This is a genomic window from Pseudomonas sp. LRP2-20, from assembly GCF_024349685.1.
Lineage (GTDB): Bacteria > Pseudomonadota > Gammaproteobacteria > Pseudomonadales > Pseudomonadaceae > Aquipseudomonas.
The window spans coordinates 4,577,529-4,634,378 of record NZ_AP025944.1 but is presented as its reverse complement, the minus strand read 5'-3'; the positions used below and the strand labels follow the sequence as shown (position 1 = coordinate 4,634,378).

Sequence of the window (56,850 nt, the reverse complement as noted above, 5' to 3'; positions counted from 1 at the left end):
CTCTGTGAAAAAGGGGGAAAGCATTGGGGCCGCCTTGCGGCCCTTCGCGGCGGTTCGGCGCCCCGACAAACCCGCTCCCACAGGTGCTGTGCTTATCCTGTGGGAGCGGGTTTGTCGGGGCGCCGAACCGCCGCGAAGGGCTGCACGGCAGCCCCAGCTTTCAGCCGGATCAGCGATCAGGCAAGGTGATGTTCAGCTCCAGAATCGAGCAGCTGCCCTGGTTTTCCAGCTCGATATGCACATCATCGTTGCCGATGTTCACATACTTGCGGATCACTTCCAGCAGTTCTTTCTGCAGCGCCGGCAGGTAGTCCGGTTCGCTGCGCTGGCCGCGCTCATGCGCCACGATGATCTGTAGACGCTCTTTCGCTACCGACGCGCTGGTCTGTTTCTGTCTGCCACGAAAGAAGTCAAAAAGGTTCATGGTTTACTTGCCTCCAAACAGGCGCGCGAAGAATCCTTGCTTCGGCACTTCGATGAAACGCAGGGGTTTCTCTTTGCCCAGGAGGCGGTCAACAGTGTCGCTGTACGCCTGGCCGGCATCGCTCTGGTCGTCGAGGATGACCGGGATACCTTGGTTGGAGGCCTTGAGCACGGCCTGCGACTCGGGGATCACACCCTTGAGCTTGATCGCCAGGATCTCTTCGACGTCGGCGATGCTGAGCATTTCGCCCTTTTCGACGCGCTCTGGGTGGTAACGGGTGATCAGCAGGTGTTCCTTGATCGGCTCCTCGCCGTTCTCGGAGCGGCGCGACTTGCTCGACAGGATGCCCAGCATGCGGTCCGAGTCACGTACCGAGGACACTTCAGGGTTGGTCACGACAATGGCTTCGTCGGCGAAGTACATCGCCAGGTGCGCGCCTTTCTCGATACCGGCCGGCGAGTCGCAGATGACGTAATCGAACTGTTCTTTCAGCTCCATCAGCACCTTTTCGACGCCTTCCTGGGTCAGCGCGTCCTTGTCGCGGGTCTGGCTGGCGGCCAGCACGAACAGGTTCTCGAGGCGCTTGTCCTTGATCAGGGCCTGCTGCAGGTTGGCTTCGCCGTTGACCACGTTGACGAAGTCGTACACCACGCGGCGCTCGCAGCCCATGATCAGGTCGAGGTTACGCAGGCCCACGTCGAAGTCGACGATGACAGTCTTGTGGCCGCGCAGTGCGAGGCCGGTGCCGATGGCGGCGCTGGTGGTGGTCTTGCCCACACCCCCCTTGCCGGAAGTAACGACGAGAATCTTGGCCAAGGTGTTTCACCCCTAAATAAGTCGGGACAGGTGTCCCAGCAAAATGCAAAAAACGGCAACAGATAAAAAAGTTGCTCTAAAAATGACGGCAAGTATCCGTTAAAGACGGGTGATGTTCAACACGTCACCGGACAGGCTGACTTGCACGCCGGCGCCCCACAGCGGGTCGCGGCGCAGGTCTTCGCACACCTTGTACTGGCCGGCGATCGAGACCATTTCGGCGGTCATCTGCTGGCAGAAGATACGTGCCTTGGTATTACCCTTGATCCCGGCCAGGGCGCGGCCGCGCATGGCGCCGTACACATGGATGTTGCCATCGGCGAGAAGTTCCGCACCTGGGCTGACCGAGGCGGTGACGATCAGATCGCCACCCTGGGCGTAGATCTGCTGGCCGCCTCGCACGGGCGAGGTGATGATGCGGGTCGGGCGCACCTCTGGCTCGGGAGCGGGAGCCGGGGGCGGGGCCGGTTCGGCCTTCTTGACCTCGGGTTCGGGCTCCAGCGGCCGCTCGCGGGCGCCGGATGGCGGCAACACCGGCAGGTCGATGGCGATCGCCGCGGCGATGTCCTCGATGCGGTTGGCGCGGATCGCCAGGGTTCGCAGGCCATGATGGCGGCAAATACGCATCAGCCCGGGCAGGTCGATCGCCCCTTCGTCGGCTGGCAGTTTGTCCAGCGCCAGCACCAGCGGCGTGTTGCTGAAGAAATTCGGGGCCTGGGCCACTTTCGCCGCCAGCTGGCGGTCGAGGGCTTCCAGGTCGTTGCGCCCCAGTTCCAGCACAGTGATGGCGAGCATGCTGCCCTTGAGCTGGAACACGGAGGCGGTGTCGGGTGTGTGGTTTGGGCTCATGGTCTGCATAGACGGCTTGTTGCGAAAAAAGTGCCCTGACTTATAACGATAAGACCGGTTGGCCGCAACCGGTGCCGATCCGATGTAGAATGCTCGGCCTTTGTCTTGCCGGAAGCTTCAATGGAACGCCCGCGTTTTCGACCCTACTTCCTTCACCCGCGATTCTGGGGCCTGTGGCTTGGCCTGGGCCTGCTGTGGCTGGTGGTGCAGTTGCCATACCGAGCCCTGCTGTGGCTCGGCAGTGCCCTGGGTGCGCTGATGTACCGTGTGGCCGGCGAGCGCCGGCGCATTGCCGCGCGTAACCTCGAACTGTGCTTCCCGGAGCTGTCCGACGACGAACGGCGGCGCCTGCTCAAGGCCAACTTCGCCTCCACCGGTATCGCCTTCTTCGAAATGGCCATGAGCTGGTGGTGGCCCAAGGCCCGCCTGGCGCCCCTGGCCCACATCGAAGGCCTCGAGCACCTGCAGGCAGCGCAGCAGGCCGGGCAGGGCGCCATTCTGATGGCGGTGCACTTCACCACCCTGGAAATCGGCGCCGCGCTGCTCGGCCAGGCCCATACCATCGACGGCATGTACCGCGAGCACGGCAACCCGCTGTTCGACTTCATCCAGCGCAGTGGCCGTGAGCGGCACAACCTCGATTCGCTGGCGGTGGAGCGTGATGACGTCCGTGGCATGCTCAAGTTGCTGCGCTCGGGCCGGGCGATCTGGTACGCACCGGACCAGGATTACGGCGCCAAGCAGAGCATCTTCGTGCCGTTGTTCGGTATCCCGGCGGCCACGGTCACCGCAACCACCAAGTTCGCCCGCCTGGGCAAGGCGCAGGTGATTCCGTTCACCCAGAAGCGCCTGGAGGACGGCAGCGGCTATCGTCTGGTGATTCACCCGCCGCTGGAGGGTTTCCCCGGTGACAGCGAAGAAGCCGATTGCCTGCGTATCAACCAGTGGGTCGAAGGTGTGCTGCGCGAATGCCCCGAGCAGTACCTGTGGGCGCATCGGCGCTTCAAGTCGCGGCCCGAGGGTGCGCCGCGGCTGTATGACAAGAAAAAACGCTGATTTTTGTATTGCCTGTACCGGCCCTTTCGCGGGGCAAGCCCGCTCCCACAATGACCGCGTAAAGGCTGGCTCTGTGGGAGCGGGCTTGTCCTGCGAAGAGGCCGGGCCTGAAAACAGCTGATCCAGGAAGGAATCCATGGCGCCACCCCCGGTAACCGGTCTCATCCTTTCTGGCGGCGGCGCCCGTGCCGCCTATCAGGTCGGTGTTCTCGCCGGCATCGCCGAGCTGCTGCCGCCCGGCGCGCACAACCCGTTCCCGGTCATCGTCGGCACTTCGGCCGGTGCCATCAACGCCGTGACCCTGGCCAGTGGCGCCACCCGCTTCCATGACGCCGTGCAGCGCCTCACCACGTTCTGGCAAAACTTCCGCAGCCGCCTGGTCATCCGCAGCGACTGGCCCGGGGTGGTGCACCAGGCCAGTCGCTTCGTCGGCCACAGCCTGCTGGGGCTGGGCGGCCAGGTGCCGGTGGCCTTGCTCGACAGCCGCCCCCTGCGTGGCCTGTTGCAGTCGCACCTGGACCTGGATGGCATTGGCCACGCCCTCGCCGCCGAGCAACTGCGGGCTGTCGCCGTGACCGCGTTCGGCTACGAAAGCGGCCAGGCGGTGACCTTCTACCAGGGGCGCGGCACCATCGACGCCTGGCTGCGCCACCGCCGCATCGGCGTGCCCACGCCGTTGACCATCGATCACCTGCTGGCCAGCGCGGCGATTCCGCTGCTGTTCGCCCCGGTGCGCCTGGGTGATGAGTACTACGGCGACGGCGCGGTGCGCCAGTCGGCACCGATCAGCCCGGCCCTGCACCTGGGCGCCAGCCGGGTGCTGGTGGTCGGGGTCAGCGGCAACCCGCAGCGCCCGGCGGCGCCGTTGCCGACCCAGCGCGTGTTCAGCGGTCAGCAGCCGAGCCTGGCGCAGATCGGCGCGCACATGCTCAACAGCACCTTCATCGACAGCCTTGAGGACGACATCGAGCTGCTGCAGCGGCTCAACCACCTCAGCCGGCTGTTGCCAGCGCACCTGGATGCACGGCGCCTGGGGCTGGCGCCGATCGAGGTACTGGTGGTTGCGCCGAGCCAACCGCTGGACGAGATTGCAGCGCGCCACCGGCGGGAATTACCGGCGGCGTTAAGGTTGTTCCTGCGCGGCCCGGGGGCGACGCGCACGAGCGGGGCAGGGGTGTTGAGCTACCTGCTGTTCGAGGCCAGCTATTGCAGCGAGCTGATCGAACTGGGGCGGCGCGATGCCTTGGCCAAGAAGCGCGAGCTGTGTCAGTTCCTGGGGATTTGATGTTGCCTGCACCGGCCTCTTCGCGGGACAAGTCGGGGCGCCGAACCGCCGCTCCCACAGGGATTGCGCATGCCTCGAGGTAAGCATTGAACCTGTGGGAGCGGGTTCACCCGCGAAGAGGCCGGGCCTGCTTATTCAGCTATTTGCAGCTTGCGCGCCTGGGTATACACATACCGGACCTTCTCATACTCGAACGGCGAGTTGAGCTGCCCGTAGCGGAATTTGGTGGTGTAGCGCTTGTCCACCACGCGCAAGGCGAAGATCTCTGGGTGGTTTTCGCTGGCCTCGGCCACGTTCAGGTAGTTCACCGCCTGCTCGCCAGCGTAGTCCACCGCCAGCCCGGTGGTGTCGCGCAGGTTCGACGGGCCGAGTACCGGCAGCATCAGGTACGGCCCTTCCGGCACGCCATAGAAGCCCAGGGTCTGGCCAAAGTCCTCGCTCTGGCGCGGCAGGCCCATGCTGGTGGCCGGGTCCCACAAGCCACCCACGCCGATGATGGTGTTGAACATCAGCCGCGCGGTGATTTCTGCCGAGCGCTTGGCCTTGAGCTGCAGCACGCTGTTGAACAGGTTCGGTACGTCACCCAGGTTGTTGAAGAAGTTGCTCACGCCGGTACGCACGAAGCTGGGCGTGACGTACTGGTAGCCACTGACCAGTGGCAGCAGCACCCATTGGTCGAGCCGGTAGTTGAAGTGGTAGATGCGCCGGTTCAGCGACTCCAGCGGGTCGTACACGTTCAGCGCCTCCAGGGTCGAGCGTTCGAATTCGCGCTGGTCGAGCCCGGGGTTGAATTTCAGTGCGCGCAGCGGGTCGATGAAGCCGTCAGCCTCCGGCGCCAGCGGCGCCTGGGTGACTTGTGGGTCGGCTTCGACCACGCTGGCCCGTGGCGCGGTTTCCGCGGCCAGGGCATTGCCGGCAATCAGCAGGGCGGTGGCGAGGAGAAGTTTGTTAGCCACGGAAGAACTCCAGCATGGCGTCGCTGTTGACGCGGTAGTTGAGGTTGCCGCAATGGCCGCCATGGGGGTAAAGGGTCAGACGATCACCGAACACCTTGCGCAGGAAACCGATATCGCCGGGGCCGAGGATGACGTCGTCGGCGTTGTGCATCACGGCGATCTTGTCGCTGTTGTGCAGGTAGTCCTCCAGTGCATACAGGCTGACCTGGTTGACCAGTTGCAGGATGCTGTTGCCATCGGTGCGGGCGCGCCACATCGGGATCACCTGCTCGGTCATGTAGCAGTCGAAGTCGCACTGCAGGGCACGCTTGAAGAACGGCGTCAGGCTGCTGCCCTCGGTGATCGGGAACTTCGGCGGAATGATCAGGCCGCGGCGGTTGATCAGGTCGGAGGTGAAGGCGATGTCGGCCGCCGAGAAGCGGAACGAGGTGCCGATGAGCATGGCCATCTGTTCGTTGGACAGGTGCTGTTTCGACTGCTGGAAGTCGTACAGCAGGGCGTCGTTGAGGTCGATGTAGCCCTTGTCCTGGAAGTAGCGGGTGAGCTTCTCCAGCATCAGCTCGTAGAAGGTGGTGCTGCGGTCGATGCCCTTGACCTGGGTCTGTACCAGTTTGTCGAGGTTGTTGATCGAGGTGTACAGGTTGACCGGTGGATTGAGCAGCAGCACGCGCTTGAAGTTGAAGCTGCGACGGGTTTCGTCGAGGTGGCTTACGAATGCAGCGTCCAGCGCGCCCAGGCTGTAGCCGGTGAGGTAGTACTCACTGACCGGCAGACGCGGGTGCTGGGCACGCACGGCCTGCATCACCCGGTACATGTCTTCGGCGTCTTCCTGGCTGACCCCGGGAGTGGCGAAGCGTGAAGCTGCGCTCATGAAGTCGTAGCTGGTCGGCGACGACAGTTGCACCACGTGGAAGCCGGCCTGGTAGAACAGCTTCTTGAGGTATTCGTTGATGCTGCTGGAGTAGGGCGCACCGGTACCGGCGATGAGGAAGATCAGCGGTGCCTCGTGGTCCTGGCGTGCCAAGCGATATTTGAGCTTCTTCACCGCCCAGAAGTTGTCGGGCAAGCTGAACTCGCGCTCCGGGCGCAGGTTCAGGCTGTAGTCGGACTGGTCGATGTCATCGTCGCTGGGCAGGGTCGGGCGCTGCTCCGGTGGCGTGGTGGCGATGGTCGCCTCGAACGGGTTGGTCAAGGGGTAGCCGTAGCTCGCGGCGTCGATATCCCGCGCCGAAGCGGCCGCAGCCATGAGCAGGCCGCCAAGAAGGGCGGCGAGGCGCCAAGATCGAAGCATGTATTCCCCCAGAAGGATCAAGGTCGTGCAGTACGCAGGCTAGGACCACGGTTGCCTGGGCAAAGTTGCCTGGTGCGGTGGCCTTTGGTGTGCTTGTTATCTGCAACATAGCTGCAGGGTTGTGATTTTGCCTTACAACCGGGCTTGGGCGATCATGGATGATTTCGATTACCGCTATTGGAGAATGGGATGTCTCGATCGCTGCCGGCCGCTCTACTGCTGATGTTTCTGGCACTCTGGCTCGCCGCCAGTTATGGCGTGCGCTATGGGCTGATGGAGGATGGGCAGTGGGTCGGGCTGTGCGTGGTGCCAGGCGACCACTGGCAGTGCCAGGTGCGTTCGTTGCTGGGGTTGGGCATTCACTTTCAGGTGATGGCCTGGGCCGGGTTGGGCATGGCCTTGCTCGCGCAGCTGGTTTCGGGGCGCGCCGGGTGGTGGCTGGCGGTGTTGGCATTGGTGTTCGGCATTCCCGCCCTGGTGCTGTACACCGCCAGCATTGCCGTGTTCGTGGTGGTGCTGGCGGGGTTGCGGCTGGTCCGGCAACCGCGCCGGGGCTGAAAGGGGCTGCTGCGCAGCCCATCGCCGGCAAGCGCGGCTCTCACACTGACCGTGCAAGCCCGCAGGCTTGTGCAGTCCCTTGTGGGAGCCGCGCTTGCCGGCGATGGGCCGCAAAGCGGCCCCAGGGTATCAAGCCAGGCGCAACCGCAAGCTTCTCCACAAGGCTGCAGTCATCAACACACTGACCAGCGCCCAGCCCCAGGCCTGCTGATTCTCCAGCCCTTCCCGATACAGCTGCGGCAACACCCCGGCCCCGACGATAAACGCCAGCAACGCCACTTCCGCGCGCCGTGCAGCCACGGGCCTTAGCAGGTACACCAGCGCCGGCAGGGCCAGCGCCACGCTCGGGAAGCTGCGGTAGCGCGGGTCGAACACCATCGCCAGCATGCTCACTGCTGCGGCAAAGCCGGCGGCCAGCAACAGCCATCCCGCCCGCGCCTGCAGGTAACCGAACAACCGCTCGCGCCAGCCGTTGCGGCGGACCAGGGCAAGGGCTGCATGCATCAGCACCAGCAGGTTCAACCCGGCCAGCACCACCGCCCACACCCATTCCCCGGCAAACCGTGCATGGGTGCGCATCAACTCGCCCCACAGCCCCAGGCAGCCCGCGCCAAACGCGGCCAGCAGCGGCAGCAGCAAGGCTGCCAGCGGTGTGGCGGGGCGCCCGGCCATCAGCAGCGTGAGTGCCATCAACAGCACGCTCGCCAGCAACCACTGCGGCCAGTAATGCAGGTTGCTGACCGGTCCTTCGAGCACTCCCTTGTCCTGCCGGTCGGCATCGTACAGCCCCCAGTAACCGCCCACGGCGCCTTCACTGGCACGCTTCCATGGCTGGTCGAATGCTTCGATCAGGTTGTAATGCCAGCCATTGGCCTCGGCCATGCCGACGAAGCCACGAATGAACCGCGCCTCGTTGGCGCGGCTGGGCACGGCGGTCTCGCGCTGACGGCCTTCGCTGGGCCAGCCAGTTTCGCCGATGAAGATGTCCTTGGGCGCGAAACGGTTGCCGAACACCCGGCGCACGTCGGCGACGTGGGCCAGGGCATCGTCGATGCCGCGCGGGTCGTCTTCCCAGTAGGGCAGCAGGTGGATGGTCAGGAAGTCCACCGCTGGCGCCACCTGCGGGTGCTGCAGCCAGAACTCCCAGACATCGGCATAGGTCACCGGCACCTTGACCTGGCTTTTCACTTTGTTGATCAGCGTGGCCAACTGCTCGCCGGTCACTTCCTTGCGCAGCAGCGCCTCATTACCGACGATCACAGCGCTGACCACGTCCGGGTTGGCGTTGGCAGCGGCGATCAGCGCGTCCACTTCCTTCTCGGTGTCGACCGGGTTGGCGTTGACCCAGGCGCCGAGCATCACCTTCAGCCCATGCTTGCGCGCCAGCGCCGGGATTGCCTCAAGACCGCTCATCGAATAGGTACGGATGCACTGGAATCGCTCGGCCAGCAGCGCCAGGTCGGCATCCATGCGCGCCGGGCGCAGGCGAAAAGGCTGGTCGAACGGCGACTGGTCCTTGTCGAACGGCGTGTACGACGCGCACTGCAGTTTGTGCGTGGGGCTGGCTGCGTCGGGCAGCACGACGGGCTTGCCCAGCCCGTACCAGAGCGCCCCCAGCCCGAGCAGGGCGAGCAGGCAGGCAAGCAGGTACAACGGCAGCAGCAGGCGGGAAGCTTCAGGCATCGGGCGGTCCATCGTCAGGCACAAAACGCTAGATAGTAGCCCGGCGCCAAACCTTTGGCATGCAAGGATCGCGCAGGCTGCCGTAGGCCGATGCCGCTAATGGCATAGTGCTGTCGCATATGGGCGGGTACAGGTCGCAGTGGGAGCAGGTCGACCTGTGTTGCAGGAAGATGATGCAGTCTCCAAGACCTGACGAGGGGATGCTTTGATGGCTACTTTTACAAGAATGCGCCGTTTCCTGGGTGTGGGCACCGCCCTGGTATTGACCATGAGCGCTGCACAGGCCATGGCCAAAGAAGTAAGCATTGGTTACGTGGATGGTTGGTCCGACAGTGTGGCGACCACCAACGTCGCCGCAGAAGTGATCAAGCAGAAGCTCGGCTATGACGTGAAACTGCAGGCCGTGGCCACCGGCATCATGTGGCAGGGTGTCGCCACCGGCAAGCTCGACGCCATGCTCTCGGCCTGGCTGCCGGTCACCCACGGTGAATACTGGGCCAAGAACAAGGACAACGTGGTCGACTACGGCCCGAACTTCAAGGACGCCAAGATCGGCCTGATCGTCCCCGAATACGTCAAGGCCGTGAGCATTGCCGACCTCAAGACCGACAGCAGCTTCAAGCAGAAGATTGTCGGTATCGATGCAGGCTCCGGGGTGATGCTCAAGACCGACCAGGCAATCAAGGACTACGACCTGACCGGCTACAAGCTCCAGGCCAGTTCCGGCGCGGCTATGACCGCCGAACTGGGCCGCGCGTATGCCAAGCAGCAGTCGATTGCAGTGACCGGCTGGGTGCCGCACTGGATGTTCGCCAAGTGGAAGCTGAAGTTCCTCGAAGACCCGAAAGGCGTGTACGGCGCGGCTGAGACCGTGAACAGCATCGGCAGCAAGGAACTGGCGACCAAGGCGCCGGAAGTGGCGGAGTTCCTGAAGAAGTTCCAGTGGCAGTCCAAGGATGAGATCGGCGAGGTCATGCTGGCGATCCAGGAAGGTGCCAAGCCTGAAGCGGCGGCCAAGGACTGGGTGGCCAAGCACCCGGACCGCGTGAAGGAGTGGACTGGCAAGTAACAACCTTTCAGGGCCAGTTTTGCTTCTTCGCGGGTGAACCCGCTCCCACAGGGATATCCACAGTCTTCAGGCTTGTGCACATCCCCTGTGGGAGCGGGTTCACCCGCCAAAGGGCCATCACTTTGTTACGTAAACGGTAAAACACCGTTGCATCTAAGACTAAGGTCGTCTGGTTGGCGTCCAACAGCTGCATAAAGTAAGGGTGTGGGTTCCATCCCCTACCTGTGCTGCTAGGACAAAAACAATGAACGACAGCATTTACCTCTCGATACAAAACAGCCCGCGCTTCAAGGAGCTGGTCAGCAAACGTGAACGGTTCGCCTGGATTCTCTCGGCGATCATGCTCGGCCTCTACTGCGCGTTCATCCTTCTGATCGCCTACGGTCCTCAGATTCTGGGCACCAAGCTCAGCCCTGACTCGTCGATTACCTGGGGCATTCCCCTGGGCGTCGGCCTGATCGTGTCGGCATTCGTCCTGACCGCCATCTACGTACGCCGCGCCAACGGCGAGTTCGATGAGCTGAACAAGGCCATCCTGAAGGAGGCGCAACAATGATTCGCCACGCCAAAGCCCTGGCCGTACTGGCCTGCGGAGCCTTCGCACCCGCCGTGTGGGCCGCCGATGCCCTGACCGGCGAGGTGCAGAAACAACCGCTGAACGTTCCGGCGATCGCCATGTTCGTGGCCTTCGTCGCCTTCACCCTCGGCATTACCTACTGGGCCTCCAAACGCAACAAGTCGGCGGCCGACTACTACGCTGCCGGTGGCAAGATCACCGGCTTCCAGAACGGCCTGGCGATTGCCGGTGACTACATGTCGGCGGCCTCGTTCCTGGGTATTTCCGCCCTGGTGTTCACCTCCGGCTACGATGGCCTGATCTACTCGATCGGCTTCCTGGTCGGCTGGCCGATCATTCTCTTCCTGATTGCCGAGCGCCTGCGCAACCTTGGCAAGTACACCTTTGCCGACGTTGCCTCGTACCGCCTCGGGCAGAAGGAAATCCGTACCCTGTCGGCCTCCGGTTCGCTGGTGGTGGTGGCGTTCTACCTGATCGCGCAGATGGTCGGCGCGGGCAAGCTGATCGAGCTGCTGTTCGGCCTCGACTACCACGTCGCGGTGATTCTGGTGGGTATCCTGATGTGCCTGTACGTGCTGTTCGGCGGCATGCTGGCCACCACCTGGGTACAGATCATCAAGGCCGTGCTGCTGCTGTCCGGGGCCAGCTTCATGGCGCTGATGGTGATGAAGCACGTGGGCTTTGACTTCAACACCCTGTTCTCCGAAGCGATCAAGGTGCATGCCAAGGGCGAGGCGATCATGAGCCCGGGCGGCCTGGTCAAGGACCCGATCTCGGCGTTCTCCCTGGGCCTGGCGCTGATGTTCGGTACCGCTGGCCTGCCACACATCCTGATGCGCTTCTTCACCGTCAGTGATGCCAAGGAAGCGCGCAAGAGCGTGCTGTACGCCACCGGCTTCATCGGCTACTTCTACATCCTGACCTTCATCATCGGCTTCGGCGCGATCCTGCTGGTCAGCACCAACCCGGACTTCAAGGACGCCGCTGGCGCCCTGATCGGCGGCAACAACATGGCGGCGGTGCACCTGGCCGATGCCGTGGGTGGCAGCGTGTTCCTCGGCTTCATCTCGGCCGTGGCCTTCGCCACCATCCTGGCGGTGGTGGCCGGCCTGACCCTGGCCGGTGCCTCGGCGGTGTCCCACGACCTGTACGCCAGCGTCTGGCGCAAGGGCAAGGCCAACGACAAGGACGAGATCCGTGTGTCGAAGATCACCACCATCGCCCTTGGCGTGCTGGCGATCGGCCTGGGCATCCTGTTCGAGAAGCAGAACATCGCCTTCATGGTCGGCCTGGCGTTCTCCATTGCCGCCAGCTGCAACTTCCCGGTGCTGCTGCTCTCGATGTACTGGAAGAAGCTGACCACCCGCGGCGCCATGATCGGCGGCTGGCTGGGCCTGGTCAGCGCGGTGACGCTGATGATCCTTGGCCCGACCATCTGGGTGCAGATCCTCGGCCATGAAAAAGCCATCTACCCGTACGAGTACCCAGCGCTGTTCTCGATGATCATCGCCTTCGTCGGTATCTGGTTCTTCTCGGTCACCGACAAGTCCAAGGCTGCCGATGACGAGCGTGCGCTGTTCTACCCGCAGTTCGTCCGTTCGCAGACTGGCCTGGGTGCTTCTGGCGCTGTCTCGCACTGATAGCCCTCGCCCATGAAAAAACCGCGCCTCGGCGCGGTTTTTTCATGTTGTGCCGCTAGATCATGCCTAGCAGCAATAGCACCAGCAGAATCACCAGCACCACGCCCACGATGCCGGACGGGCCGTAGCCCCAGCTGCGCGAGTGCGGGAAGACCGGTAAGCCACCAATCAGCAGAAGGATCAGGATGATGATGAGAATCGTGGTCATGACGGAGTCCTTGCGTGGTTTAGGGTCAAGGGCCTCGGACTGCTGGCCTCTTGTAAATTCGGACTGTTGCCGCTTGTGAAAGATTCAATCTGGATGGTTGCCTGTGCCGGCCTCTTCGCGGCTAAAGCCGCTCCCACGGGCGCTCGACTGGCCTCGGCCCGAGGTGATCCCTGTAGGAGCGGCTTTAGCCGCGAAGAGGCCGGTACTGACCACGCAGTCATGCCCGCCCATTCACTATCCTGATGAACCCTGCCTCCCACCAAGGCCTTGATTAGACTCGTTGCACAATCTGTCAGAACAAGGCGTGCCACCATGCAAAACCGCATCATGATCACTGGCGCCGGCTCGGGCCTGGGCCGCGAGATCGCCCTGCGCTGGGCGCGCGAGGGCTGGCGCCTGGCGCTGGCTGATGTCAACGAGGCTGGCCTGCGCGAAACCCTGGCGCTGGTGCGGGCTGCGGGCGGCGAGGGCTTCGTCCAGCGCTGCGACGTGCGCGACTACAGCCAGCTCACCGCCCTGGCCCAGGCCTGCGAAGAAAAATTCGGCGGCATCGATGTGATCGTCAACAACGCCGGCGTCGCCTCGGGCGGCTTCTTCGCCGAGCTGTCGCTGGAAGACTGGGACTGGCAGATCGCGGTCAACCTGATGGGCGTGGTCAAAGGTTGCAAGGCGTTCCTGCCACAGCTTGAGCGCAGCAAGGGGCGAATCATCAACGTCGCCTCCATGGCGGCGCTGATGCAGGGGCCGGGGATGAGCAACTACAACGTGGCCAAGGCCGGTGTGCTGGCGCTGTCGGAAAGCCTGCTGGTGGAATTGCGCCAGCTGGAAGTGGCGGTGCACTGTGTGTGCCCGTCGTTCTTCCAGACCAACCTGCTGGAGTCGTTCCGCGGGCCGAACCCAGCGATGAAGGCCCAAGTCGGCAAGCTGCTGGAAGGCTCGCCGATCAGCGCGGCGGATATCGCCGACTACATCCACCAGCAGGTTGCGGCGGGCGAGTTTCTGATCCTGCCCCATGAAGCCGGGCGCCAGGCCTGGCAACTCAAGCGTCAGGCGCCGGAGCGGCTGTATGACGAGATGGCAGACATGGCGGTCAAGATGCGGGCCAAGGCGCAGTCGCGCTGATTGTAGGAGTTGTCTGTAGGAGAAATTACCAACCCTTGTAGGTTCGCTCTGAATTGCTGGCGAAGTATTGTCCAGACGAATATCCCCAAGCACGCTGCGGTTTTTTCCTGTTGCGAGAGGACCGGAGCATGTTGGTGATCGGGCGTGAAGTCGGCGAAGTCATCACCATTGGTGACGATATTCGGATCAAGGTAGTGGAGTCGCGCAATGGCATGGTGCGCTTTGGCGTGGAAGCACCGCGCAAGGTGCCGGTGCACCGGGCCGAGGTGTATCGGCGGATCAAGGCAGCGCAGGCGTGCAAGGCTGATCAGCCCTGACCAGCCTGCTCCGGCCTCTTCGCGGCTGAAACCGCTCCCACAGGGATCACCTTAGGCCTTAGACCTGTACTGTGCCTGTGGGAGCGGCTTCAGCCGCGAAAAGGCCGGAGCTGTCAGTCGAGCAGCTCGCGGGGCACGTCGTGCTTGGCCAGCAACTGGCACTGTTGGCTTTCCAGGTCGAACAGGATGAACGCCTGGCCCTTGGCCAATGCCTGGCGTACCCGCAGCACACGGGTTTCCAGCGGGGTGTCGTCGCCGTTGTCGGTGCCGTCGCGGGTGACGAAGTCCTCGATCAGGCGGGTCAGGGTTTCGGCTTGCAATTGGTCGTAGGGGATCAGCATGGGCAGCGCACGGTCTTGGTCATGAATGGCTGCATGCTACGCGATTCCACGGCCATCAGCTTTTGTTTCCTACCAGGCTGTCCACAGCCGGCACCCGGGTGTCGCTCTCCATCTGCGCATCGTGCTCCAACTGGTGGCTGAAGCGCTCGAGCGAGGCATTGGCCGGTTGCGAGTCGCTGGCGAACACTGGTGGGCTGAGCAGGTAGGCCGAAAGCAGCCGGCTGAGCGCGGCCAGGCTGTCGATATGGGTACGCTCGTAGCCATGGGTGGCATCGCAGCCGAACGCCACCAAAGCGGTGCGAATGTCATGCCCGGCGGTCACGGCCGAGTGCGCATCGCTGAAGTAATAGCGGAACAGGTCGCGGCGTACCGGCACATCCTGGTCGCCGGCCAGCTTCAGCAGGTGGCGTGACAGGTGGTAATCGTACGGCCCGGAAGAATCCTGCATGGCCACGCTCACGGCATGCTCGCTGGAAGCCTGGCCGGGGGCGACCGGGGCGATGTCGATGCCGACGAACTCGCTGACGTCCCAGGGCAGGGCGGCGGCCGCGCCAGAGCCGGTTTCCTCGGTGATGGTAAACAGCGGGTGGCAGTCGATCAGTGGCTGGCGGCCGCTTTCCACCACTGCCTTGAGTGCGGCCAGCAGGGCCGCGACGCCGGCCTTGTCGTCCAGGTGGCGGGCGCTGATGTGGCCGCTTTCGGTGAACTCCGGCAGTGGGTCGAAGGCGACGAAGTCACCGATGGCAATGCCCAGCGCCTCACAATCGGCGCGGGTGGTGCAATAGGCGTCCAGGCGCACCTCGACGTGTTCCCAGCTGATCGGCATCTGGTCGATCGCGGTGTTGAAGGCGTGCCCGCTGGCCATCAGCGGCAACACGCTGCCGCGCAAAACACCGGTGTCGGTGAACACGCTGACCCGGCTGCCCTCGGCGAAGCGGCTTGACCAGCAGCCCACCGGGGCCAGGGCCAGGCGGCCGTTGTCCTGCAACTGGCGCACGCTGGCGCCGATGGTGTCGAGGTGGGCCGAGACGGCGCGGTCGGGCGAACTCTGCCGGCCCTTGAGGGTGGCGCGAATGGTGCCGCGGCGGGTCAGTTCAAAGGGGATGCCCAGTTCGTCCAGGCGTTCGGCCACGTAGCGCACGATGGTGTCGGTGAAGCCGGTCGGGCTGGGGATGGCGAGCATCTCCAGCAGGACGCGCTTCATGTAATCGAGGTCGGGTTCGGGGAGTCGTTCGGTCATGGGTACTCCTTGGGTAACAAGGTGGGGCGGATATCGAGCGCCGCCCGCGCGGCGCTTCGCGAGCTGCGCTCGCTCCTACGTTTGTTTCTGGCCAATTAATCCTGGGGGATTTGCGCGCGAATGCCTTGGTGCTTGGCACGATATCGCGTCGTACCAACAAGGCGGCCGCGCGCGCCTGCCACAGGCATTACTGGCCCGAAACAAACGTAGGAGCGAGCGCAGCTCGCGAAGCGCCGCGCGGGCGGCGCTCGATATTCGCCCCACCACAAACTCACGCTATGGCCCGGCTATGCGGGAACAGCAGGTCGACAAACCGTTCAGCCGTCGGCTGCGGTTCATGGTTGGCCAGGCCGGCGCGTTCGTTGGCTTCGATGATCACGTAATCCGGGTGTTCGGCATCGCGAACCATGAAATCCAGGCCTACCACAGGGATTTCCAGCGCCCGCGCCGCCCGCACGGCGGCATCGGCAAGCACCGGGTGCAGGCGCTCGGTGACGTCTTCCAGAGTGCCACCGGTATGCAGGTTGGCCGTGCGCCGCACAGCCAGACGCTGGCCTGCCGGCAGCACATCGTCGTAGCCCAGGCCCGCGCCACTCAGGGTGCGCTCGGTTTCGTCATCCAGCGGGATGCGGCTTTCGCCATCAGTTGCTGCCTGGCGCCGACGGCTCTGTGCCTCGATGAGCTGGCGGACGCTGTGCGTGCCATCACCGATCACCTGGGCCGGGTGGCGAATCGCTGCTGCCACCACCTCATAGCCAATCACCAGGATGCGCAGGTCGCAGCCGGCATGGAAGCTCTCCAGCAGCACGCGGCTGTCGAAGCGGCGGGCGTTTTCCACGGCCTGGGTCACGTCCTCGATGCAGGTGAGATTGACCGCCACGCCCTGGCCCTGTTCGCCATCCACCGGTTTGACCACCACCGCGCCATGCTCGTCGAGAAACGCCAGGTTGTCGTCGGCATTGCCGGCCAGCTGCTGCGCCGGCACCTGCAGCCCGGCGGCGTGCAGGGCCTGCTGGGTCAGGCGCTTGTCCTGGCACAGGGTCATGGTCACGGCGCTGGTCAGGTCGCTCAACGACTCGCGGCAGCGGATGCGCCGCCCGCCCAGGCTCAGGGTGAACAGCCCAGCGGCAGCATCATCCACCTGTACCTCGATACCACGGCGCAAGGCCTCGTCGACGATGATGCGAGCGTAGGGGGTCAGGGTGGCTTCCGGGCCTGGACCGAGGAACAGCTGCTGGTTGATGCCGTTCCTGCGTTTGACCGCGAAGGTTGGCAGGTTGCGGAAGCCTAGTTTGTCGTACAGGCGCTTGGCCTGGCGGTTGTCGTGCAGCACCGACAGGTCGAGGTAGGCCAGGCCACGGCTCATGAAGTGCTCGATCAGGTGGCGCACCAGCACCTCGCCGACGCCTGGGCGGGTGCACTGCGGGTCCACCGCCAGGCACCACAGGCTGCTGCCGTGTTCCGGGTCGTCGAACGCCTTGCTGTGGTTCAGGCCCATGACACTGCCGATCACCGCGCCGCTGTCGTCATCTTCGGCCAGCCAGTACACCGGGCCACCGAGGTGGCGCGGGGTGACCAATTCGGGGTCGACCGGCAGCATGCCGCGGGCCTGGTACAGGGTGTTGATCGCCTGCCAGTCGCCGGGGTTTTGCGCCCGGCGCACGCGGAAGCCGCGGAACACCCGCTGCGCCGGGCGGTAGTCGGTGAACCACAGGCGCAAGGTGTCGGACGGGTCGAGGAACAGTTGCTGCGGTGCCTGGGCCAGCAGCTGCTGTGGCGCGGCCACGTACAAGGCGATGTCGCGCTCGCCGGGGCGTTCGTCCTGCAGCGCGGCCGCCAGGCTGGCGGCGTCCGGGTAGGTATGGCCGATCAGCAGGCGCCCCCAGCCACAGTGCAAGGCTCGCGGCTGGTCGTGGGGCTCGCTGCCGTCGCCGGCCAGGCGCGCCTGCAGGCGCTCGTAGGACGGCGCCTGGCCGCGCAGCAAGCGCTGACCGTAAGCGATTTCGTGGGCTTTCATCGGTCAGATTCCTTGTTCGCTGAGCCACAGGTTAAGGGCCGCCAGTTGCCACAGCTTGGAGCCGCGCAGCGGGGTGAGCTGGCCGTGCGGGTTGCTCAGCAGGCGGTCGATCATGGCCGGCTTGAACAAGCCGCGGTCCTGGCTCGGGTCGGTCAGCAGGTCGCGCACCCAGCCCAGGGTCGCGCCTTCCAGGTGCTTGAGGCCGGGCACCGGGAAGTAACCCTTCTTGCGGTCGATCACCTCGTGGGGGATCACCCGCCGTGCGGCCTGCTTGAGCACCTGCTTGCCACCGTCGGGCAGCTTGAAGCGTGCCGGAATGCGCGCCGACAGTTCGACCAGGCGGTAATCGAGGAACGGCGTACGCGCCTCCAGGCCCCAGGCCATGGTCATGTTGTCGACCCGTTTGACCGGGTCATCGACCAGCATCACCGTGCTGTCCAGGCGCAGTGCCTTGTCCACGGCATCGGGTGCGCCGGGGCGGGCGAAGTGCTCGCGGACGAAGTCGCCGGCCGCGTCGGTTTCCAGCAACCAAGAGGGCTGGACCGTATCGCGGTACTCGTCATGGCTGCGGTCGAAGAAGGCGTCACGGTAGGCCGCGAAGGCATCCTCGGCACCGTCCACCTTCGGGTACCAGTGGTAGCCGGCGAACAGTTCGTCGGCGCCCTGGCCGCTCTGCACGCCCTTGCAATGCTTGGCCACTTCCCGTGACAGCAGGTAGAAGGCGATGCAGTCGTGGCTGACCATCGGCTCGCTCATGGCACGGAAGGCCGCCGGCAGCTGTTCGATGATCTCGTGCTCGGCAATGCGCAGCTGGTGGTGGCGGGTACCGTAATGCTTGGCGATCAGGTCGGAGTACTGGAACTCGTCACCGCGTTCGCCCCCGGCATCTTCGAAACCGATGGAGAAGGTCGACAGGTCGTCCACGCCGACGTCGCGCAGCAGGCCGACCAGCAGGCTGGAATCGACACCGCCAGACAGCAGCACTCCGACGTCCACGGCGGCGCGCTGGCGGATCGCCACCGCCTCGCGGGTGGCGTCGAGCACGCGGGTGGTCCAGCCTTCCAGGTCGAGGTCGCGTTCGTCCGGGTTGGGGCCATAGTGCAGCTGCCACCAGGTCTGGCGCTCGACTTCACCGTGGCGGTCGACACGCATCCAGGTGCCGGGCTCGAGCTTCTGCACATTGGCCAGCAACGTGCGTGGCGCCGGCACCACGGCATGGAAGTTGAGGTAGTGGTTGAGCGCCACCGGGTCGAGCATCGGGTCGATGTCGCCACCCTTGAGCAGCGCCGGCAGGGTCGAGGCGAAGCGCAGGCGCTCGCCGTTGCGCGACAGGTACAGCGGCTTGACTCCGAGGCGGTCGCGGGCCAGGAACAGGCGCTGGTTGTCGCGCTCCCAGATGGCCAGGGCGAACATGCCATTGAGCTTGGGCAGCAAGGCCGCGCCCCAGGCGTGATAGCCCTTGAGCAACACTTCGGTGTCGCCGTCGGACCAGAAGCTATAGCCCAGATCCTGCAGCTCCTGGCGCAGTTCGGGGAAGTTGTAGATGGCACCGTTGAAGGCCAGCGAGAGGCCCAGGGTATTGTCGACCATCGGCTGCGCCGAACCGTCGGACAGGTCCATGATCTTCAGCCGGCGATGGCCGAGGGCGATCGGCCCCTGGCTATGGAAGCCCCAGGCGTCGGGGCCGCGGGGCGCCAGGTGATGGGTGATGCGCTCTACCGCAGCCAGGTCGGCTGGGCGAGGGGCTTGATCGATGGGGGTGAAACGCAACTCTCCTGCTAATCCGCACATAGGTCCTTACCGGTTTTTCCGTTGGGGAATGAGTGCCCCGGATTAGGGCACCCTGTAAGGAACTGACCTGTGCGGTTTGTGGGAGTTTTAGATCGATCTGTTATAAGGGCGAGTGGGCTTGGAGTGTAGGCCGATAAATTTGTGTCGCCTGTGAGATCGAGCGCCGCCCGCGCGGCGCTTCGCGAGCTTTGCTCGCTCCTACGTTTGTTTCCGGCCAGTCATTCCTGCGGGATTTGCGCGCGAACGCCTTGGCGCATGGCGCGATAACGCGTCGTATCAACCAGGCGGTCGCGCGCGCCTCCCACAGGCGTTACTGGCCCGAAACAAACGTAGGAGCGAGCAAAGCTCGCGAAGCGCCGCGCGGACGGCGCTCGATCTCAATGCCCACACATAACGATCGACATACATTCCCAATCCAAACTCACTTCCCGCGAATCAGCCTGCGCAGCATGAACCGGTTCGGATGGCAGGCCTCCGCCACCGCGCGCGGCAATGGCAACGGTTCACCACTGGCCCAGGCGGCTATCAGCTCGCCACTCAACGGTGCCGTGATCAACCCCCGCGAGCCATGCCCACTGTTCACATACAACCCGTCCAGCCACGGGCACGCCACCTCTGGCACCTGCCGCGCATCCTTGCCGAGCACGGCATAAGCCTCGGCAAACATCGCAGGGTCGGCCAGCGGCCCGACAATCGGCAGGTAGTCGGGGCTGGTGCATCGAAACGCCGCACGGCCCTGCAACAGCGAGGCGTCGAGTGCCTCTGCACCCAGGCGCGAGGCCAGGTCGGTGGAGATCTCGTCCAGCAACGCCAGGTTGCCCTGGTGCTCGGCTACTGTCGGGCTCAGGTCGTCATTGTGGAAGTCGAAGCTGGCACCCAAGGTATGTTCACCTTGTCGAGGCGGTGCGACGTAGCCATCGGCGCAGACCACGGTGCGCAATGCGCGGCTGGCGTCGGTGGCCGGCAGGCGGGTGATCTGCCCGCGAATGCGCTTGAGCGGCAGCTGGGCGCAGGGTTCGAAACGGCGCACATCGGCAGCCCCGGCCAGCACCACCAGCGGCGCACTGGCCAGCAGACGCTCGCCATCCCATGCCTGCCACTGGCCGTCGGCCTTGCGCAGCTCGACCACGTTCTGATGGAGCTGAACGGCAATACCCGGATGCTGCAGCTGCGCCTGGCACAAGGCGGGAGGGTGCACCCAGCCACCTTCCGGGTAGTACAGGCCGCCCGCAGGCAGCGCCACCCCGGCAATCGCCTCGGCTTCAGCCTGTTCCAGTGCACGCAGCAGGCTGCTGTCGAAGGCTTCGGCGAGCTTGGCCTGGCGTTCGCCTTCCTTGCCGTCGAAGGCCAACTGCAGCACGCCGCACGCGTCCCAGTCCTGGCCACGCTGCAACTGCTGCAGCTGGCGCCGGGTGTAGCCGAAACCGGCCAGGATCATCTGCGACAGGGCGGTGCCATGGGCGGACAGTTTCAGGTACAGCACGCCCTGCGGGTTGCCCGAAGCCTCCTGTGCGGGTGTCGCGTGGCGCTCCAGCACCGTCACCTGCCAACCGCGTGCGGCCAGGCTGGCGGCGCTGGCGCTGCCCGCCAGGCCGGCACCGATCACCAATGCCTGGCGCGGGCCCGCCACAGGGGCAGGGCGGGCGTACCAGGGCGCGGCGACGGCTGCGCAGGCATGCCCGGTGTATTCGCCACTCATCACCTCCCACTTCTTGCCGATGCCCGGGATCTTCTTCATGGTGAAACCGGCATCGATCAGCCCACGGCGTACCCAGCCGGTGGTGGTGAAGGTACCCAGCACGGTACCGGCATGAGCCAGTCGCGCCAGTTGCGCGAACAGCTCAGGGGTCCACATGTCGGGGTTCTTCGCCGGCGCGAAGCCGTCGAGGAACCACACGTCGATGCTGGCGTCGAGCTGCGGCAGTTGTTCCAGTACGTCACCGATCAGCAGGGTCAGGGTGACCCGGCCATGGTCGAAGCTGAACTGCTGGAAGCCAGGGTGTACCGCCACGTACTGCGCCAGGAACGGCTCGGTGAAGGCCGCCATCTCGGGCCACAGGCGCATGGCGCGGGCCATGTCGTCATGGCCAAGCGGGTATTTCTCGACACTGATGAAATGCAGGCGCGCATCGGCACGGGCCTGTTCGGCGAACAGCTGCCAGGCGCAGAAAAAGTTCATGCCAGTGCCGAAGCCGGTCTCGCCGATCACCAGGCAGGCGTGCGGCGCCAGGGCGGCGAAGCGCTGCGCCAGACGGGTCTGCTCGAGGAACACGTAGCGGGTTTCGTCGGTGCCTTCGTTTTTCGAAAAATAGACGTCGTCGTACTGCCGCGAGTGGGGGCGGCCCTGGTCGTCCCAGTCGATCTGGGCGTGCTGAAGAAGGGTGGACATGGTTGGCTCGGTTGCAGCGGATGTGCGGATTTTATGCCATCTGCCGGGTTTGCACAGACACAACGCAAATCCGCTAGTCTTGCTTATCCAATGAAGGAGCCAGTGCATGTTCGAATCCGCGGAAATCGGTCACAGCATCGACAAGGAAACCTACGACGCAGAAGTCCCCGCCTTGCGCGAGGCGCTGCTGGAGGCCCAGTACGAACTCAAGCAGCAGGCGCGCTTCCCGGTGATCGTGTTGATCAACGGCATCGAAGGCGCCGGCAAGGGCGAGACGGTCAAGCTGCTCAACGAGTGGATGGACCCGCGGATGATCGACGTGCTCACCTTCGACCAGCAGACCGACGAAGAACTGGCCCGGCCACCGGCCTGGCGCTACTGGCGGGCGCTGCCACCCAAAGGGCGGATGGGCGTGTTCTTCGGCAACTGGTACAGCCAGATGCTCCAGGGGCGGGTGCATGGCGTATTCAAGGATGCCGTGCTCGACCAGGCCATTAACGGGGCTGAACGGCTCGAAGAGATGCTGTGCGACGAAGGCGCACTGATCATCAAGTTCTGGTTTCACCTGTCCAAGAAGCAGATGAAGGCGCGGCTGAAGTCGCTCAAGGACGATCCGCTGCACAGCTGGAAGATCAGCCCGCTGGACTGGCAGCAGTCGGAAACCTACGACCGTTTCGTGCGCTTTGGCGAGCGCGTGCTGCGCCGCACCAGCCGCGACTATGCGCCGTGGCACATCGTCGAAGGCGTCGACCCGAACTACCGCAGCCTGGCGGTGGGGCGCATTCTGCTGGAGAGCCTGCAGACAGCGCTGGCCCACAACCCCAAGGGCAAGCACCAAGGCAACGTTGCCCCGCTGGGCCAGAGCATCGACCAGCGCAGCCTGCTCGGCGCGCTGGACCTGACCGTGCGCCTGGACAAGTCTGACTACCAGGAGCAGCTGGTCACCGAGCAAGCCCGCCTGGCCGGCCTGCTGCGTGACAAGCGCATGCGCCGGCACGCCCTGGTGGCGGTGTTCGAAGGCAACGATGCCGCCGGCAAGGGCGGTGCCATCCGCCGCGTGGCGGCCGCGCTGGACCCACGCCAGTACCGCATCGTGCCGATTGCCGCGCCCACGGAAGAAGAGCGGGCGCAGCCTTACCTGTGGCGGTTCTGGCGGCACATCCCGGCGCGCGGCAAATTCACCATCTTCGACCGCTCCTGGTACGGCCGGGTGCTGGTGGAACGGGTGGAAGGCTTCTGCAGCCCGGCCGACTGGATGCGCGCCTACAGCGAAATCAACGATTTCGAAGAGCAGCTGGTGAATGCCGGCGTGGTGGTGGTCAAGTTCTGGCTGGCGATCGACCAGCAGACCCAGCTGGAACGCTTTGAGGAGCGTGAGCAGATTCCGTTCAAACGCTACAAGATCACCGAAGACGACTGGCGCAACCGTGAAAAGTGGGATGATTACGCCCAGGCCGTGGGTGACATGGTCGACCGTACCAGCAGCGAGATCGCACCCTGGACGCTGGTCGAAGCCAACGACAAGCGCTGGGCACGGGTGAAGGTGCTGCGCACGATCAACGAAGCCCTGGAAGCCGCGTTCGCCAAGCACAAGAAATGACCAGGCATGCCGGCAGGGAATGACACGATGAATTTATTTCCCGGCATTTTCCTCCGGCTCGGTGCTCCAAGCCCTTAGAATCCGGATACCCCCACCAAGGGCTCATTCGAGGACTGTATGCACACAACTTCCGGCCGTTGGGGCTACGGCCTGTTCCTGGCACTTCTGACCGCGCTGCTCTGGGGCATCCTGCCGATCAAGCTCAAGCAGGTATTGCAGGTGGTCGACCCGCTGACCGTTACCTGGTACCGCCTGATGGTTTCCGGCGGCTTGCTGTTCGCCTGGCTGGCGACCCAGCGGCGTCTGCCTTCGCTGCGCAAGCTGGCGCCCAAGGGCAAAGGCCTGATAGCAGTGGCTGTGGTCGGCCTGATGGGCAACTACGTGTTGTACCTGATCGGCCTGAAGCTACTGAGCCCTGGTACCGCCCAACTGGTGGTGCAGATCGGCCCGGTGCTGTTGCTGGTGGCCAGTGTGTTCGTGTTCAAGGAGCGCTTCAGCCTGGGGCAGGGCATCGGCCTGCTGGTGCTGCTGAGTGGTTTCGGCCTGTTCTTCAACCAGCGCCTCGAAGAGCTGCTGACCTCGCTGGGCACCTACACCACGGGGGTCCTGACCGTAATCCTGGCCACCAGCATCTGGGTGTTCTATGCCTTGAGCCAGAAGCAGCTGCTGACGGTGTGGCATTCGCAGCAGGTGATGATGGTCATCTACCTGAGCTGCGCGGCACTGCTGACGCCTTGGGTGCACCCGCTGGAGGCGCTGCAACTGACCCCGGTGCAGGGTTGGTTGCTGCTGGCCTGCTGCCTGAACACCCTGGTGGCCTATGGCGCGTTTGCCGAGGCGCTGGCGCATTGGGAGGCATCGCGGGTGAGTGCCACGCTGGCGTTGACGCCTTTGGTGACCTTTGTCGCGGTGGCGCTGGCGGCCGTGCTGTGGCCTGAGTATGTGCAGGCCGAAGACATCAATGCCCTGGGCTATGTAGGGGCGGTGACGGTGGTGGCGGGGTCGACCCTGGTGGCCCTGGGGCCATCGCTGGTGGCCGGGTGGAAGGCCAGAAGGGCGCGATTGGCGTAGGATTATCACCAGCCTCCAGGCGTGCGCTGTACTTGTGGGAGCCGCGCTTGCCGGCGATGGGCCGCAACGCGGCCCCGGCAACTTGTGCAGCAACCTTGAAATCGTGGGGCCGCTTTGCGGCCCATCGCCGGCAAGCGCGGCTCCCACAAGAAATCGCGCCAGCTTTAAGAAAGCGAATCAGCCCTTGCCACCGGGCGCCAGCATGTTCTCTGGTCTTACCCACTGGTCGAACTGCTCATTGGTCAGGTACTTCAACTCCAACGCCGCTTCGCGCAAGGTCTTGCCTTCGCCGTAGGCCTTCTTGGCAATCTCCGCCGCCTTGTCATAGCCAATGTGCGGGTTCAGCGCCGTCACCAGCATCAGCCCGCGTTCCAGGTGCGCCGCCATCTGTTCGGCATCCGGTTCGATCCCGGCCACGCAGTGCTGCTGGAAGTTGTGGCAACCATCGGCCAGCAGTTCGACCGACTGCAGCAGGTTGTGGATGATCACCGGCTTGAACACGTTCAGTTGCAGGTGCCCCTGGCTGGCGGCAAAGCCGATCGCCGCGTCATTGCCCAGTACCTGGCAGGCCAGCATCGACAGCGCTTCGCACTGGGTCGGGTTGACCTTGCCCGGCATGATCGAGCTACCCGGCTCGTTGGCCGGCAGGCGGACTTCGGCCAGCCCCGCACGCGGGCCGGAGCCGAGCAGGCGCAGGTCGTTGGCGATCTTCATCAGCGCCACCGCCAGGGTCTTCAGGGCACCGGCCAGGCTGGTCAGCGGCTCATGGCCGGCGAGGGCGGCGAACTTGTTGGGGGCGGTGACGAAGGGCAGGCCGGAGAGGGCGGCCAGCTCGGCGGCCACGGCTTCGGCAAAGCCATGCGGGGCGTTCAGCCCGGTGCCCACGGCGGTACCGCCCTGGGCCAGCTCGCACACCGCTGGCAAGGTGGCGCGGATGGCGCGCTGGGCGTAGTCGAGCTGGGCGACGAAGGCCGAGACTTCCTGGCCGAAAGTGATCGGCGTGGCGTCCATCATGTGCGTGCGGCCGGTCTTGACCAGCTTGCTGTGGCGCGCCGACAGCTCGGCCAGCCCCGACGACAGCTCGGCTATCGCCGGCAGCAGTTTTTCATGCACGGCCTGGGCGGCGGCGATGTGCATGGCGGTGGGGAAGCAGTCGTTGGAGCTCTGCGAGCGGTTGACGTGGTCGTTGGGGTGCACCGGCGCCTTGCCACCGCGGCCCTTGCCGGCCAGTTCGTTGGCGCGCCCGGCGATCACCTCGTTGACGTTCATGTTGCTCTGGGTGCCGCTGCCGGTCTGCCACACCACCAGCGGGAACTGGTCGTCGTGTTCACCGTCGAGCACTTCGTCGGCGGCCTGTTCGATCAGCCGGGCAATGTCGGCGGGCAAATCGCCGTTGCGGTCGTTGACCCGCGCGGCGGCTTTCTTGATGAGTGCCAGGGCGTGCAGCACCGCGAGCGGCATGCGTTCCTTGCCAATGGCAAAGTTGATCAGCGAGCGCTGGGTCTGCGCGCCCCAGTAGGCGTCCTCAGGAACTTCGACCGGGCCCAGGCTGTCTGTCTCGATACGGCTCATGCTGCGTTCACTCCTTTGTCAGTCAGAATCAGCAGTTTAGGCCCTCATGCGTGCGAGCGGTTCATTCGCTCGTCGTGCCACTTGAGCGCTGCGCCCCTGCGGGAGCAGAATGCTCTACTCTGAGGTACCGCCTCCCCCTCCTTGAAGGAAATGCAATGACCCGTCTTCGTGTCCTCTGTGCTGCCGTCGCCCTGGCTTGTGCCAGCGGCCAGGTACTCGCTGCCACCGCCAGCCACAACGCTGCCGCCGAGAAATTCCTGACCCTGGCCAATGCCGACAAGCTGGGCACGCCGGTGTACATGCAGGTCCAGCAGATGTTCGCCCAGCGTTTCGCCCAGACCAAGGCCCCGGCCTCCAAGCAGCCGGTGCTCGAGAGCTACCAGGCCAAGGCCAACGCAGCGCTGGACAACGCCATCGGCTGGAACAAGCTGAAGCCGAAGATGGTCGACCTGTACACCCAGACCTTCACCGAGCAGGAGCTCAAGGACCTGGTCAAGTTCTACGAGTCGCCGCTGGGCAAGAAAGTCCTGCGTGAAATGCCCAAGGTCACCCAGCAGTCGGCCCAGCTGACCCAGACCAGCCTGGAACCGGCCGTGCCGGTGGTCAACAAGCTGCTCGACGACATGACCAAGGAGCTGGACCCGAACGCTGGCAAGGCCGCCGCCCCGGCCAAGAAGTGAGTCATAGCCGATGAGCATGCAGCAACGCATCGAGCAGCAACTGGCCGCGCTGGCCCCGCAACACCTTGAAGTGCTCAACGAAAGCCACATGCACAGCCGTGGCCAGGAAACCCACTACAAGGCGGTGATCGTCAGCGAGCAGTTCGCCGGGCTCAACAGCGTCAAGCGCCACCAGAAGGTCTACGCCACCATGGGTGAACTGATGGGCGAGATCCACGCCCTGGCGATTCACACCTACACCGCCGAGGAATGGGCCAAGGTAGGCGTGGCACCGGCCTCGCCAGTGTGTGCCGGTGGCGGGCACTGAATCCTTTCTGTCGTTCTGGTACAATCCGCAACATCCCAAGGGGGCCGCTGCGCGGCCCATCGCAGGCAAGCCAGCTCTCACAGGTACAGCGCATTCCTTGAATGTTGTGCTGACCCTGTGGGCGCTGGCTTGCCTGTGATGGGCTGCGCGGCAGCCCCTGTTTTTTGTCAAACCCGGTCCGCCCCTTACGAGGGCAACCACCTGGAGATCCACCTGTATGTCCCAAGCTATCGTCGTGGCGGCGCTGTACAAGTTCGTCACCCTGGAAGACTACGTCGAGCTGCGTGAGCCACTGCTCAAGGCCATGCTCGACAACGGCGTCAAAGGCACCTTGCTGCTGGCCCACGAAGGCATCAACGGCACCGTTTCGGCCACCCGCGAAGGCATCGACGGCCTGCTCGCCTGGCTGCGCAACGACCCGCGCCTGGTGGATATCGACCACAAGGAATCCTACTGCGACGAGCAGCCGTTCTACCGCACCAAGGTCAAGCTCAAGAAAGAGATCGTCACCCTCGGCGTGCCGGGCGTCGACCCGAACCAGGCCGTCGGCACCTATGTCGAGCCCAAGGACTGGAACGCCCTGATCAGCGACCCTGAAGTGCTGCTGATCGACACCCGCAACGACTACGAAGTGGCCATTGGCACCTTCAAGGGCGCCATCGACCCGAAGACCGAGACCTTCCGCGAGTTCCCCGACTACATCAAGGCCAACTTCGACCCGAGCAAGCACAAGAAGGTGGCGATGTTCTGCACCGGCGGCATCCGTTGCGAAAAAGCTTCCAGCTACATGCTCGGTGAAGGCTTCGAGGCGGTCTATCATCTTAAGGGTGGCATCCTGAAATACTTCGAGGAAGTGCCTCAGGAAGAAAGCCTCTGGGACGGCGACTGCTTCGTCTTCGACAACCGCGTCACGGTGCGCCATGACCTGAGCGAAGGCGAGTACGACCAGTGCCATGCCTGCCGCCATCCGGTCGATGCCAAGGACCGCGAGTCCGAGCACTATTCGCCAGGCGTGAGCTGCCCGCATTGCTGGGACACCCTGAGCGAAAAGACCCGGCGCAGCGCCATTGACCGGCAGAAGCAGATCGAGCTGGCCAAGGCCCGCAACCAGCCGCACCCGATCGGTTACAACTACAAAGCCGAGGCTTGAGCCATGACTGCCCGCCTGATCTATGTGATGGACCCGATGTGCTCCTGGTGCTGGGGTTTCGCGCCAGTGGCCGCGGCCCTGATCGCACAGGCCGCCGAGGCGGGCGTCAGCACCCGGCTGGTGCCGGGCGGCCTGCGCACTGGCGGCAGTGCGCTGGACAGCTCGACCCGCAAGTACATCCTCGAACACTGGCAGGCGGTGGCCGAAGCCACCGGGCAGCCGTTTCGTTTCGAAGGCGCCATGCCCGACGGCTTTGTCTATGACACCGAGCCGGCCTGCCGCGCCCTGGTCACGGCCCGCGAGCTGGACGCCGAACGTGTCTGGCCGCTGCTGGCGCTGATCCAGCGTTCCTTCTACGAGCAGGGCGTGGATGTCACCCGCGCCCCGCAACTGGTCGAGCTGGCCGAGCAGGCCGGCTTCAACCGCGAACTTTTCGCCCAACGGTTCGCCAGCCATGACATCCGCGCCGCCACCAGCGCGGACATAAGCTGGGTGCAGGACCTGGGCATTGCCGGCTTCCCGACCCTGCTGGCCGAGCGCAATGGCCAGCTGGCCCTGCTGACCAACGGCTACCAGCCGCTGGACGGCCTGCAACCGCTGCTTGGCCGCTGGCTGCAGCAGGCCGTCTGTGCTTGAGCTGCCAGGGTCGCCAGACCCTGTGCCAGGGAAGCCCGCTGCTGTGCCTGATCGCCTGAGCTGGGCGGAAATCCGCCGCCTGGCCCTGCATCACAAGAAAAACCTCTGGACCGCCAACCTGGTCGCGGTGCTGGCGGCCTGTTGCAGCGTGCCGATCCCGTTGCTGCTGCCGTTGCTGGTCGATGAAGTGCTGCTGGGCCACGGTGATGCAGCACTGAAATGGATGAACCACCTGCTGCCGAGTGGTTGGCAGGTAGCGGCCGGCTACATCGGCCTGATGCTGGCGGCCACGCTGTGCCTGCGCGTGGCGGCGCTGGCCTTCAACGTGGTGCAGGCCAAGTTGTTCGCCGGGCTGGCCAAGGACATCGTCTACCGCCTGCGCATTCGCCTGATCGAGCGCCTCAAGCGCATCTCGCTCAAGGAATACGAAAGCCTCGGCAGCGGCACCGTGACCACTCACCTGGTCACCGACCTGGATACCCTCGACAAGTTCGTCGGCGAGACCCTCAGCCGCTTCCTGGTGGCCATGCTGACCCTTACCGGCACGGCGGCGATCCTGATCTGGATGCACTGGAAGCTGGCGTTGCTGATCCTGTTGTTCAACCCGCTGGTGATCTACTTCACCGTGCAGTTGGGCAAGCGCGTCAAGCACCTGAAGAAACTCGAGAACGACAGCACCTCGCGCTTTACCCAGGCGCTCTCGGAAACCCTGGATGCCATCCAGGAAATCCGCGCCGGCAACCGCCAGGGCTACTTCCTCGGGCGCCTCGGCCTGCGTGCCCGTGAAGTGCGCGACTACGCCGTGGAGTCGCAATGGAAGAGCGATGCCAGTGGGCGTGCCAGTGGCCTGCTGTTCCAGTTCGGCATCGATATCTTCCGTGCGGCGGCGATGCTCACCGTGCTGTTCTCCGATCTGTCGATCGGGCAGATGCTGGCAGTGTTCAGCTACCTGTGGTTCATGATCGGCCCGGTGGAGCAGTTGCTCAACCTGCAATATGCCTACTACGCCGCGGGCGGCGCGCTGAGCCGGCTCAACGAGCTGATGTCGCGGGCTGACGAACCGCAGTACCCGGCCGCCAGCGACCCGTTCGCCGGCCGTGAGACGGTGGGCATCGAGGTGCGCGACCTGCGCTTTGCCTATGCCGACGAGCCAGTGCTCGACCAGTTGAACCTGGCCATTGCCCCCGGTGAAAAGGTGGCCATCGTCGGTGCCAGTGGTGGCGGCAAGAGCACCCTGGTACAGCTGCTGCTGGGGCTGTACAGCGCCCAGGCCGGGACTATCCGCTTTGGCGGTGCCAGCCTGCAGGAAATCGGCCTTGAGACCCTGCGCGAGAACGTCGCGGTGGTGCTGCAGCACCCGTCGCTGTTCAACGACAGCGTGCGCGCCAACCTGACCATGGGCCGAGAGTGCAGCGACGAGGCCTGCTGGCAGGCACTGCGCATCGCCCAGCTGGACGCCACCATCGCCGCCTTGCCGCAAGGGCTGGACAGCGTGGTCGGCCGTTCGGGGGTGCGCCTGTCGGGTGGCCAGCGCCAGCGCCTGGCAATTGCCCGCATGGTCCTGGCCGAGCCCAAGGTGGTGATTCTCGATGAGGCCACCTCGGCGCTGGATGCTGCCACCGAGTACAACCTGCACCAGGCATTGGCGCGTTTTCTCAGTGGCCGGACCACGCTGATCATTGCTCACCGTTTGTCGGCGGTGAAGCAGGCCGACCGCGTGCTGGTGTTCGACGGCGGGCATGTGGCCGAGGATGGCGACCATCAGCAGCTGATTGCCGAAGGTGGCTTGTATGCCAAGTTGTATGGGCATTTGCAGCAGACCTGACAGCTTGGGTTTTGTGGTGGGGCGCAGATCGAGCGCCGCCCGCGCGGCGCATCGCGAGCTATGCTCGCTCCTACGTTTGTTTCGGGCCAGTCATTCCTGGGGGATTTGCGCGCGGACGCCTTGGCGCATGGCGCGATATCGTGTCGTACCAACAAGGCGATCGCGCGCGCCAGTAACAGGCGTTACTGCCCGGAAACAAACGTAGGAGCGAGCGTAGCTCGCGATGCGCCGCGCGGGCGGCGCTCGATTTTTCAGGCGCCGAGCATCTCTCGGCGAACTCCCCCCAAAATTCCCCTCCATGCAGATGGCAAATGGCCTACGCTGAGCTTGTCTGGGTTGATTCAAAGTCTTATCTGCTCTGCGACAGGGACTAAATGAAGGGAAATCGCACTCAAGAAGCGCCAAGACTGGTAGGTATCATCTGGCCCTTCATCGCCGTTGTCGTGTTCCAGGTATTGCTGGGTAGCCTCAGCCTTTATGCATTGTCGGCGGTGCGTGCCTACGTGGCCGGTGAAAGCCTTTGGTCCAAGGCGCAGAAAGATGCCATCTATTACCTCAACCTGTATGCCGATGACCGCGACGAGCGGACTTACCAACGCTATCGCCAGGTCATGGCCGTGCCCCAGGGCGACCACGAGCTGCGCGAGCTCCTCGACCAGGCCAGCCCGGACCTGGAGGGCGCCCGCCTGGCCGTGCTGCAGGGCGGCAATCACCCGGACGATGTCGACCGGATCATCTGGTTCTACCGCAACTTCCGCCAGATCAGCTACATGCAGACGGCGATCGAGTACTGGAACATCGGCGATGACTACCTGACCAAGCTCAATGTGCTGGCCAGCGAGATGCACGATGGTTTCGCCCGCGGGCAGGTCGGCCCGACCCAGCTCAGTGAGTGGAAGGGCCGTATCGTGGCGATCAACGAAGGTGTCACGCCGGCTGCCAAGGCCTTCAGTGACGCCCTGGGTGAAGGCTCGCGGATGCTGCTGCGGGTGCTGCTGGTCACCAACCTGCTGACTGCACTGTTCCTCATCACCATTGCCTGGCGCCGTTCGAGCAAGCTGCTGGCCCAGCGCCAGGCCTTTGCCAATGCCCTGCGCGAGGAAAAGGAGCGGGCCCAGATCACCCTCGAAGCGATTGGCGATGCGGTGATCACCGCCGATGTCGAGGGCAACATCGGCTACATGAACCCTGCGGCCGAGCAGCTGACCCACTGGCAGTCCGGCCAGGCCCTGGGCCTGCCGCTGGGGGCGCTGTTCAGTCTGCTCGACGAGCAGGAAGGGGGCGAAGGCTGCACGCTGGTCGAACAGGTGCTCAGTGGCAGCCTCAAGGGCGGCGCCGAGCATGCCCGGCTGATCCAGCGCCTGGATGGCAGCACGGTGTCGGTCAACCTGGTCGGCTCGCCGATCATCAACAACGACCAGGTGGCCGGTATCGTGCTGGTGCTGCACGATATGACCCAGGAGCGCCAGTACATCGCCAACCTGTCGTGGCAAGCCACCCATGACGCCTTGACCGGCCTGGCCAACCGCCGCGAATTCGAATACCGCCTGGAGCAGGCGCTCAATGGCCTGGTACGCCAGGCTGGGCGGCATTCGCTGATGTTCCTCGACCTCGACCAGTTCAAGCTGGTCAACGACACCTGCGGCCATGCGGCTGGCGACGAACTGCTCAGGCACATCTGTGCGGTGCTGCAGTCGGGGCTGCGCGAAGGCGACACCCTGGCCCGCCTGGGCGGCGACGAGTTTGGTGTGCTGCTGGAAAATTGCCCGGCCGAACAGGCCGAGCGCATCGGCGAAAACCTGCGCCAGGCCGTGCAGAGCCTGCACTTCGTGTGGAAGGGCAGGCCGTTCGTGACCACCGTCAGTATTGGCCTGGTGCATATGGCGCAGGCACCGGGTTCGCTGGAGGCTTCGCTGCGGGCTGCCGACATGGCGTGCTACATGGCCAAGGAAAAGGGCCGTAACCGGGTGCAGGTGTACCACGCCGACGACAGCGAACTGTCCATGCGCTTTGGTGAAATGGCCTGGATCCAGCGCCTGCATGTGGCCCTGGAGGAAAATCGCTTCTGTCTGTATTGCCAGGAAATCGCCGCGTTGAAGGCCATCGAAGGCCCAGGCCATATCGAGATTCTCCTGCGCCTGCACGACGAAAGTGGCCGCACCATCCTCCCCGACAGTTTCATTCCGGCCGCCGAGCGCTATGGCCTGATGACGGCGTTGGACCGTTGGGTGGTGCGCAACGTGTTCCAGGTCATCCGCCAATGCCTGGACGAAGAGCGGGGCGGGCCGCTGGCGATGTGCGCGATCAACCTGTCCGGGACGAGCATCGGCGACGACAACTTCCTCGAGTACCTGCAGCGGTTGTTCGTCGAGTACGCCATTCCGCCGCGCATGATCTGCTTCGAGATCACCGAGACCAGTGCCATTGCCAACCTTGGCAGTGCCATCCGCTTCATCAACGAATTGAAGGGGCTAGGTTGCAAGTTCTCCCTGGACGACTTCTGTGCCGGAATGTCGTCATTTGCCTATTTGAAACATTTACCCGTCGACTTCTTGAAGATCGACGGAAGTTTTGTCAAAGATATGCTCGACGACCCGGTCAATCGTGCCATGGTCGAGGTGATCAATCACATCGGGCATGTCATGGGCAAGCGGACCATCGCCGAGTTCGTCGAAACACCGTTGATCGAGCAGGCCTTGCAGGAGATCGGCGTGGATTACGCCCAGGGCTATCTGATTGAACGGCCACAGGTGTTCACCTGTGACAGTCTGCAGCGCCAACGGATTGCTGCGCGGCCCTTGCTGCATCGGGCGCCCGGTACTTTTCGCTGAATACACGTCCGCAAAATCACAAGGATCAAGGAGCTGAAAGTGATTGATGCATTCGTACGTATCGGGCCCTTGATGGACCCGGCCAGTTACCCCCAGTGGGCCCAGCAGCTGATCGAGGATTGCCGTGAGAGCAAGCGCCGGGTGGTCGAACACGAGTTCTACCAGCGCCTGCGTGATGGCCAGCTGCGCCAGTCGACCATTCGCCAGTACCTGATCGGTGGCTGGCCGGTGGTCGAGCAATTCTCCCTGTACATGGCCCATAACCTGACCAAGACCCGCTATGCCCGCCACCCTGGCGAGGACATGGCGCGGCGTTGGCTGATGCGCAACATTCGCGTCGAGCTCAACCATGCCGACTACTGGGTCAACTGGTGCCAGGCCCATGGCGTGCACCTGCATCAGCTTCAGGCCCAGGATGTCCCGCCGGAACTTAACGGCCTCAACGACTGGTGCTGGCGCGTGTGCACCACCGAGTCACTGGCGATTGCCATGGCGGCGACCAACTACGCGATCGAGGGGGCGACCGGCGAATGGTCGGCGGTGGTGTGCGCCGAGGATACCTATGCCATGGGCTTCCCGGAGGACCAGCGCAAGCGGGCGATGAAATGGCTGAAGATGCATGCCCAGTATGACGACGCACACCCATGGGAGGCGCTGGAGATCATCTGCACGCTGGCGGGTGAGAACCCGACCCTGGGGCTGCGCAACGAGTTGCGCAAGGCGATCTGCAAGAGCTACGACTGCATGTACCTGTTCCTGGAGCGGTGCATGCAGCTGGAAGGGCGCCAGCAAGGGCGAATGCGCCCGGCCTTGGCCGCCGGCTGAAACCTGCACTGGCCCCTTCGCGGGCAAGTCGGGGCGCCGAACCGCCGCTCCCACAGGTACTTCACCGGCCTTGCGGTTTGTGCAATCCCTGTGGCTCCCACAGGTACTTCACTGGCCTTGCGGTTTGTGCAATCCCTGTGGGAGCTGGCTTGCCTGCGAAAGGGCTGCGAAGCAGCCCCGGCAATCTCAAGCCTTACTGGGCGTTGAGCGCCTGCCCATTCACATCTTTGCTGTCTGGCCCCATCAGGTACAGATAGACCGGCATGATTTCTTCCGGCAGCGGGTTGTTCTGCGGGTTCTCGCTAGGGTACGCCTGGGCGCGCATGGCCGTGCGCGTGGCGCCCGGGTTGATGCTGTTGGAGCGCACCGGCGCCACGCCTTCCAGCTCATCGGCCAGGGTCTGCATCAGCCCTTCGGTGGCGAACTTCGACACGCCGTAGGCGCCCCAGTAGGCCCGGCCCTTGCGCCCGACGCTGCTGGAGGTGAACACCACCGAGGCGTCCTCGGACAGCTTGAGCAGCGGCAGCAGGGTGCTGGTGAGCATGAAGGTGGCGTTGACGTTGATGTGCATCACACGCATGAAGTTGTCGCCCGACAGCTGCTCCAGCGGTGTGCGCGGGCCAATGATCGAGGCATTGTTGAGCAGCCCGTCGAGGCGGCCGAACTGCTCTTCGATCATCACTGCCAGCTCGTCGTACTGGTGCGGCAGGGCGGTTTCCAGGTTGAACGGGATGACCACCGGCTGCGGGTGGCCGGCAGCCTCGATCTGGTCGTAGACCTCGTTGAGGTTGGCCTCGGTCTTGCCCAGCAGCAGCACGGTGGCGCCCAGGGCGGCATAGGCCTTGGCGGCAGCGGCGCCGATGCCGCGACCGGCACCGGTGACCAGGATGACGCGGCCGGCGAGCAGGCCGGGGCGGGCGGTGTAGTCGAACATTGATTATTCCCTATCTCTATGGGCTGACGCGGCCCCTGTGGGAGCAACTTTCTTGCTCAATTTCCAGAATCTAGCGCGCCCCCTGTGGGAGCGGGCTTGCCCGCGAACACGGGCGCAGCCCGTGCCAGCCACCGTGGTGCCTGCTTCGCGGGCAAGCCCGCTCCCACAGGGTGGGTCGTCAGTCGTTGCGAGTCAGCAGCCGCACAGGGCGCTGTCGATCACCTTGCGCAGTTCCAGCGGGTGGTCCACCACCACATCGGCGCCCCAGTTGTTCGGGTTGTCCTCTGGATGAATATAGCCGTAGCGCACGGCTGCCGTGCGGGTGCCAGCGTCGCGGCCGGACTCGATGTCGCGCAGGTCGTCGCCGACGAACAGCACGCTGGCAGGGTCCAGGTCCAGGGTCTTGCAAGCGAGAATCAGCGGCTCCGGGTCGGGCTTGCTGTTTTTCACGTGGTCCGGGCAGATCAGCAGTGCCGAACGCTCGGCCAGGCCCAGTTGCTGCATGATCGGCTCGGCGAAGCGCACCGGCTTGTTGGTCACCACGCCCCACAGCAGGTTGCCCTTTTCGATATCGGCCAGCAGCTCGCCCATGCCATCGAACAGCTTGCTGTGCACGGCGCAGTCACGCTGGTAGCGCTCGAGGAATTCCAGGCGCAGGGCCTCGAAGCCTTCGGCCTCGGGGTCCATGGCGAAGGTTGCCGCAACCATGGCGCGGGCGCCGCCCGAGATCACGTCGCGGATCAGTTGGTCATCGATGGCCGGCAGGCCGCGCTCGGCGAGCATGGCCTGGCAGATGGCGATGAAGTCCGGCGCCGTGTCGAGCAGGGTGCCGTCCATGTCGAAGAGTACTGCTCGCAAACGCATGCTCATTCCTCGCGCAGGGTCTGGATCATGTAGTTGACGTCAACGTCGCTGCTCAGCTTGTAGTGCTTGGTCAGCGGGTTGTAGGTCAGGCCGATGATGTCCTTGACCTCGAGGCCGGCGGCACGGCTCCAGGCGCCGAGCTCGGACGGGCGGATGAACTTCTTGAAGTCGTGGGTGCCGCGCGGCAGCATCTTGAGGATGTACTCGGCGCCGACGATGGCCAGCAGGTAGGCCTTGGGGTTGCGGTTGATGGTCGAGAAGAACACCTGGCCGCCAGGCTTGACCATGCGGTAGCAGGCGCGGATGACCGAGGACGGGTCGGGCACGTGCTCGAGCATCTCCAGGCAGGTGACCACGTCGAACTGCTCGGGCATCTCTTCGGCCAGGGCTTCGGCGGTGATCTGCCGGTACTCGACCTCGACGCCCGACTCCAGCTGGTGCAGCTGGGCAACGGCCAGTGGCGCCTCGCCCATGTCGATGCCGGTGACGGTCGCGCCGCGCAAGGCCATGGCCTCGCTGAGGATGCCGCCGCCGCAGCCGACGTCCAGCACTTTCTTGCCAGCCAGGCCGACGCGCTCGTCAATCCAGTTGACGCGCAGCGGGTTGATGTCGTGCAGCGGCTTGAACTCGCTTTCGCGGTCCCACCAGCGGTGGGCCAAGGCTTCGAACTTGGCGATTTCGGCGTGGTCGACGTTGCTCATTGAACAATCCTCTGGAACTTGCACTTCAAATGGGGCGCAGTATACCCGAGCGTCTGCGGCCGAGGGTCGCTATAATCGCCGGCTTTTGATATCCAAACGACGGGGAGAGGCAATGCGCGAGCGACTTTTGGCGGCGGAGAAGGTGACCGGGATGCGCTGGCAAGGCGGCGCCCTGCACCTGCTCGACCAGCGCCTGCTGCCGTCGGAAGAACGCTGGCTGACCTGCGACAATGTCGCGCAGGTGGTGGCGGCGATCCGCGACATGGCCGTGCGCGGTGCCGCAGCCATCGGCATTGCTGCGGCCTACGGGCTGGTCCTGGCCCTGGAAGAGCGCCTGGCCCAGGGTGGCGACTGGGAGATGGACCTGGAAGAGGACTTCCTCAGCCTGGCCGAAGCCCGGCCCACCGCGGCCAACCTGTTCTGGGCGCTGAACCGCATGCGTGAGCGCCTGCTGCGTGTGCGTGGTGATGATGACGTGCTGGCTGCGCTGGAAGCCGAAGCGATTGCCATCCATGAGAGCGACCGCGAAGCCAACCTGACCATGGCTCAGCATGGCATCGAGCTGATTCGTCGTCACCAGGGCAACGAGCAGACCTTGCTGACCTACGGCAACGCCGGTGCCCTGGCCAGTGGTGGTATCGGCACGGCCCTTGGGGTGATACGCGCCGGTTATCTGGAAGGCATGGTCGAGCGGGTCTATGCCGGCGAGACCCGCCCTTGGCTGCAAGGCTCGCGCCTGACGGCCTGGGAGCTGGCCCAAGAAGGCATCCCAGTGACCCTGTGCGCCGATTCGGCGCTGGCCCACCTGATGAAGACCAAGGGGATCACCTGGGTGGTGGTCGGCGCCGACTGCATCGCCGCCAACGGCGACGTGGCCGGCAAGATCGGCACCTACCAGCTGGCCGTCAGCGCCATGCACCATGGCGTGCGCTTCATGGTGGTGGCGCCGAGCACCAGCATCGACCTCAACCTGGCCACCGGTGAGGACATTCCGCTGGAAGAGCGTGAGGCCGATGAGTTGCTGGACTATGCCGGGACCCGTGTGGCGCCGCAGGTCGAGGCCTTCAACCCGGTGTTCGATGTGACGCCGGCCGACCTGATCGACGTGATCGTCACCGAGCGTGGCATCGTCGAGCGGCCGGATGCTGCCAAGCTGGCGCAGCTGATGTGTCGCAAGCGGTTGCATTGATTGCCGCCTGTGCCGGCCTCTTCGCGGGTAAACCCGCTCCCACAGGTACATCACGGCACTCAGGCCCTGCAATCTCCCTGTGGGAGCGGGTTTACCCGCGAAGAGGCCTGCACAGGCCATGGAAATCCCGAGATTTGCTCCGGCTTGAGGCCACCTGCCACATCTCCCCACCTTCTCGCCTTTGTGATAACATCCGGCAGTTTCCAAGACCGCCCACAAAGGCGGCCTTCATTGCGCAGATCCATGCAACAACTCATTGATTTGTCGTAAGTCGTCGCACCCCTATGCGCTGCGGCGGCGAGCTTCGTTCGGCCCTTGATGGAGCTGCGAAGTTTCACCAGAAAAAGGAATCAGGCTTCTCATGGGCGAACTGGCCAAAGAAATCCTCCCGGTCAATATCGAAGACGAACTGAGACAGTCTTACCTCGACTACGCGATGAGCGTGATTGTCGGGCGAGCGCTGCCCGATGCGCGTGACGGCTTGAAGCCCGTGCATCGCCGTGTCCTCTATGCAATGAGCGAACTGGGCAACGACTGGAACAAGCCGTACAAGAAATCCGCCCGTGTGGTCGGTGACGTGATCGGTAAGTACCACCCGCACGGCGACACTGCGGTCTACGACACCATCGTGCGTATGGCCCAGCCGTTCTCGCTGCGCTACCTGCTGGTCGACGGCCAGGGCAACTTCGGTTCGGTCGACGGCGACAACGCCGCGGCCATGCGATACACCGAAGTGCGCATGACCAAGCTGGCCCACGAGCTGCTGGCCGACCTGCACAAGGAAACCGTCGACTGGGTGCCCAACTACGACGGCACCGAGCAGATCCCGGCGGTCATGCCGACCCGTATCCCCAACCTGCTGGTCAACGGCTCCAGCGGTATCGCCGTGGGCATGGCGACCAACATCCCGCCACACAACCTCGGTGAAGTCATCGACGGTTGCCTGGCGCTGATCGACAACCCGGACGTCACCATCGATGAGCTGATGCAGTTCATCCCGGGTCCGGACTTCCCGACGGCCGGTATCATCAACGGCCGCCAGGGCATCATCGAGGCCTACCGTACCGGCCGTGGCCGCATCTACATGCGCGCCCGCTCCGAGATCGAAGACATCGACAAGGTCGGTGGCCGCCAGCAGATCGTCATCACCGAACTGCCGTACCAGCTGAACAAGGCCCGCCTGATCGAGAAGATCGCCGAGCTGGTCAAAGAGAAGAAGATCGAAGGCATCACCGAGCTGCGCGACGAGTCCGACAAGGACGGCATGCGCATCGTCATCGAGCTGCGCCGCGGCGAGGTGCCGGAGGTGGTGCTCAACAACCTCTACCAGCAGACCCAGCTGCAGAGCGTGTTCGGCATCAACGTGGTTGCCCTGGTCGACGGTCGTCCGCGCCTGCTCAACCTCAAGGACCTGCTCGAAGCGTTCGTCCGTCACCGCCGTGAAGTGGTGACCCGCCGTACCGTGTTCGAGCTGCGCAAGGCCCGTGAGCGTGGCCACATCCTTGAAGGCCAGGCAGTCGCGCTGTCCAACATCGACCCGGTCATCGCCCTGATCAAGGCCTCGCCGACGCCGTCCGAAGCCAAGGAAGCCCTGGTTTCCACGCCGTGGGAATCCAGTGCCGTGCAGGTCATGGTCGAGCGCGCCGGTGCCGATTCCTGCCGCCCTGAAGACCTGCCGGAGCAATACGGCCTGCGTGAAGGCAAGTATTACCTGTCGCCGGAACAGGCCCAGGCCATCCTCGACCTGCGCCTGCACCGCCTGACTGGCCTGGAGCACGAGAAGCTGCTGGCCGAGTACCAGGAGATCCTGGAGCAGATCGGCGAGCTGATCCGCATCCTCAGCAGCGCCCAGCGCCTGATGGAAGTGATCCGCGAAGAGCTGGAAGCCATCCGTGCCGAGTACGGCGATGCCCGCCGCACCGAAATCCTCGATGCCCGTCACGACCTCAACTACGGCGACATGATCCCGGAAGAAGAGCGCGTGGTGACCATCTCCCACGGCGGCTATGCCAAGACCCAGCCGTTGTCCGCCTACCAGGCCCAGCGCCGCGGCGGCAAGGGCAAGTCGGCTACCGGCGTGAAGGACGAGGACTACATCGAGCACCTGCTGGTCGCCAACAGCCATGCCACCCTGCTGCTGTTCTCCAGCAAGGGCAAGGTGTACTGGCTGAAGACCTACGACATCCCTGAAGCGTCGCGCGCCGCCCGTGGTCGCCCGCTGGTCAACCTGCTGCCGCTGGAGGAGGGTGAGCGCATCACCGCCATGCTGCAGATCGACCTCGAGGCCCTGCAGCAGAACGCCGACCCTGAAGAAGAGCTGGAAGACGGCGATGACGGTGTCATCGAAGGTGAAATCGTCGAAGCGGAAGAAATCGACGAGGAAGACGGCGACACCCCTGAGTGGGTGGCCGAGCCGACCGGCGCCTATATCTTCATGGCGACTGCTTCCGGTACCGTCAAGAAAACCCCGCTGGCACAGTTTGCCCGCCCACGCTCCAGCGGCCTGATCGCCCTGAAGCTGAAGGAAGGCGACACCCTGATCGCTGCGGCGATCACCGACGGTGCCAAGGAAGTCATGATGTTCTCCGACGCCGGCAAGGTGATCCGCTTCGCCGAAAGCGTGGTTCGCGAAATGGGCCGTACCGCCCGCGGCGTGCGTGGCATGAAGCTGGGCAAGGGCCAGCGGATCATTTCGATGCTGATCCCGGAGTCTGGCGCGCAGATCCTCACTGCCTCCGAGCGTGGCTTCGGCAAGCGCACCCCGCTGTCCAAGTTCCCGCGTCGCGGCCGTGGTGGCCAGGGCGTGATCGCCATGGGCACCAAAGGGCGCAACGGCCTGCTGATCGGCGCCATTCAGGTGCAGGAAGGCGAGGAAATCATGCTGATTTCCGACCAGGGTACCCTGGTGCGCACGCGGGTCGGTGAAGTGTCGAGCCTGGGCCGTAACACCCAGGGTGTGACCCTGATCAAGCTGGCCACCGACGAAACGCTGGTGGGCCTGGAGCGTATCCAGGAGCCATCCGAGGACGAACTCGATGATGTGATCGAGGCGGACGAGGAGGGCGTCGAGGCCGAAGCGCCGGATGATGAAGCTGCAGGCGCCGAAGAGGCGACCCAGGAATAAGCAAGCGTGAAACCCGAGCGGGGCGACCAAGGTCGCCCCGTTTGACTGATAAAGCCAGGCCATTGGGGCCGCTGCGCGGCCCATCGCCGGCAAGCGCGGCTCCCACAGGGGCCGCGTAGACCCCAAGGCTGACGCTGTACCTGTGGGAGCCGCGCTTGCCGGCGATGGGCTGCAAGGCAGCCCCAAGGCAGGCGACACAGCTTTGACTGGTCAGCACCGAATTACGATTTTGTTCTATTTGGCAGAGCGAGAGTGGATGTGAGCAAACGAGCCTTTAACTTCTGCGCAGGCCCTGCCGCGCTTCCTGACGCTGTGTTGCAGCGTGCCCAGGCCGAGATGCTGGACTGGAACGGCAAGGGCTTGTCGGTGATGGAGATGAGCCATCGCAGCGACGACTACGTGGCCATCGCCGAAAAGGCCGAGCAGGACCTGCGTGACCTGCTGTCCGTCCCCTCCAACTACAAGGTCCTGTTCCTGCAGGGCGGTGCCAGCCAGCAGTTCGCCGAAATTCCGCTGAACCTGCTGCCGGAAAACGGCACTGCCGACTACGTCGAAACCGGCATCTGGTCGAAGAAAGCCATCGAGGAAGCGCGCCGCTTCGGCACCGTCAACGTCGCCGCCAGCGCCAAGCCTTACGATTATCTGGCCATCCCTGGCCAGAACGAGTGGAAGCTGACCAAGAATGCTGCCTACGTCCACTATGCGTCCAACGAGACCATCGGTGGCCTGCAGTTCGACTGGGTTCCGGAAACCGGCGACGTACCGCTGGTGGTCGACATGTCTTCCGACATCCTCTCGCGCCCGATCGACGTCTCGCAGTACGGCATGATCTACGCCGGCGCGCAGAAGAACATCGGCCCGAGCGGCCTGGTGGTGGTGATTGTCCGTGAAGACCTGATCGGCCGCGCCCGCAGCAGCTGCCCGACCATGCTCGACTACAAGGTTGCGGCCGACAATGGCTCGATGTACAACACCCCGGCCACTTACTCCTGGTACCTCTCGGGCCTGGTCTTCGAGTGGCTCAAGGAGCAGGGTGGCGTCGAGGCCATGGAACAGCGCAACCGCGCCAAGAAGGACCGCCTGTACGGCTTCATCGACGCCAGCGAGTTCTACACCAACCCGATCAGCCACAACGCCCGTTCGTGGATGAACGTGCCGTTCCGCCTGGCTGACGAGCGCCTGGACAAGGCCTTCCTGGCCGGCGCCGACGCCCGTGGCCTGCTCAACCTCAAGGGCCACCGTTCGGTCGGCGGCATGCGCGCCTCGATCTACAACGCCCTGGGCCTGGAAGCAGTGGAAGGCCTGGTGGCCTACATGGCCGAATTCGAGAAGGAGCACGGCTGATGTCCGAACAGGAACTCAAAGCCCTGCGCGTGCGCATCGACAGCCTCGACGAGAAGATCCTCGAGCTGATCAGCGAGCGTGCCCGCTGCGCCGAAGAAGTGGCGCGGGTCAAGACCGCCTCGCTGGCCGAAGGCGAAAAGCCGGTGTTCTACCGGCCCGAGCGTGAAGCTGCCGTGCTCAAGCGCGTGATGGAGCGCAACAAGGGGCCGCTGGGCAACGAAGAGATGGCGCGGCTGTTCCGTGAAATCATGTCGTCCTGCCTGGCCCTGGAAGAGCCGCTCAAGGTCGCCTACCTCGGCCCGGAAGGCACCTTCACCCAGGCTGCAGCCATGAAGCACTTCGGCCACGCCGTGGTCAGTCGCCCGATGGCGGCCATCGACGAAGTGTTCCGCGAAGTGGCGGCCGGTGCCGTCAATTTCGGCGTGGTGCCGGTGGAAAACTCCACCGAGGGTGCGGTCAGCCACACCCTGGACAGCTTCCTCGAGCACGACATGGTGATCTGTGGCGAAGTCGAGCTGCGCATTCACCATCACCTGCTGGTGGGCGAGAACACCAAGACCAACAGCATCACCCGCATCTACTCCCATGCCCAGTCGCTGGCCCAGTGCCGCAAGTGGCTGGACGCGCACTACCCGAACGTCGAGCGCGTGGCTGTTTCGAGCAACGCCGAGGCGGCCAAGCGGGTCAAGGGCGAGTGGAACTCGGCGGCGATCGCCGGCGACATGGCGGCCAACCTGTATGGCCTGACCCGTCTGGCTGAAAAGATCGAAGACCGCCCGGACAACTCCACGCGCTTCCTGATGATTGGTCAGCAGGAAGTGCCGCCGACCGGCGACGACAAGACTTCGATCATCGTCTCGATGAGCAACAAGCCAGGTGCGCTGCACGAGCTGCTGGTGCCGTTCCACGAAAACGGCATCGACCTGACCCGTATCGAGACCCGTCCGTCGCGCAGCGGCAAATGGACCTACGTGTTCTTCATCGACTTCGTCGGCCACCACCGCGACCCGCTGATCAAGGCGGTGCTGGAGAAGATCAGCCAGGAGGCCGTGGCGCTGAAGGTGCTGGGGTCTTATCCGAAGGCGGTGCTTTGATCGAAGTTTGCCAGGGCCGCTGTGCGGCCCATCGCCGGCAAGCGCGGCTCCCACAGGTACAGTGCAAGACGCGCTCTTTGTGGGAGCCGCGCTTGCCGGCGATGGGCTGCAAGGCAGCCCCAATGGGCCTCACAGACTGCCTAGATTTCTGAACAGGGTTCGCACCAGTGGTAAATGCAGCAACAACCAAACCCGCGCCAATCATCGATCGCCTGGTCGTGGTCGGCCTCGGGCTGATCGGCGGCTCCTTCGCCAAGGGCTTGCGTGAAAGCGGCCTGTGCCGCGAAGTGGTCGGCGTCGACCTCGATGCCCCATCGCGCAAGTTGGCCGTGGACCTGGGCGTGGTCGACCGCTGCGAAGCCGACCTCGCCGCTGCCTGTGTCGGCGCCGATGTCATCCAGCTTGCCGTGCCGATCCTGGCCATGGAAAAGGTCCTGGCCCGCCTGGCCCAGCTCGACCTCGGCGACGCCGTCATTACCGACGTCGGTAGCGCCAAGGGCAATGTCGTGCGTGAAGCGCGTGCCGTGTTCGGTGAGCGCCTGCCGCGCTTCGTTCCCGGTCACCCGATCGCCGGCTCCGAGCAGAGTGGGGTAGAAGCCGCCAACGCCACCCTGTTCCGCCGACACAAGGTCATCCTCACGCCGCTGGAAGAAACCGACCCGGCCGCCCTGGCTCTGGTAGATCGCCTGTGGCGCGCGCTGGAGGCCGATGTCGAGCACATGCCAGTGGAGCGCCATGACGAAGTGCTGGCCGCCACCAGCCACCTGCCGCACCTGCTGGCCTTCGGCCTGGTCGATTCGTTGGCCAAGCGCAATGAAAACCTCGACATCTTCCGGTACGCTGCGGGAGGTTTCCGCGATTTCACACGAATCGCCGGCAGCGACCCGACCATGTGGCACGACATCTTCCTCGCCAACCGCGAGGCCGTCCTGCGCACCCTGGACACATTTCGCAGCGACCTCGACGCCTTGCGCGACGCGGTCGATGCTGGGGACGGGCACCAGCTGCTGGGTGTATTCACCCGTGCACGCGTTGCCCGCGAGCATTTCAGTAAAATCCTGGCCCGCCGGGCCTATGTGGACGCTATGAACGCCAACGATCTGATTTTCCTGGCCCAACCGGGTGGCCGCCTGACCGGGCGAATCCGCGTACCGGGCGACAAGTCGATTTCCCACCGTTCGATCATGCTCGGCTCGCTGGCCGAAGGCACGACCGAAGTCGAAGGTTTCCTCGAAGGCGAGGACGCCCTGGCGACCCTGCAGGCATTCCGTGACATGGGTGTGGTCATCGAGGGCCCGAACCACGGCCGCGTGACCATTCACGGCGTTGGCCTGCATGGCCTCAAGCCGCCGCCAGGTCCACTGTACGTCGGCAACTCCGGCACTTCGATGCGCCTGCTCTCGGGCCTGCTGGCCGGCCAGCCGTTCGATGTCACCATGACCGGCGACGCCTCGCTGTCCAAGCGCCCGATGAATCGCGTGGCCAACCCGCTGCGCGAAATGGGTGCCGTGGTCGAGACCGGCCCGGACGGCCGTCCGCCGCTGACCATCCGCGGTGGCAGCAAGCTCAAGGCGCTGACCTACACGCTGCCGATGGCCAGTGCCCAGGTCAAATCCTGCCTGCTGCTGGCGGGCCTGTACGCCGAGGGCAAGACCACCGTCACCGAGCCGGCGCCGACCCGTGACCACACCGAGCGCATGCTGCGCGGCTTTGGCTACTCGGTCGAAAGCAACGGTCCGGTTGCCTCGCTGCAGTCCGGTGGCAAGCTCACCGCGACCCGTATCGAAGTGCCGGCAGACATCTCGTCTGCAGCGTTCTTCCTGGTGGCTGCCTCGATCGCCGAAGGCTCCGAGCTGGTGCTCGAGCACGTCGGCATCAACCCGACCCGCACTGGCGTGATCGACATCCTGCGCCTGATGGGTGGCGACATCACCCTGGAGAACCAGCGTGAAGTCGGCGGTGAGCCAGTGGCCGACCTGCGCGTGCGTGGCGCCAAGCTCAAGGGCATCGACATCCCGGAAGCGCTGGTGCCGCTGGCGATCGATGAGTTCCCGGTGCTGTTCGTTGCTGCTGCCTGCGCCGAAGGGCGTACCGTGCTGCGTGGCGCCGAAGAGCTGCGGGTGAAGGAGTCCGACCGCATCCAGGTCATGGCCGACGGCCTGATCACCCTGGGCATCAAATGCGAGCCGACCCCGGATGGCATCATCATCGAGGGTGGCCAGCTCGGCGGTGGCGAAGTGCATGGGCATGGTGACCACCGTATCGCCATGGCCTTCAGCGTCGCCTCGCTGCGTGCCAGTGCGCCGATCCGCATCCATGATTGCGCCAACGTCGCCACCTCGTTCCCGAACTTCCTCAAGCTGTGCGCCGATGTCGGCATCCGCGTCGCCGAAGAGGGCAAGTCGTGAATTCGCAAGCACCGGTCATCACCATCGACGGCCCAAGCGGCTCGGGCAAGGGTACCGTTGCCGGCATCCTCGCTCGCGAGCTGGGCTGGAGGCTGCTCGATTCCGGCGCGCTGTACCGTTTGCTGGCGTTCAACGCCAGCAACCACGGCGTCGACCTGACCAACGAAGAGCTGCTCAAGGCGCTGGCCGCCCATCTGGATGTGCAGTTCATCGCTGCCGAGCCGGGTAAGCTTCAACAAATCATCCTCGAGGGCGAGGACGTCAGTAACGTCATCCGTACCGAAACGGTCGGTGCCGGCGCCTCGATGGTCGCCTCGCTGCCCGCAGTGCGTGAAGCGCTGCTGCAGCGCCAGCGCGCCTTCCGCGAAGCGCCAGGGCTGATCGCCGATGGTCGCGACATGGGCACCGTGGTGTTCCCGGACGCGCCGCTGAAGGTCTTCCTCACCGCCAGCGCCGAGGAACGTGCCCGTCGCCGCTACCTGCAGTTGAAGGGCAAGGGTGAAGATGTTAGTCTGTCGAGTCTGCTAGATGAGATTCGTGCGCGTGATGAACGTGACACCCAGCGTGCAGTGGCCCCGCTGAAACCAGCGGCCGATGCCATTCAGCTGGACTCTACCGAGTTGTCCATCGAGCAGGTGTTGCAACGTATCAGGAGCGAGCTCGCCCAGCGCGACTTGGTCTGATAGCCAGGAGAGCAGGCAGGGGCACCAGTCAACGTCCTGCCGGCTTTCCTTTACTTAAAACAAACCCACATTGTCTGGAATGTGGCGATGGGCGTCTGTTTCGCCCGAATCTACAGGAATTAAAATGAGCGAAAGCTTTGCAGAACTCTTTGAAGAAAGCCTGAAAACCCTCAATCTTCAGCCGGGTGCCATCATCTCCGGTATCGTTGTCGACATCGACGGCGACTGGGTTACCGTACACGCTGGCCTGAAGTCCGAGGGCGTCATCCCGCTCGAGCAGTTCTACAACGAAGCTGGCGAGCTGACCATCAAGGTCGGTGACGAAGTTCACGTTGCGCTGGACGCGGTCGAAGACGGCTTTGGCGAAACCAAACTGTCCCGTGAAAAAGCCAAGCGCGCCGAGTGCTGGATTGTTCTGGAAGCAGCTTTCGCCGCCGAAGAAGTGGTCAAGGGCGTTATCAACGGTAAGGTTAAGGGCGGCTTCACTGTCGACGTTAACGGCATCCGTGCGTTCCTGCCGGGCTCCCTGGTTGATGTCCGCCCAGTGCGCGACACCACCCACCTGGAAGGCAAAGAGCTGGAATTCAAGGTCATCAAGCTGGACCAGAAGCGCAACAACGTTGTCGTTTCCCGTCGCAGCGTGCTGGAAGCCGAGAACTCCGCCGAGCGCGAAGCCCTGCTGGAAACCCTGCAGGAAGGCCAGCAAGTCAAAGGTATCGTCAAGAACCTCACCGACTACGGCGCATTCGTGGACCTGGGCGGTATCGACGGCCTGCTGCACATCACCGACATGGCCTGGAAGCGCATCAAGCACCCATCGGAAATCGTTAACGTTGGCGACGAAGTCGACGTACGCGTTCTGAAGTTCGACCGTGAGCGCAACCGCGTTTCCCTGGGTCTGAAGCAGATGGGCGAAGATCCGTGGGTCGCTATCACTGCACGTTACCCAGAAGGTACCCGTGTACAGGCTCGCGTGACCAACCTGACCGACTACGGCTGCTTCGCTGAGCTGGAAGAAGGCGTTGAAGGTCTGGTACACGTTTCCGAAATGGACTGGACCAACAAGAACATCCACCCGTCGAAAGTCGTTCAGGTTGGCGACGAAGTGGAAGTCATGGTTCTGGACATCGACGAAGAGCGTCGTCGTATCTCCCTGGGCATCAAGCAGTGCAAGTCCAACCCATGGGAAGACTTCTCCGGCCAGTTCAACAAGGGTGACAAGATCACCGGTACCATCAAGTCGATCACCGACTTCGGTATCTTCATCGGTCTGGACGGCGGCATCGACGGCCTGGTTCACCTGTCCGACATCTCCTGGAACGAAACCGGCGAAGAAGCCGTGCGTCGTTTCAAGAAGGGCGACGAGCTGGAAACCGTCATCCTGTCGGTTGACCCAGAGCGCGAGCGCATCTCCCTGGGCATCAAGCAGCTGGAAGACGATCCGTTCTCCAACTTCGTTGCTGTCAACGACAAGGGCGCTATCGTCAAGGGCATCGTGAAAGAAGTTGACGCCAAAGGCGCCATCATCACCCTGGCCGACGACATCGAAGCCACTCTGAAAGCTTCCGAAATCAGCCGTGACCGCGTTGAAGACGCGCGTAACGTCCTGAAGGAAGGCGAAGAGATCGAAGCCAAGATCATCAGCGTTGACCGCAAATCGCGCGTCATCAGCCTGTCGATCAAGTCGAAAGACGACGCTGAAGAGCGTGAAGCCATCCAGAGCCTGAAAAACGCTCCGGAAGCGGCTGCCGACACCACCATGGCTGCGCTGCTGCGCGAAGCTATGGCCAAGCAGAACTGAGTTCTGTTTGATCGGTAAAAAGGGTGGCCTTCGGGCCACCCTTTTTTTATGCGTGTTGGAAATGTGTTTGGGTTGCGGGGTGTTCGCCGTGAGGGATTTTGCGCCTTTGAGGTCGAGCGCCGCCCGCGCGGCGCATCGCGAGCTGCGCTCGCTCCTACGTTTGTTTCTGGCCAGTAACGCCTGTGACAGGCGCGCGCGACCGCCTTGTTGGTACGACGCGATATCGCGCCATACCCCAAAGCGTCCGCGCGCAAATCCCCCAGGAATAATTGGCCCGAAACAAACGTAGGAGCGAGCGCAGCTCGCGATGCGCCGCGCGGGCGGCGCTCGATTTCGCTGGCGCTGCACCTCTACCGCCATACCCCTTGGGCCATGCACTTCTCAGCCATCTCTCGACATATTTCTTTTCTTTTCAATCTTGAATTTTTTTATTAAGTCAAGAACCACCCTGTTCAAATCCCTCCGGCCGTGCTACAACCTGATTAAGCAATGATCTAGCTGCTTGATAACGAAGGGAAAAATATGACGAAGTCGGAGCTGATCGAACGTATTGTCACCCATCAAGGGCTGCTCTCGTCGAAGGACGTGGAGTTGGCCATCAAGACCATGCTTGAGCAGATGTCCCAATGCCTGGCCACTGGCGATCGCATCGAGATTCGCGGCTTTGGCAGTTTTTCCTTGCACTATCGCGCACCGCGGGTTGGCCGCAATCCCAAGACCGGCCAGTCGGTGGAGCTCGAAGGCAAGTTCGTGCCCCACTTCAAGCCAGGCAAAGAGCTGCGCGACCGGGTCAATGAAGAAGAGCACGAGCACCCTTGAGCTGTAAAAAGGAGCCATTCTGATGCGTAACCTCAAGCGCGCCCTGGCGGCGTTGTTCGTGCTGCTGCTGGCGGCTGTGGTGCTGTTCTTTGTATTGGAGAACCAGCAGGCGGTGGCGCTGGTGCTGTTTGGCTGGTCGGCCCCTGCCATGCCGGTGGCGGTGCCTGTACTGGCAGCCCTGGTTGTCGGCTTGGCGGTAGGTCCACTGCTTGGTGCATATGGTGTGCAGCGCAGCAAACGCAAGATCCGCGCTTCGGCACGTCAGGCGGTGCTGAACGGCAACTGATGAAAAATCCTACGCCTATGTAGGAAAGCTTCACCTATGCGAGCGCCCGTCGAAATGGAGTAATAGGCACTTCATTCCAGCCTTGGCGAGCGTGCAGCAGTATGGAGTTTCCCGCCCTTTCCCATCATGGTGGTGCCCGAAGCGTCACCGGTTCCTGCCATCAGCTTCACCTCGACCCGACAACCAGTCTGTTGATCGACTGTGGTCTGGAGCAAGGGCGCGAGGCGCCTGTAGGTGCAGAGTTTGCATCTATCGGCTTCGATATTGCCGGTATCGAGGCGCTCATCATTACCCACGTCCATCTGGATCACGTCGGTCGAATACCGGCGCTACTGGCCGCTGGCTTCCGTGGGCCTATCCTGTGCAGCGAGCCCTCGGCCAAGCTCTTGCCACTGGTGCTCGAGGATGCGTACAAGCTGGCTATCAGTGCGGATCCCGTCCAGGTCGACCGCTACCTGGCGCTGTTGCGGCGCCTTATCGTTGCGCTGCCATTCGAGCAGTGGCATTGCGTTGTCGAGCAGGGCAGCGTTGCCTGTTCCATTCGACTGCAGCGTGCCGGCCACCTGCTCGGGTCGGCCTATGTGGAGTGCGATGTGCGCGTCGAGGGCAGCGAGGCCAGTTCGCGTATCGTCTTTTCCGGCGACCTCGGGGCGCCCGGCAATCCGCTGTTGCGGCCCGTTCAGTCGCCAGAACGGGCCGATGTGCTGGTGCTGGAGAGTACTTACGGTGACCGCCTGCACGCAGGCCGCAGCGACCGTCAACAGCGGCTCGAGGCGGTAATCGATCGGGCACTGGCGGATAACGGCACCATCCTGATACCGGCATTCAGCCTGGGGCGTACACAGGAGCTGCTGTACGAGATCGAAGACATTCTGCATCGAAAATCGCTGCTCAACGAACCTGGTCAGCCCTCTGGTGATGATCCGTTGCAGGTCATCGACTGGTCGAGTTTGCCGGTCATCCTCGACTCTCCCCTGGCGCAGCGCATCACCCAGGCCTACCGCGAACTCCATGGGTACTGGAATCAAGAGGCCCGGCAGCGGCTGGGCGAGGGCAGGGCACCACTGGGGTTCGCCCAGCTGGTGTGCGTGGATACCCATGCCAAGCATCAGAAGGTCGTGAATTATCTAAAGAGTACCGGGCGGCCGGCGATCGTCATCGCTGGCAATGGCATGTGCTCCGGTGGGCGCATCGTCAATTACCTCAAGGCCATGCTCGGTGATGCGCGGCATGAAGTGATGTTCACTGGCTACCAGGCCAAAGGCACCCCGGGAGCGGTGATTCAGGCTAGCGAGGGCGCGGAAGGATTTGTGCAAATTGACCTGGATGGGCGTATGCATGAGGTTCGCGCAAAAGTGATCTCACTGGGTGGCTATTCAGGGCATGCGGATCAGAGTGGGCTGGTAAAATTTGTCGAAGGTATACCGTATGCACCGAAGAAGGTTGTTTTAGTGCATGGCGAGCTACGTGCGAAAGAGTCCCTGAGGCGGACCCTGGAAGAACGGTTCGTGCAGTTGAATCGGCCAATGGACATTTTTGTCGCGCGATAAGCCGTGCTTTCACCGTACATTGACGAGTGATGTGGTCTCATTCATGCCGTAATCTGTTTCAGGGTGTTTACAGATGCTGGCAACTGGCTCTCTGCCCCCCGCTGGAGGCCGCGTATCTTACGGCGGGGCATGCAAGCTACAGAGAAAGATCTCTGGTATTCTACTGACCAAAGCTTGCGTCTTGAGCCTATGGATGGCCAGGGAATAAACACGCTGGGCGCGTACTTTCAAGCGCCGTCGTAGCTGTCGTGACGGCGATTAGATATAAGACACATGCAGGTTCCTTGAGGTTGACAACTTCAAGTGGCCGTTAAGGACTCGATTATGGAATTGATCCCGGTAATTTTATCCGGTGGTGTTGGCAGTCGTTTGTGGCCAGTTTCCCGGGAGGCTCACCCCAAGCCGTTCATGACCCTGCCGGACGGTCAGAACCTGATCCAGAAGACCTTTCTGCGTGCCGCCCAGCTTGAGGGTGTGGTCGAAATCCTGACCGTTACCAATCGCGAACTTCTGTTCAAGACTGAAGATGAGTACCGTTCGATCAATCGCAGTGGTCTGCCGCAGGGTTATATACTCGAGCCTTTTGGCCGCAACACAGCCGCTGCGGTGGCAGCTGCTGCGTTGCAGTTGCAAGAGAGCCATGGCCCGCAGGCCCATATGCTGGTGTTGGCTGCCGATCACCTCATCCAGAACCAGCACGCATTTGCCGAGGCGGTGGGTAAAGCCGTGCAGCTGGCCTCGCAAGGTTGGCTGGTTACCTTTGGCATCAAGCCTCAGTACCCGGAAACCGGTTTTGGTTACATAGAAGCGGCTGCTGAAAACGGACTTGAAGCGGGGCTGAAAGTCGAGCGTTTCGTCGAGAAGCCAGACCTGAAAGCCGCTGAGGCGTATGTAGCCGCAGGCAACTTCTTCTGGAACGCCGGCATGTTCTGCTTCCAAGTCGGCGCTGTGCTGGAGCAGTTCAAGGCTCATGCGCCTGATGTGCTCGAAGCCGTTGCTAGCACGTTCCAGATGTCGCGGCGTGCCACGTCTGCCGGCTACAGTTGCCTGGCCCTGGAGCCGGAAGGCTTTGCCAAGGTCCCGGACATTTCCATCGATTACGCGCTGATGGAGCGTTCGTCCAAGGTGGCAACCATTCCGTGTGACATCGGCTGGAGCGATATCGGCTCGTGGAATGCCGTGAGTGAACTTACACCTCCAGATGATCAGGGCAACCGCTTCGAGGGTGAGGTAATGGCCTTCGGGGCAAGAAATAACTTTGTCAGTACGGAAGGGCGTCTCGCTGCATTGGTCGGGGTTCAGGACCTGCTGGTGGTTGATACTCAGGATGCTTTGCTGATCACCCATAGGGATCATGCCCAGGATGTAAAGCACATCGTCAAACGCCTGAAGAGCGATGGCCATGGCGCGCACATGCTCCACCGCACCGTTCATCGTCCATGGGGTACCTACACTACCCTCGAGGATGGCGAGCGCTTCAAGATCAAGCGCATTGTGGTCAAGCCCAAGGCATCTCTGTCATTGCAGATGCATCATCACCGCAGCGAGCACTGGATTGTTGTCAGCGGCATGGCCCTGGTGGTCAACGATGGTCAGGAACTGATGCTCAACACTAACGAGTCCACCTTCATTCGGGCGGGTCACAAGCACCGTCTGCAGAATCCTGGTGTCATAGACCTCGTGTTGATCGAGGTGCAAAGCGGTGACTACCTCGGCGAGGACGACATTGTCCGCTTCGAGGACAATTACGGCCGCTGCGACATCTGAGCCTTCACCCAGCAGGCCCCTGCTCAGCCCGCCAGGTCCGGGCAGGGGCCACGTCGGCGCTGCGCGCTGGCCATCTGTTCAAATCGGTGCTCGCCTGGGTATCGTATCGAGTGAGACATATGCTTCCAGCTATTCGAACCCGTTGCTTCAAAGCCTATGACATCCGTGGCCGGGTGCCGGCTGACCTCAATGACGATATCGCGTACCGCATCGGTCGCGCCCTGGTGGCCCAACTGGGCGGGCGCAGCTATGTGGTGGGCCGCGACATGCGCCTCGAAAGCCCTGGCCTGTCCCAGGCTCTGATCAAAGGCTTGACCGAAGGTGGCGCCGAGGTGATCGACATCGGGCTTTGCGGCACCGAAGAAGTTTACTTCGCTACCAGCCAATATAAGGCCGACGGCGGTATCATGGTTACCGCCAGTCATAACCCCAAAGGCTACAACGGGATGAAGCTGGTGCGTGAGCAGTCACGCCCGATCAGCGGTGATACCGGCCTCAACGACATTCGCCAGCGCGTCGAAAGTGGTGACTTGGGCATCCAGGCAACTGCACCGGGCAGCATCCGCGCAGCGTTCGACAAGACGGCCTATATCGATCACCTGCTGACCTACGTCGACCTGGCCTCGCTCAAGCCACTGAAAGTGTTGGCCGACCCGGGCAACGGCGCAGTCGGCCCCGTCCTCGAGTTGCTCAAGGCGCGACTACCGCTGGAAATCACCATCATTAACGGCGAGCCTGATGGCAATTTCCCCAATGGCATCCCCAACCCGCTGCTGCCGGAAAACCGACACCTTACCCGTCAGGCTGTGCTCGACACCGGGGCCGATCTGGGCATCGCCTTCGACGGCGATTTCGACCGCTGCTTCTTCTTCGATAGCCAGGGCCGCTTCATCGAGGGCTACTACTTAGTTGGCCTGCTCGCCGAAATGCTGCTGGCCAAGCACCCAGGCAGCAAGATCATCCACGACCCGCGCCTGACCTGGAACACCATCGAGCAAGTCAGCGCAGCCGGAGGCCAGGCCATTCAGAGCAAGACCGGTCACGCCTTCATCAAGGAACGCATGCGCGCCGAAGACGCCGTTTACGGCGGCGAGATGAGTGCTCACCACTACTTCCGCGATTTCGCCTACTGCGACAGCGGCAACATTCCATGGTTGCTGGTGGTGGCGCTGATGAGCCTGACCGGCAAGCGCCTGGATCAGTTGGTGGATGAGCGCATTGCTGCGTTCCCGTGCAGCGGTGAGATCAATTATGAAGTCGCCGATGTGAAGGGCACGATAGCCAGGGTTCTCGCTCATTTCTTGCCGCAACAGCCCATTGTTGATCATACAGATGGCATCAGCGTTCAGTTTGCCGACTGGCGATTCAGTATGCGCGGCTCCAATACCGAGCCGTTGCTGCGCCTCAATGTCGAAAGCCGGGCAGACCTGCAGCTGGTCAAGCGCCGTGTCGAAGAGATCGAGCGCTTGATCCGGAGCTGACTCAAAGCATGGCATGCACACACTCGGAGCTGACGACGTCAGAGTCAATGCGTAAAATAGGGTTTTTAGCAAGTGAACAACTCATGAACCCCCCGTTTGCGAACACAGGTCACGAAGGCAGGGGGGGTGTGAATGCAGGCTTGGCCGCAGCCGCGCAGTCGGGCGACGCCTTGAATCACGAGAGCGTTGAAGTCGCAATACTGATGTGCACCTATAATGGTGCCGCATTCTTGCAGGATCAGCTTGAGTCTTTCGCCTGCCAGTCCCACACCCGCTGGACCTTGTACGTCTCCGACGACGCCTCCACGGACGCGACGCGGCAAATGCTGGCCGATTATCAGCAGCGCTGGGGTGACAACCGGATCAAGGTATTCGACGGGCCCTGTCAGGGTTTTGCGAAAAATTTCATTTCGTTGCTGAAAAGGCCAGAGGTGCAGGGGCGTTTCTATGCCTTCAGCGATCAGGACGACGTATGGTTCAAGGACAAGCTGGAACGAAGTGTCGCCTGTCTGGTCCAACATTCGGCTTCAAGGCCGGCGCTTTACTGTTCCAGAACCCGCCTGGTCGACGTCTCACGCAACGCTGCCGGTTTTTCGCCGTTGTTCTCGCGCCCTCCTTCGTTCCGGAACGCACTGGTGCAGAGTCTGGCCGGTGCCAACACCATGTTGATCAATCAGGCAGCTCGCGACGTACTGATTCAACTGCCGGAGGATGCTCATATCGTTGCTCATGACTGGCTGGCGTACATGCTGGTAACCGCATGCGGCGGTGACGCTGTCTACGACGCCCAGCCCAGCCTCGAGTATCGCCAGCACGGCAATAACCTCATCGGCGGCAACAACCGCCTCGTTGATCGACTCAGGCGCCTGCGCAAGATGCTGTCCGGCCGTTTTGTTGAATGGAACGATGCAAACCTGAGGATCCTCCAGGCCATGCAACCGTTATTGACGCAGGAAAACCGCAACGTACTGGAGCATTTCGCGGTAGGCCGGCGCTCAGGTTTCGCCAGGCGGCTCTGCGAGTTTCGTAGGTCAGGTGTGTATCGCCAGACATTTGTAGGTAACATCACACTCATAATCGCTGCGCTTCTGGCCAGGATTTGAAACTACACATTGCCCTGGAGCATACGCCAGTCCAAGACTGGCTGCGGTGATAGCCAAGGCTCGCTGCAACGCTCGTTCGGCTTAGGAGACAGGTATTTCATGAAAGCAATACAGCAAGACATTCCGGAAGTGATTGTATTCGAGCCTCAGGTATTCGGCGATGATCGCGGTTTCTTCTTTGAAAGTTTCAACCAGAAGGTATTTGAAGAAGTAGTGGGCCGGCCAGTTAACTTCGTACAGGACAACCATTCGCGCTCGGTGAAGGGTGTGCTTCGTGGCATGCATTACCAGATCCAGCAACCGCAAGGGAAGTTGGTGCGGGTGGTGCACGGCGAAGTATTCGACGTTGCCGTTGACATGCGCAGAAGTTCGAAAACCTTCGGCAAATGGGTCGGGGTGCACCTGAGTGCCGAAAACAAGCGTCAGCTGTGGGTTCCCGAAGGTTTTGCCCATGGTTTCGTGGTGCTGTCGGAAAGCGCCGAGTTCCTCTACAAGACCACCGATTACTGGGCTCCTCAGCACGAGCGCAGCCTGGCCTGGAACGACCCTACCGTTGCCATCGAGTGGCCATTCGAAGGCGAGCCTGCGCTGTCGGCAAAGGATCAGAAAGCCCAGTCCTTTGACGATGCCGATACCTTCGCCTGAGACCTCCTGTCTGCCCCCGTCACTGCTCGCCCCCGAGCGGTGAGGGAAGGCGCGGGGACGACGGACAGTCCGAATAAACCCGAGGTAAATGAATGAACCCACACTCGCGAGCCCCCATTTCACCGTGGGCGCTAGTCAGCAACTTGTGGCAGCACCGCCGGCTGATCATGCAGATGACACGCCGCGAAGTCATCGGTCGTTACAAGGGCTCGATGATGGGGCTTTTGTGGTCCTTCCTGAATCCCCTGTTCATGTTGGCGGTCTACACCTTCGTATTCTCTGTGGTATTCAAGGCTCGCTGGACGACCTCGGCGGATGAAGGCAAGGGTGATTTTGCCGTGCTGCTGTTTGCCGGCATGATCGTTCACGGGCTGTTCGCCGAGGTGCTGAACCGAGCGCCGGGCCTGATTCTGGCCAATGTCAACTACGTGAAGAAAGTGGTCTTTCCGCTGGAGATTTTGCCGGTCATCTCCATGTGCGCGGCTCTGTTTCACACCGGTGTCAGCCTGCTGGTGCTGCTGGGTGCGATAGTCGTGGTGGATGGCAATCTGCACAGCACCATGCTGCTTGTGCCTCTGGTTGTGCTGCCGTACATCATCTTCGTGCAAGGCTTGGCCTGGATCCTGGCGTCGCTGGGTGTGTACCTGCGGGATGTCGGGCAAACCATCGGCATCATCACCATGGTCATGTTGTTCCTTTCCCCTGTTTTCTTCCCGGTCAGCTCGCTACCCGAAAACATGCGCCCGCTGATGAACGCCAATCCGCTGACCTTCATCATCGAGCAGGTCAGGGAAGTATTGATATGGGGCCATACTCCAGACTGGGCCGGCCTGGGCCTATATTCGCTCATGGCGGTGGCAGTCGCCTGGGTTGGCTACGCATGGTTCCAGAGAACGAGAAAGGGGTTCGCCGATGTCCTTTAATACCGACA

Annotated in this window: 49 protein-coding genes (1 of these 49 cut by a window edge); 33 read left to right on the top strand and 16 right to left on the bottom strand. The window is 63.2% G+C overall.

What is annotated here, in order from left to right; all coding sequences use genetic code 11:
- Positions 1 to 169: 169 nt before the first annotated feature.
- The 3 genes from minE to minC all read right to left on the bottom strand — a co-directional run bounded on the left by minE (position 170) and on the right by minC (position 2,098).
- Entirely contained in the window at positions 170 to 424 is a 255-nt protein-coding gene (gene minE / locus OCX61_RS20755) for a cell division topological specificity factor MinE (protein WP_003252572.1), read from the bottom strand.
- 3 nt (positions 425 to 427) lie between these two features.
- Positions 428 to 1,240, bottom strand: a complete 813-nt coding sequence (gene minD, locus OCX61_RS20750) for a septum site-determining protein MinD (protein ID WP_054893840.1) — start codon at positions 1,238 to 1,240, stop codon at positions 428 to 430.
- A 99-nt stretch (positions 1,241 to 1,339) separates the two neighbouring features.
- On the bottom strand, positions 1,340 to 2,098 hold the full coding sequence (gene minC, locus OCX61_RS20745; RefSeq protein WP_261941171.1) for a septum site-determining protein MinC: 759 nt from the start codon (positions 2,096 to 2,098) through the stop codon (positions 1,340 to 1,342).
- 111 nt (positions 2,099 to 2,209) lie between these two features.
- Between minC and OCX61_RS20740 the strand changes: the two genes are divergently transcribed.
- Both OCX61_RS20740 and OCX61_RS20735 read left to right on the top strand, forming a co-directional pair.
- On the top strand, positions 2,210 to 3,145 hold the full coding sequence (locus OCX61_RS20740; RefSeq protein ID WP_261941170.1) for a lipid A biosynthesis lauroyl acyltransferase: 936 nt from the start codon (positions 2,210 to 2,212) through the stop codon (positions 3,143 to 3,145).
- Between the two features lie 136 nt (positions 3,146 to 3,281).
- Positions 3,282 to 4,430: a patatin-like phospholipase family protein gene (locus OCX61_RS20735; RefSeq protein WP_261941169.1), complete on the top strand. Its 1,149-nt coding sequence runs from the start codon at positions 3,282 to 3,284 to the stop codon at positions 4,428 to 4,430.
- A gap of 131 nt (positions 4,431 to 4,561) precedes the next feature.
- Here OCX61_RS20735 and OCX61_RS20730 read toward each other — a convergent pair whose 3' ends face one another.
- Together OCX61_RS20730 and mlaY are read right to left on the bottom strand one after the other, a co-directional pair.
- Positions 4,562 to 5,305: an MlaA family lipoprotein gene (locus OCX61_RS20730; RefSeq protein ID WP_400810273.1), complete on the bottom strand. Its 744-nt coding sequence runs from the start codon at positions 5,303 to 5,305 to the stop codon at positions 4,562 to 4,564.
- A gap of 73 nt (positions 5,306 to 5,378) precedes the next feature.
- Positions 5,379 to 6,677, bottom strand: a complete 1,299-nt coding sequence (gene mlaY, locus OCX61_RS20725; RefSeq protein WP_261941167.1) for a lipid asymmetry maintenance lipase MlaY — start codon at positions 6,675 to 6,677, stop codon at positions 5,379 to 5,381.
- 189 nt (positions 6,678 to 6,866) lie between these two features.
- On the opposite strand from mlaY, the gene OCX61_RS20720 reads away from it, so the two are divergent.
- On the top strand, positions 6,867 to 7,235 hold the full coding sequence (locus OCX61_RS20720) for a hypothetical protein (protein WP_261941166.1): 369 nt from the start codon (positions 6,867 to 6,869) through the stop codon (positions 7,233 to 7,235).
- Between the two features lie 129 nt (positions 7,236 to 7,364).
- On the opposite strand, the gene OCX61_RS20715 is transcribed toward OCX61_RS20720, so the two are convergent.
- The gene (locus tag OCX61_RS20715) at positions 7,365 to 8,930 is read right to left on the bottom strand and encodes a glycoside hydrolase family 17 protein (RefSeq protein ID WP_261941165.1); all 1,566 of its coding nucleotides are present in this window, start codon (positions 8,928 to 8,930) and stop codon (positions 7,365 to 7,367) included.
- A 196-nt stretch (positions 8,931 to 9,126) separates the two neighbouring features.
- Between OCX61_RS20715 and OCX61_RS20710 the strand changes: the two genes are divergently transcribed.
- From OCX61_RS20710 to OCX61_RS20700, 3 genes are all read left to right on the top strand, one after another.
- The gene (locus tag OCX61_RS20710; RefSeq protein ID WP_261941164.1) at positions 9,127 to 9,987 is read left to right on the top strand and encodes a glycine betaine ABC transporter substrate-binding protein; all 861 of its coding nucleotides are present in this window, start codon (positions 9,127 to 9,129) and stop codon (positions 9,985 to 9,987) included.
- Between the two features lie 244 nt (positions 9,988 to 10,231).
- Complete coding sequence (locus OCX61_RS20705; RefSeq protein WP_110639578.1) at positions 10,232 to 10,543, top strand: DUF485 domain-containing protein; 312 nt, start codon at positions 10,232 to 10,234, stop codon at positions 10,541 to 10,543.
- Positions 10,540 to 12,204 carry a cation acetate symporter gene (locus OCX61_RS20700; protein ID WP_085675414.1) on the top strand — a complete coding sequence of 555 codons (1,665 nt, stop codon included), beginning with the start codon at positions 10,540 to 10,542 and terminating at the stop codon, positions 12,202 to 12,204. The genes OCX61_RS20705 and OCX61_RS20700 overlap by 4 nt, the downstream gene beginning before the upstream one ends.
- Positions 12,205 to 12,259: 55 nt before the next feature.
- Here OCX61_RS20700 and OCX61_RS20695 read toward each other — a convergent pair whose 3' ends face one another.
- Positions 12,260 to 12,412, bottom strand: a complete 153-nt coding sequence (locus OCX61_RS20695) for a DUF3309 family protein (protein ID WP_012271016.1) — start codon at positions 12,410 to 12,412, stop codon at positions 12,260 to 12,262.
- Positions 12,413 to 12,724: 312 nt separating this feature from the next.
- Between OCX61_RS20695 and OCX61_RS20690 the strand changes: the two genes are divergently transcribed.
- Positions 12,725 to 13,534 (top strand): SDR family oxidoreductase, encoded by an 810-nt coding sequence (locus OCX61_RS20690; protein ID WP_261941163.1) that lies wholly within the window; start codon positions 12,725 to 12,727, stop codon positions 13,532 to 13,534.
- A gap of 128 nt (positions 13,535 to 13,662) precedes the next feature.
- Positions 13,663 to 13,851: a carbon storage regulator CsrA gene (gene csrA, locus OCX61_RS20685; RefSeq protein WP_261941162.1), complete on the top strand. Its 189-nt coding sequence runs from the start codon at positions 13,663 to 13,665 to the stop codon at positions 13,849 to 13,851.
- 113 nt (positions 13,852 to 13,964) lie between these two features.
- On the opposite strand, the gene OCX61_RS20680 is transcribed toward csrA, so the two are convergent.
- The 5 genes from OCX61_RS20680 to mnmC all read right to left on the bottom strand — a co-directional run bounded on the left by OCX61_RS20680 (position 13,965) and on the right by mnmC (position 21,629).
- Complete coding sequence (locus tag OCX61_RS20680; RefSeq protein ID WP_003252629.1) at positions 13,965 to 14,192, bottom strand: YheU family protein; 228 nt, start codon at positions 14,190 to 14,192, stop codon at positions 13,965 to 13,967.
- A gap of 55 nt (positions 14,193 to 14,247) precedes the next feature.
- Positions 14,248 to 15,432, bottom strand: a complete 1,185-nt coding sequence (locus OCX61_RS20675) for an osmoprotectant NAGGN system M42 family peptidase (protein ID WP_261941161.1) — start codon at positions 15,430 to 15,432, stop codon at positions 14,248 to 14,250.
- 271 nt (positions 15,433 to 15,703) lie between these two features.
- Positions 15,704 to 17,449: an N-acetylglutaminylglutamine synthetase gene (ngg, locus tag OCX61_RS20670; protein WP_261941160.1), complete on the bottom strand. Its 1,746-nt coding sequence runs from the start codon at positions 17,447 to 17,449 to the stop codon at positions 15,704 to 15,706.
- A gap of 3 nt (positions 17,450 to 17,452) precedes the next feature.
- Entirely contained in the window at positions 17,453 to 19,240 is a 1,788-nt protein-coding gene (locus OCX61_RS20665; RefSeq protein WP_261941159.1) for an N-acetylglutaminylglutamine amidotransferase, read from the bottom strand.
- Between the two features lie 421 nt (positions 19,241 to 19,661).
- Positions 19,662 to 21,629, bottom strand: coding sequence for a bifunctional tRNA (5-methylaminomethyl-2-thiouridine)(34)-methyltransferase MnmC2/FAD-dependent 5-carboxymethylaminomethyl-2-thiouridine(34) oxidoreductase MnmC1 (gene mnmC, locus OCX61_RS20660; protein WP_261941158.1), 1,968 nt, complete (start codon positions 21,627 to 21,629; stop codon positions 19,662 to 19,664).
- 106 nt (positions 21,630 to 21,735) lie between these two features.
- Here mnmC and pap point away from each other — a divergent pair, with 106 nt between their 5' ends.
- Together pap and OCX61_RS20650 are read left to right on the top strand one after the other, a co-directional pair.
- Positions 21,736 to 23,229 (top strand): polyphosphate:AMP phosphotransferase, encoded by a 1,494-nt coding sequence (gene pap, locus OCX61_RS20655; RefSeq protein WP_261941157.1) that lies wholly within the window; start codon positions 21,736 to 21,738, stop codon positions 23,227 to 23,229.
- 117 nt (positions 23,230 to 23,346) lie between these two features.
- A complete protein-coding gene (locus OCX61_RS20650) occupies positions 23,347 to 24,300 on the top strand; it encodes a DMT family transporter (protein WP_261941156.1) in 954 nt (317 codons plus the stop codon).
- A 177-nt stretch (positions 24,301 to 24,477) separates the two neighbouring features.
- Here OCX61_RS20650 and OCX61_RS20645 read toward each other — a convergent pair whose 3' ends face one another.
- Positions 24,478 to 25,872, bottom strand: coding sequence for a class II fumarate hydratase (locus tag OCX61_RS20645; RefSeq protein ID WP_261941155.1), 1,395 nt, complete (start codon positions 25,870 to 25,872; stop codon positions 24,478 to 24,480).
- Between the two features lie 155 nt (positions 25,873 to 26,027).
- Here OCX61_RS20645 and OCX61_RS20640 point away from each other — a divergent pair, with 155 nt between their 5' ends.
- From OCX61_RS20640 to OCX61_RS20610, 7 genes are all read left to right on the top strand, one after another.
- Complete coding sequence (locus tag OCX61_RS20640; RefSeq protein ID WP_027918170.1) at positions 26,028 to 26,552, top strand: DUF2059 domain-containing protein; 525 nt, start codon at positions 26,028 to 26,030, stop codon at positions 26,550 to 26,552.
- Between the two features lie 10 nt (positions 26,553 to 26,562).
- Positions 26,563 to 26,859 (top strand): BolA family protein, encoded by a 297-nt coding sequence (locus OCX61_RS20635; protein WP_027918171.1) that lies wholly within the window; start codon positions 26,563 to 26,565, stop codon positions 26,857 to 26,859.
- A gap of 217 nt (positions 26,860 to 27,076) precedes the next feature.
- Positions 27,077 to 28,009 carry an oxygen-dependent tRNA uridine(34) hydroxylase TrhO gene (gene trhO, locus OCX61_RS20630; protein ID WP_261941154.1) on the top strand — a complete coding sequence of 311 codons (933 nt, stop codon included), beginning with the start codon at positions 27,077 to 27,079 and terminating at the stop codon, positions 28,007 to 28,009.
- Between the two features lie 3 nt (positions 28,010 to 28,012).
- A complete protein-coding gene (locus OCX61_RS20625; protein ID WP_261941153.1) occupies positions 28,013 to 28,645 on the top strand; it encodes a DsbA family protein in 633 nt (210 codons plus the stop codon).
- Positions 28,638 to 30,470, top strand: a complete 1,833-nt coding sequence (locus OCX61_RS20620) for an ABC transporter ATP-binding protein (RefSeq protein ID WP_261941152.1) — start codon at positions 28,638 to 28,640, stop codon at positions 30,468 to 30,470. The genes OCX61_RS20625 and OCX61_RS20620 overlap by 8 nt, the downstream gene beginning before the upstream one ends.
- A 374-nt stretch (positions 30,471 to 30,844) precedes the next feature.
- The gene (locus OCX61_RS20615) at positions 30,845 to 33,301 is read left to right on the top strand and encodes an EAL domain-containing protein (RefSeq protein WP_261941151.1); all 2,457 of its coding nucleotides are present in this window, start codon (positions 30,845 to 30,847) and stop codon (positions 33,299 to 33,301) included.
- 39 nt (positions 33,302 to 33,340) lie between these two features.
- On the top strand, positions 33,341 to 34,126 hold the full coding sequence (locus OCX61_RS20610; RefSeq protein WP_261941150.1) for an iron-containing redox enzyme family protein: 786 nt from the start codon (positions 33,341 to 33,343) through the stop codon (positions 34,124 to 34,126).
- A gap of 193 nt (positions 34,127 to 34,319) precedes the next feature.
- Here OCX61_RS20610 and OCX61_RS20605 read toward each other — a convergent pair whose 3' ends face one another.
- From OCX61_RS20605 to ubiG, 3 genes are all read right to left on the bottom strand, one after another.
- Entirely contained in the window at positions 34,320 to 35,060 is a 741-nt protein-coding gene (locus tag OCX61_RS20605) for a YciK family oxidoreductase (RefSeq protein WP_103449589.1), read from the bottom strand.
- A 192-nt stretch (positions 35,061 to 35,252) separates the two neighbouring features.
- Positions 35,253 to 35,924, bottom strand: coding sequence for an N-acetylmuramic acid 6-phosphate phosphatase MupP (mupP, locus tag OCX61_RS20600; protein WP_110639598.1), 672 nt, complete (start codon positions 35,922 to 35,924; stop codon positions 35,253 to 35,255).
- A 2-nt stretch (positions 35,925 to 35,926) separates the two neighbouring features.
- Complete coding sequence (ubiG, locus tag OCX61_RS20595) at positions 35,927 to 36,625, bottom strand: bifunctional 2-polyprenyl-6-hydroxyphenol methylase/3-demethylubiquinol 3-O-methyltransferase UbiG (RefSeq protein WP_261941149.1); 699 nt, start codon at positions 36,623 to 36,625, stop codon at positions 35,927 to 35,929.
- 112 nt (positions 36,626 to 36,737) lie between these two features.
- On the opposite strand from ubiG, the gene mtnA reads away from it, so the two are divergent.
- From mtnA to OCX61_RS20515, 16 genes are all read left to right on the top strand, one after another.
- A complete protein-coding gene (gene mtnA / locus OCX61_RS20590; protein WP_261941148.1) occupies positions 36,738 to 37,814 on the top strand; it encodes an S-methyl-5-thioribose-1-phosphate isomerase in 1,077 nt (358 codons plus the stop codon).
- Positions 37,815 to 38,175: 361 nt separating this feature from the next.
- Positions 38,176 to 40,938 (top strand): DNA gyrase subunit A, encoded by a 2,763-nt coding sequence (gyrA, locus tag OCX61_RS20585; RefSeq protein WP_261941147.1) that lies wholly within the window; start codon positions 38,176 to 38,178, stop codon positions 40,936 to 40,938.
- Between the two features lie 258 nt (positions 40,939 to 41,196).
- Positions 41,197 to 42,282 carry a 3-phosphoserine/phosphohydroxythreonine transaminase gene (gene serC, locus OCX61_RS20580; protein ID WP_054887178.1) on the top strand — a complete coding sequence of 362 codons (1,086 nt, stop codon included), beginning with the start codon at positions 41,197 to 41,199 and terminating at the stop codon, positions 42,280 to 42,282.
- The gene (gene pheA / locus OCX61_RS20575; protein ID WP_261941146.1) at positions 42,282 to 43,376 is read left to right on the top strand and encodes a prephenate dehydratase; all 1,095 of its coding nucleotides are present in this window, start codon (positions 42,282 to 42,284) and stop codon (positions 43,374 to 43,376) included. Before serC ends, pheA begins: the two co-directional genes overlap by 1 nt.
- Before the next feature lie 200 nt (positions 43,377 to 43,576).
- Positions 43,577 to 45,784: a bifunctional prephenate dehydrogenase/3-phosphoshikimate 1-carboxyvinyltransferase gene (locus tag OCX61_RS20570; RefSeq protein WP_261944348.1), complete on the top strand. Its 2,208-nt coding sequence runs from the start codon at positions 43,577 to 43,579 to the stop codon at positions 45,782 to 45,784.
- A complete protein-coding gene (cmk, locus tag OCX61_RS20565; RefSeq protein WP_261941145.1) occupies positions 45,781 to 46,467 on the top strand; it encodes a (d)CMP kinase in 687 nt (228 codons plus the stop codon). The genes OCX61_RS20570 and cmk overlap by 4 nt, the downstream gene beginning before the upstream one ends.
- Before the next feature lie 124 nt (positions 46,468 to 46,591).
- Positions 46,592 to 48,268, top strand: coding sequence for a 30S ribosomal protein S1 (gene rpsA, locus OCX61_RS20560; protein WP_027918186.1), 1,677 nt, complete (start codon positions 46,592 to 46,594; stop codon positions 48,266 to 48,268).
- A 522-nt stretch (positions 48,269 to 48,790) separates the two neighbouring features.
- Complete coding sequence (gene ihfB / locus OCX61_RS20555) at positions 48,791 to 49,087, top strand: integration host factor subunit beta (protein ID WP_012313292.1); 297 nt, start codon at positions 48,791 to 48,793, stop codon at positions 49,085 to 49,087.
- 22 nt (positions 49,088 to 49,109) lie between these two features.
- Entirely contained in the window at positions 49,110 to 49,373 is a 264-nt protein-coding gene (locus tag OCX61_RS20550) for a lipopolysaccharide assembly protein LapA domain-containing protein (protein ID WP_261941144.1), read from the top strand.
- 101 nt (positions 49,374 to 49,474) lie between these two features.
- On the top strand, positions 49,475 to 50,923 hold the full coding sequence (locus OCX61_RS20545; RefSeq protein ID WP_261941143.1) for an MBL fold metallo-hydrolase RNA specificity domain-containing protein: 1,449 nt from the start codon (positions 49,475 to 49,477) through the stop codon (positions 50,921 to 50,923).
- Between the two features lie 324 nt (positions 50,924 to 51,247).
- Positions 51,248 to 52,690, top strand: coding sequence for a mannose-1-phosphate guanylyltransferase/mannose-6-phosphate isomerase (locus tag OCX61_RS20540; RefSeq protein WP_261941142.1), 1,443 nt, complete (start codon positions 51,248 to 51,250; stop codon positions 52,688 to 52,690).
- 119 nt (positions 52,691 to 52,809) lie between these two features.
- Positions 52,810 to 54,171 (top strand): phosphohexomutase domain-containing protein, encoded by a 1,362-nt coding sequence (locus OCX61_RS20535; protein ID WP_261941141.1) that lies wholly within the window; start codon positions 52,810 to 52,812, stop codon positions 54,169 to 54,171.
- 83 nt (positions 54,172 to 54,254) lie between these two features.
- Entirely contained in the window at positions 54,255 to 55,274 is a 1,020-nt protein-coding gene (locus OCX61_RS20530; protein WP_410011087.1) for a glycosyltransferase family 2 protein, read from the top strand.
- A 99-nt stretch (positions 55,275 to 55,373) separates the two neighbouring features.
- Entirely contained in the window at positions 55,374 to 55,919 is a 546-nt protein-coding gene (rfbC, locus tag OCX61_RS20525) for a dTDP-4-dehydrorhamnose 3,5-epimerase (protein WP_261941140.1), read from the top strand.
- Positions 55,920 to 56,011: 92 nt separating this feature from the next.
- Positions 56,012 to 56,842 (top strand): ABC transporter permease, encoded by an 831-nt coding sequence (locus tag OCX61_RS20520; RefSeq protein WP_261941139.1) that lies wholly within the window; start codon positions 56,012 to 56,014, stop codon positions 56,840 to 56,842.
- Positions 56,832 to 56,850: the 5' portion of an ABC transporter ATP-binding protein gene (locus OCX61_RS20515; protein WP_261941138.1), read on the top strand. 1,361 nt of this gene lie beyond the right edge of the window; 19 of the gene's 1,380 nt are visible here — the first part of the coding sequence; the start codon lies at positions 56,832 to 56,834; the stop codon falls past the right edge of the window. The genes OCX61_RS20520 and OCX61_RS20515 overlap by 11 nt, the downstream gene beginning before the upstream one ends.

Excerpts from the sequence above, each read along its gene's own strand:
- OCX61_RS20700 (WP_085675414.1), top strand. The coding sequence starts at position 10,540 with ATGATTCGCCACGCCAAAGCCCTGGCCGTACTGGCCTGCGGAGCCTTC.
- pap (WP_261941157.1), top strand. The coding sequence starts at position 21,736 with ATGTTCGAATCCGCGGAAATCGGTCACAGCATCGACAAGGAAACCTAC.
- OCX61_RS20615 (WP_261941151.1), top strand. The coding sequence starts at position 30,845 with ATGAAGGGAAATCGCACTCAAGAAGCGCCAAGACTGGTAGGTATCATC.
- OCX61_RS20635 (WP_027918171.1), top strand. The coding sequence starts at position 26,563 with ATGAGCATGCAGCAACGCATCGAGCAGCAACTGGCCGCGCTGGCCCCG.
- csrA (WP_261941162.1), top strand. The coding sequence starts at position 13,663 with ATGTTGGTGATCGGGCGTGAAGTCGGCGAAGTCATCACCATTGGTGAC.
- pheA (WP_261941146.1), top strand. The coding sequence starts at position 42,282 with ATGTCCGAACAGGAACTCAAAGCCCTGCGCGTGCGCATCGACAGCCTC.
- OCX61_RS20680 (WP_003252629.1), bottom strand. The coding sequence starts at position 14,192 with ATGCTGATCCCCTACGACCAATTGCAAGCCGAAACCCTGACCCGCCTG.
- gyrA (WP_261941147.1), top strand. The coding sequence starts at position 38,176 with ATGGGCGAACTGGCCAAAGAAATCCTCCCGGTCAATATCGAAGACGAA.
- OCX61_RS20535 (WP_261941141.1), top strand. The coding sequence starts at position 52,810 with ATGCTTCCAGCTATTCGAACCCGTTGCTTCAAAGCCTATGACATCCGT.
- ubiG (WP_261941149.1), bottom strand. The coding sequence starts at position 36,625 with ATGAGCAACGTCGACCACGCCGAAATCGCCAAGTTCGAAGCCTTGGCC.
- OCX61_RS20710 (WP_261941164.1), top strand. The coding sequence starts at position 9,127 with ATGGCTACTTTTACAAGAATGCGCCGTTTCCTGGGTGTGGGCACCGCC.
- OCX61_RS20625 (WP_261941153.1), top strand. The coding sequence starts at position 28,013 with ATGACTGCCCGCCTGATCTATGTGATGGACCCGATGTGCTCCTGGTGC.
- trhO (WP_261941154.1), top strand. The coding sequence starts at position 27,077 with ATGTCCCAAGCTATCGTCGTGGCGGCGCTGTACAAGTTCGTCACCCTG.
- mnmC (WP_261941158.1), bottom strand. The coding sequence starts at position 21,629 with ATGTCCACCCTTCTTCAGCACGCCCAGATCGACTGGGACGACCAGGGC.
- OCX61_RS20520 (WP_261941139.1), top strand. The coding sequence starts at position 56,012 with ATGAACCCACACTCGCGAGCCCCCATTTCACCGTGGGCGCTAGTCAGC.
- OCX61_RS20715 (WP_261941165.1), bottom strand. The coding sequence starts at position 8,930 with ATGGACCGCCCGATGCCTGAAGCTTCCCGCCTGCTGCTGCCGTTGTAC.
- OCX61_RS20665 (WP_261941159.1), bottom strand. The coding sequence starts at position 19,240 with ATGTGCGGATTAGCAGGAGAGTTGCGTTTCACCCCCATCGATCAAGCC.
- minE (WP_003252572.1), bottom strand. The coding sequence starts at position 424 with ATGAACCTTTTTGACTTCTTTCGTGGCAGACAGAAACAGACCAGCGCG.
- OCX61_RS20640 (WP_027918170.1), top strand. The coding sequence starts at position 26,028 with ATGACCCGTCTTCGTGTCCTCTGTGCTGCCGTCGCCCTGGCTTGTGCC.
- ihfB (WP_012313292.1), top strand. The coding sequence starts at position 48,791 with ATGACGAAGTCGGAGCTGATCGAACGTATTGTCACCCATCAAGGGCTG.
- ngg (WP_261941160.1), bottom strand. The coding sequence starts at position 17,449 with ATGAAAGCCCACGAAATCGCTTACGGTCAGCGCTTGCTGCGCGGCCAG.
- OCX61_RS20690 (WP_261941163.1), top strand. The coding sequence starts at position 12,725 with ATGCAAAACCGCATCATGATCACTGGCGCCGGCTCGGGCCTGGGCCGC.
- minC (WP_261941171.1), bottom strand. The coding sequence starts at position 2,098 with ATGCAGACCATGAGCCCAAACCACACACCCGACACCGCCTCCGTGTTC.
- OCX61_RS20735 (WP_261941169.1), top strand. The coding sequence starts at position 3,282 with ATGGCGCCACCCCCGGTAACCGGTCTCATCCTTTCTGGCGGCGGCGCC.
- OCX61_RS20650 (WP_261941156.1), top strand. The coding sequence starts at position 23,347 with ATGCACACAACTTCCGGCCGTTGGGGCTACGGCCTGTTCCTGGCACTT.
- OCX61_RS20540 (WP_261941142.1), top strand. The coding sequence starts at position 51,248 with ATGGAATTGATCCCGGTAATTTTATCCGGTGGTGTTGGCAGTCGTTTG.
- OCX61_RS20705 (WP_110639578.1), top strand. The coding sequence starts at position 10,232 with ATGAACGACAGCATTTACCTCTCGATACAAAACAGCCCGCGCTTCAAG.
- OCX61_RS20550 (WP_261941144.1), top strand. The coding sequence starts at position 49,110 with ATGCGTAACCTCAAGCGCGCCCTGGCGGCGTTGTTCGTGCTGCTGCTG.
- OCX61_RS20645 (WP_261941155.1), bottom strand. The coding sequence starts at position 25,872 with ATGAGCCGTATCGAGACAGACAGCCTGGGCCCGGTCGAAGTTCCTGAG.
- mtnA (WP_261941148.1), top strand. The coding sequence starts at position 36,738 with ATGCGCGAGCGACTTTTGGCGGCGGAGAAGGTGACCGGGATGCGCTGG.
- OCX61_RS20545 (WP_261941143.1), top strand. The coding sequence starts at position 49,475 with ATGGAGTTTCCCGCCCTTTCCCATCATGGTGGTGCCCGAAGCGTCACC.
- OCX61_RS20720 (WP_261941166.1), top strand. The coding sequence starts at position 6,867 with ATGTCTCGATCGCTGCCGGCCGCTCTACTGCTGATGTTTCTGGCACTC.
- OCX61_RS20695 (WP_012271016.1), bottom strand. The coding sequence starts at position 12,412 with ATGACCACGATTCTCATCATCATCCTGATCCTTCTGCTGATTGGTGGC.
- OCX61_RS20675 (WP_261941161.1), bottom strand. The coding sequence starts at position 15,432 with ATGACCGAACGACTCCCCGAACCCGACCTCGATTACATGAAGCGCGTC.
- rfbC (WP_261941140.1), top strand. The coding sequence starts at position 55,374 with ATGAAAGCAATACAGCAAGACATTCCGGAAGTGATTGTATTCGAGCCT.
- mlaY (WP_261941167.1), bottom strand. The coding sequence starts at position 6,677 with ATGCTTCGATCTTGGCGCCTCGCCGCCCTTCTTGGCGGCCTGCTCATG.
- rpsA (WP_027918186.1), top strand. The coding sequence starts at position 46,592 with ATGAGCGAAAGCTTTGCAGAACTCTTTGAAGAAAGCCTGAAAACCCTC.
- OCX61_RS20740 (WP_261941170.1), top strand. The coding sequence starts at position 2,210 with ATGGAACGCCCGCGTTTTCGACCCTACTTCCTTCACCCGCGATTCTGG.
- OCX61_RS20605 (WP_103449589.1), bottom strand. The coding sequence starts at position 35,060 with ATGTTCGACTACACCGCCCGCCCCGGCCTGCTCGCCGGCCGCGTCATC.
- mupP (WP_110639598.1), bottom strand. The coding sequence starts at position 35,924 with ATGCGTTTGCGAGCAGTACTCTTCGACATGGACGGCACCCTGCTCGAC.
- OCX61_RS20530 (WP_410011087.1), top strand. The coding sequence starts at position 54,255 with ATGAACCCCCCGTTTGCGAACACAGGTCACGAAGGCAGGGGGGGTGTG.